This window comes from Planobacterium oryzisoli (assembly GCF_015354315.1).
Lineage (GTDB): Bacteria > Bacteroidota > Bacteroidia > Flavobacteriales > Weeksellaceae > Planobacterium_A > Planobacterium_A oryzisoli.
In genome coordinates this window covers 230,686-288,356 of sequence record NZ_JADKYY010000001.1, presented here as the reverse complement: position 1 = coordinate 288,356, position 57,671 = coordinate 230,686, and the positions used below count along the sequence as shown (strand labels likewise).

Here is a 57,671-nt window from a genome sequence, read left to right as displayed (position 1 = left end):
ATAACCTAAAGCACATAGATGTAATCCTGCCAAAAAACAAACTGGTAGTCATTACAGGGGTTTCCGGGAGTGGTAAGTCTTCCCTTGCGTTTGATACCATCTATGCGGAGGGTCAGCGCCGTTATGTGGAAAGCTTAAGTTCGTATGCGAGGCAGTTTTTAGGAAAACTAGAGAAACCAAAAATTGATGACATCAAAGGGCTTGCGCCTTCGATTGCCATCCAACAGAAGGTGATATCTTCCAACCCGCGCTCTACGGTGGGCACTACTACGGAGATCTATGATTACTTGAAACTACTTTATGCCCGTATCGGAAGGACCTTCTCGCCGGATTCCGGCCAACAGGTAAAGAAAGATTCGGTTTCCGATGTGGTAGACTACATAAAGGCGCAAGACCCCCGATCAGTCTTTCTGCTGCGTGCTCCCTTGAGCTACAAGGAGGGTGAATTCACCGAACTTCTCAACACATTAAAAATATCTGGTTTTACGCGATTGGAAGTGGAAGGCAATGTGGCTGGAATTGAGGACCTGATGAGTTTTGGTTTTACCCCGGAGCGGGGAATGGAACTGCACCTGGTAATTGATCGTTTCTCCTACCTTGCGGACGAGAGTTTCATTCAACGTCTTGCCGATTCCATACAGATGGCTTTCTATGAGGGCCACGGCTATTGTTCCCTAAAAAATGTGGACACTTTGGAGGTCGTTTCCTTCTCGAACCGGTTTGAACTGGACGGAAGGGAATTCCTTGAGCCCAATGTGCATTTTTTTAGTTTCAATAATCCCTACGGTGCCTGTCCACAGTGTGAGGGGTACGGAAAAATCATTGGTATCGATGAAGATTTGGTCGTACCAAATAAAAATCTTTCCATTTATGAAGATGCAGTGGCCTGCTGGAAGGGCGAGAGCATGAGTGAGTGGAAAAAAGCATTCATTAAGTCTGCTAAGGAGTTTCCTATCCATAGGCCGTACTACCAGCTCACAGCAGAGGAAAAAAAGCTTCTTTGGCGTGGCACCGGCGCGCGTAGTTTCCCCTCAATAGATAATTTCTTTCAGATGGTGGAAGAGAACCTCTATAAGATTCAGTACCGCGTTATGCTTTCCAGGTACCGAGGAAAGACGCTGTGTCCCACCTGTCAGGGACTAAGACTTCGTCCCGAAACCGAGTGGGTCAAGATCGACGGCCATACTATTCAGTCTCTTATCGAAATGCCTCTTGATGAGCTGCATCCTCTCATATTGGACTTAAAGCTTACTCCCTACGAGAAGGATGTGGCCAAGCGTTTGGTCTATGAGATTACAACCCGACTTGAATTTCTACTTAAGGTAGGACTGGGTTATTTGACACTGAACCGCACCTCCAATACCTTGTCTGGAGGAGAGAGTCAGCGCATCAATCTGGCCACAAGTCTTGGCAGTTCCCTGGTGGGATCCATCTACATTCTGGACGAGCCTTCTATCGGACTGCATTCTAGAGATACGGAAAATTTAATAGGTGTACTTAAAGCCCTACGGGATCTTGGCAACACGGTGATTGTCGTGGAGCACGATGAAGACGTCATGCGCGCTGCAGACTACATCATTGACATCGGCCCGGAGGCAGGATATCTAGGTGGAGAGCTGGTATTTGCAGGTACTTTCAAGGAACTCATGGAGGCCGATACTCTGACTTCTCGTTATCTAAGTGGTAGACTGGAAATTGCAGTGCCTAAGAAGCGTAGGGTTGCTAAGGAGTTTATTACCATTAAAGGCGCCCGCACCCATAACCTGCAAAACTTAAATCTGGAAGTGCCCTTAGAGGTCCTGACTGTAGTTACGGGAGTTTCAGGAAGCGGTAAATCCACCCTTATGAAAGAGGTGCTGCATAATGGCGTGCAGATCCAATTGGGAATGGGAGGAAAGAAAGGTAACTACGACGAGGTGTCTTTCCCTAAGAAACTTATAAAAAATGTAGAACTGATTGACCAGAACCCTATCGGTAAGTCCTCACGTTCCAATCCGGTGACCTACCTCAAGGCCTACGACGACATTAGGGATTTGTACAGCCGACAGAAAGTATCCAAGATGATGGGCTATAAAAGCAAACACTTTTCATTCAATGTCGACGGAGGGCGCTGTGAGCAGTGCAAAGGCGAAGGAGTGATCAATGTATCCATGCAGTTCATGGCGGATATTGAACTGGTTTGCGAAGCCTGTAACGGAACGCGCTTCAAAAAAGAAATCCTGGAGGTTCGTTACGACGATAAGAACATCTCAGACATCTTGCACTTGACCGTTGATGAAGCCCTAATCTTCTTTAAAGACAACCAGGAGGACAAGATTGCCACCAAACTACAGCCTTTACAGGATGTAGGACTGGGGTATCTGCAACTGGGACAAAGTTCCTCTACCCTTTCCGGCGGGGAAGCGCAACGCATAAAATTGGCTTCCTTTCTGGTTAAAGGGGTTACCTCGGACAAAACACTCTTTATTTTCGACGAACCTTCTACCGGACTGCACTTTCACGACATCAACAAACTACTGATCTCTCTTCAAGCACTTATTGAACTCGGTCATTCGGTACTAGTAATAGAGCATCATCCCGATATTATAAAGTGTGCAGACTATCTTATAGACATCGGTCCTGAAGCGGGCAAATACGGAGGCAGCATAGTCTTTATGGGTACACCAGAGGAGATGGTAAAAGAGGCGCGCTCCCACACGGCAAAATACCTGAAAGAAAAGCTATAACAGTGCCCATCATTCAAAGTTCCTACCAGGCTCCTGTTTTTCTTGGAGGGGCGCATAGCGCTACACTTATAGGTACTCTTATGCGCACTGTTCACTTTAAAGCTAGCCAAAGTGAAGATTTGCAGTTAAGGGACTCGCGGTGGGTAGAACTGGAATGGAACGAGTGCAAAGAAGCTTCTATTTGCGTACTGCTGCTTCACGGAATGGAATCTTCTGCCCATAGTGGCAGTGTGAAGCAGATTGCTAAATACTTGCGTAGGCACGGAATCTCCGTATGCAGGGTCTCGCTGCCTGGGTGCACTGTTAAAGACTTTCCTTCGCAGGGCTCCTACCATGGTGGAGACCATAAGCTGGTAGAAGAAATTCTCTTGCGTGCTACCCAAAAGCACCCCCACAACAGGTTCTGGATACTGGGCCTTAGTTTAGGTGGGAACATGGCTCTTTGCCACGCCAGTCACCCCTCAAGACTAGCAGATCGAATCGCAGGATACCTTGCCTTTTCGGCTCCCCTGGATCTTCAAGAAGGTGTAGAAAGGATTGAAAATAGTGCGCTGGGATTTTACCACCGTTATTTTCTTCGCTCAATAAAGGCAAAAATAAGAAGCAAAAGAATTGTACGCTCCGTCCAAGATTCTTACCCTCTAGGGCCGGTACGTAGCCTGCGTGAATTTGATGGCAAGTATACCTGCTCTCTTGCCGGCGCGCGCGATGCAGAGTCTTATTATTCACTGGCAAGCAGTAGGTACTATATAGAGAGCGTGCAAAAGCCTACTTTGATTCTAAACGCATTAAATGATCCCTTTCTGGGCGAACACTCTTTCCCTTTCGCTCTTTGTACAAAGCATCCCTACATTTACCTGGAAACCCCAAAATTAGGGGGTCATCTCGGCTTTGTAAGTCTCTACTCAAAATCCTACATGGCCACGCGAGCTCTGGATTTTATAACGCAGCACTTCAAAGAGTAAAATCACACTACTTTACAAAATGCGGTAACGTATTTTATATTTTAGTATAAAGTATGTAACAAAAAGAAGCTGGATTAAAGAGTTTCGTTATATTTATAGTTATAAACGTATGAGCCTTTTAAAAGGTAGAGACACTACTTATCTCCATTTTTCTCTGAGCAGTTTGTGGAAATTAACTTAAGGTTCACATTGAAAACAACGCATTTAGATAAAAAATGGAATTTTTGTAAAATAATTTAGTACAATATAATACTATTTAAATATTAATAAGTACATTTGCATACCAACTATTTATTATGAATTACCAATTACTAAAAGAAGTACTGGAGTTAATGGAGGCATTTGAAGCAGACCACCCTGCTTCCGGACATGCGCACCTGACCATAATCGATTTTAAAAACTGGATGGTACGTAACCACAATCCCGTAGACGATGAAGTTCCCGATTGGGAAGGTAAGGAAAAAGGCCGGGGATTGGATAGTGTTATTAGCACTTTCATCCTGCATATGAACCGCTATGCTAAAAGTTATTCGAAGTCCGCCATATTGGGCTCAGAATTTTCCAGTCAGGAAGACTTCATATACCTTATCAATCTAAAAGCGTTCGGGGAGATGTCCAAGACCGAACTAATACGTAAGAACGTGCACGATAAACCGGCAGGCATACAGATTATCAACCGACTTATTGCGCAGGGATGGGTGGAACAAACCGACTCTTCCACTGACCGGCGCAAGAAAGTGCTCAAAATTACCGAGGAAGGACTTCAGACACTTGAAAGTCAGATGGGAAAAATACGTAAAGCTTCTACCATTGTCTCCGGAGATCTTTCCACAAAAGAAAAACTTCAGCTTATAAAGCTATTAACCAGGCTCAATGATTTCCATCATCAGATTTACACGCAAAACGTAGATACTTCGAAACTACTCGATACCGCGTATCAGAAAATAAATTCTAATTAAACACCAATACGCTGTACTACCTTAGTAACATACCCCATGAACCAACCATCCAAAAAATTGAAAATTGCCGTAATAGGCGCAGGATTCTCCGGACTCTCCGCTGCTTCGTACGCCGGAATGGCCGGGCACCAGGTGCATGTATTTGAAAAACATGCGATCCCAGGAGGAAGAGCCAGGCAGTTTACTACCCCGGAAGGCTATGTGTTCGACATGGGGCCTAGTTGGTACTGGATGCCGGATATCATTGAAGACTTCTTCAAGGATTTTGGACGTAGTGCCAATGAATTTTATGATTTGGTTTCCTTAGATCCTCAGTTTGAGATTCTCTTTAAAGAGGATAAGGTGAATCTTCCCAAAGACTACTCAGAGCAAAAAGCACTCTTTGAGTCTATAGAAAAAGGGGCAGGTGAACAACTTGATGCTTTCATGGAGGATGCTAAGTACAAGTACGAGGTGGGCATGCGGCAGTTTGTTAGTAAACCATCCCACTCGTGGCTGGAATTTTTCTCTCCCACCATTGCGAAAAGCGCTTTGAGGCTCGATCTACTATCCGATTACCGGAGCTTCGTGGCTAAATACTTTAAAGATTCCCGGCTACGCACCATTATGGAGTTTCCGGTGATTTTCCTTGGGGCCTCGCCTAAAGACATCCCCGCACTCTATAGTCTCATGAATTATGGAGGCTACCAGATGGGAACTTTCTATCCGATGGGAGGGTTCTTTGAACTTGTAAAGGCTATGGAACAAATTGCCTTGAGCCAGGGCGTTACTTTTCATTACAGCAGCAATGTGGAGAAAATAATCACTGAGGGAGGTAAAGCTACCGCGCTTCAGATCGACGGACAGTACCACTTTTTTGACCAGATCATTGCCTCGTCCGATTACCACCATACCGAGACCAAGCTCCCTGCAGAAAAGCGAAATTATACGGAGGCATACTGGGAAAAACGCACATTTGCGCCCTCGTGTCTTATCTATTATTTAGGAGTGCGAGAAAAGATAGAAGGATTAAAGCACCACACACTGTTTTTTGAACACGATTTGGATCCCCATATCGAAACGATCTACGGCAATAAACGCTGGCCGGAAAATCCCCTCTTTTATGTGTGCTGCCCTTCCAAAACGGATCCAGAGGTAGCGCCAGAAGGTAAAGAAAATATTTTTCTTCTTATGCCTTTAGCCATTGGTATAGAAGATGAGGAATCGGTACGTGAGAAGTACTTGCAGGAGATGCTCCAGCGCATTGAAAAGCATACAGGAGCAAAAGATTTGCATTCTAAACTTGAATACAAACGCAGTTACTGCGTTAGCGATTTTAAAAAGGACTACAATGCCTACGGGGGTAATGCCTATGGACTTGCCAATATACTTTCACAAACCGCAGTGCTTAAACCCAAACTTAAGAATAAGAAGCTTAAGAATCTATTTTATACCGGACAGCTTACCGTTCCAGGACCGGGGGTTCCTCCCTCCATCATCTCAGGGAAGATAGCTGCACGTGAAGCAACCAAAAACACATAAATACCATGAAAAAACTTTTTGACGATCTCTCCTTTGAGATAAGCAAACGTACTACAGAGAAGTACAGCACAAGTTTTTCGCTGGGAATTCTTGCGCTTAAACCCTCCATCCGCCCCGCGGTGTATGCAATCTACGGGTATGTACGCCTAGCGGACGAGATCGTGGACAGCTTCCACGGATACGACAAGCAGCGACTTCTTTCTCGCCTAAAGAGCGACACCTGGGAAGCCTTAGAGGAGAAAATATCGGTGAACCCCATCATGCATTCTTTTCAAGAGACTGTTAATGCCTACGCCATAGACCGCGAACTCATTGCACAGTTTCTTTCCAGCATGGAAATGGACCTGGGAAAGGTAGATTACAACTCCGCGCTTTACCAACAGTATATCTTCGGTTCTGCGGAGGTGGTTGGGCTTATGTGCCTGCAAGTCTTTGTAGATGGGGACAAGCAGCGCTACGAAGAACTCAAGCCTTACGCCATGAAACTGGGTTCCGCTTTTCAAAAAGTGAATTTCCTCAGAGACCTAAAAGACGACTACCAGACTTTAGGCCGAACGTATTTTCCAAATATTGAAATGGGGGTCTTTAACAACCAGGTGAAAACACAGATCGAAAATGAGATTGCTCAGGAATTTTCCGAGGCGCTGGAAGGAATCAAAAAACTTCCCAACTCTTCCAAATTTGGAGTCTATCTGGCGTACAAATACTACCTGTGTCTTTTCGAGAAGATAAGACGTTCGAGCTCTTCCACTATATTAGAACGGCGGGTGCGCGTGCACAATTCTCAGAAGGCCTATGTGGCTCTAAAAAGCTATGTACGCTATAAAACTGCCATTTTATAAGAGTAGTAGAAACTAACATTATAAACTAAAACGCAATGCGGCATACACTCTACCGAGAGCAGCAATTATATACCGATTTGGAAACGGCGTGGGAGTTTTTCTCCTCACCCCATAACCTCTCTAAAATCACTCCAAAAGACATGGGCTTTATTGTACATCCAGGGCATAGTGGAGAGGCCATTTTTCCTGGAATGGAGATCCGCTATACGGTTTCTCCCCTGCTGGGGATTCCACTAGGATGGACTACGCTGATTTCTCAGGTGGACCCACTTAAAAGTTTTACGGATTTTCAAAAGAAAGGGCCCTATAAATACTGGAACCACTACCATGAATTCCTTCCCAACAAAGAGGGAGTGCTTATGAAAGATACTGTACAGTACGAACTTCCATTAGGAATTTTAGGAGAACTTGCCCACTCACTCGTGGTAAAAAAGAAACTGGATACTATCTTCTCCTACCGCTTCCGTATCTTAGAGGAAAAATTCAAACCGTCATAATTATGAACCTGTTAATTGTACTTGGCGTATTTATCGCAATGGAAGGAGCCACCTGGGTAATACATAAATATATAATGCACGGATTCTTGTGGGTTCTTCACCGGGACCACCACGACCACAGCAGCGAGGGACCCCTAGAGCGTAACGACTGGTTCTTTGTAATCTTTGCACTGCCAGCCATTGCACTACTCTATTTTGGTGCAAAGCAAAATTTCAGTGCTCTGTTTTTCATAGGTTTAGGTATCACCCTTTATGGAATGGCGTACTTTTTCGTTCACGACATATTTATTCACCAAAGGGCTAAAGTTTTGAGCAAGACCCAAAATCCCTATCTTCAAGCCATTAGAAGGGCACACAAACAGCACCACAAGCATCTGGGCAAGGAGCACGGAGAATGTTTCGGTTTTCTATGGGTTCCGGTCAAATATTTCAGAATGTACTTTAACTCCCGCTAAATGGACTATTCCTACACGTATCTGCTGGTGAATTTTCTCACCGTAATTATTTGCTTCCTTGCTTCCTTCGATCGCCGGATTCGTTTTAATAAGTACTTTGGAGTATTCCTCCTCTCCTCGACTCTAGTGGCTCTACCCTTCATTCTATGGGATGCATGGTTTACAAAGATTGGGGTATGGTGGTTTGACAGCACCTATACCGTAGGACTACGACTCTTAGGACTTCCAGTGGAAGAATGGATGTTTTTCTATTGTATTCCTTTTGCCTGTGTTTTTACGTACTTCTGTATTACCAGGTTCTTTAATCTCTCTTGGGCCAATTCTTTAAACAATGTGTTGGTGTTTACGAGCTTTGTAGCGTTAAGTGTAGCTGCCCTTTTGTTTCATGACCGGATCTATACCTTTGTAACGGTCTTAGTTACCCTATTTACTCTGCTTTATCTTCATTTTGTAGCCAAGCAGGAATGGCTGGGTCAGGCCTCACTGATTTATCTTATCCTGATGCCCGGTTTTTTTGCGGTGAATGGAGTACTGACCGGTACGGGCATCCCCTCTCCGGTAGTGAACTACAATCCAGGGGATTTCTTAGGTATACGGATACTTACCATTCCTATTGAGGACTCGGTCTACGGGTACAGCATGATTCTTTGGAATATTTACTTTTTCAACAAGTTTCTGCCCATGGCCATGGTGAAAAGAGCTACTAAAACAGGTCCGGTACAGTTACCTTAAATACAGTTCATTGTGATGAGTGGAAAAGTAAATATAGTCTGGCTGCGAAGAGATCTGCGACTGGAGGACAATCATGCGCTTTCTTTGGCTCTTAGAGGAAAATATCCCGTATTAGTTGTATTTTTATTTGACCGAATTATATTAGATCAGCTACCGGACAAAAACGACGCCCGCGTTAGTTTTATCTACCGCCAAATTGAATTTCTAAAAAGGGAGTTGCAGCAGTATGGCTCCGATCTGCTTGTAGGAGATACTACTCCAGAGCTTTTCTTTGAGCAGCTCTCTAAACGCTTTACGATACATTCTTTATTTTATAACCGCGACTATGAGCCGTACGCTGTAGATCGGGACCGGAAAATTGACCATTGGGCTCACGGAAAAGGCATCGAATCCATTAGTCTAAAAGACCATGTGGTGCTTGAACCTCAGGAGATACGCAAACCCGACCACACTGCATATTCTGTTTTCACGCCTTACTATAAAAAATGGCGAGAGAAATTAGCAGATGGTCCTTTAACGCGGTATCCTTTTCAAACAAATAATCTGCTAAAGACTACACCTCTCCCTCTAAAGTCCCTGCAGGACCTGGGTTTTAAATATAATCCTTTAGAAAGTACTTTTAAAAGACATATTGGAGATTTTTCAGCAATCCACTACGAACAGAATAGAGATTTCCCCGCAAAAAATGCAACCAGTAGGCTAAGTACAGCGCTACGCTTTGGAACCGTGAGCATACGCTCACTTGTAGTCCAGGCCCTAAAGGAAAATGAGGTATTTCTTAAGGAACTGGCGTGGAGAGAGTTTTTTATTTCTATCCTTCACCTTTATCCGCACGTGGTTACGCGTAGCTTCAAGCCCCAATACGATGCCATTACATGGCGCAACGATTTAAAGGAGTTCGAGCTGTGGCAGAAGGGGCTCACGGGCTACCCCCTGGTGGATGCAGCTATGCGCGAACTAAACGAAACAGGATATATGCACAACAGAATGCGTATGGTTGCGGCAAGTTTTCTGTGTAAGCATTTACTAATAGACTGGCGATGGGGCGAAAGTTATTTTGCACAGAAACTCATGGATTACGAGCTGGCATCCAACAACGGTAACTGGCAGTGGGTGGCAGGAAGCGGATGTGATGCAGCACCTTATTTTAGAGTTTTCAATCCCTATTCCCAACAAGAAAAATTTGACCCCCAGCTAACCTACACGCGCCGTTGGGTACGTGAGCTCGGTTCGTCCAAGTATCCAAAACCAATCGTCGAGCATTCAATAGCCCGTGACAGGGCGCTACAAACCTATAAGGAAGGCCTTGCGTCTTTTAGTTCGTAAGAAAGTTTAGCGTCTTTGGAAAACCCCGTATATAAATTCGTGGAGAGCGCCCCATGGTTTGGTGTGTAGATGGGTAGTAGATTCTAGCAACGTGAAATCCCCAGAGAAGATTTTTTCAAAACGCTTAGCATCGTACTGCTGGATTTCAATACACTGCACTTTGTAGGTCCGTCAGGGGAAAATACAGCAACCACCAGTATACCATCCTTCTTTATAGAGGCCGCAGCATTTTTCGCATAGGTCCTTGCATCGCTAGGACTAGATAAGAAATGTAGTGCAGCGCGGTCGTGCCAAAGATCAAAACGCTTCTCCTGAAGAAAATCACGGATATCCGCAGCAACAAACGTAACCTCTGCTCCTTTAGTTCCGAGTCGTTTTTTTTGTGTCTTCCAGTGCTTTGGAGGAAATATCAATCAGTGTGATGTCCTTGTAGTCATTTTCTAAGAGATGCTCCACTAAGACGCTCTCTCCAGCGCCCACATCCGCCACTTCGCTCTTTTTTTCAGGAGCATATTTTAAAATCAGTTGAAGGGAAAAATCCGCAGTAGTCTCGTACCAGCTAACCTGACTGGGATACTTTGGACTGTAGATATTTTCCCAGTGCGCTTTACATCGATTTAATGTGCTTTGAGTAGCCCCACCAGGAATCGAACCTGGATCTAAAGTTTAGGAAACTTCTATTCTATCCGTTGAACTATGGGGCCTTTTGGAATAGGCTAAAATACAAATAAAAATTCCTCTGGTCAAGCAACCAGAGGAATGTGCGATAAAATACTGATCTTGTTTATCGTGTATTGGATCCGTCTACAACAATTCTCTCGCTCCGATTGGCAAGTTCCCATGCAGTAGAAAACACCAGTTGGGTGCGTTTTTGAAGAAGCGGATAGTCAATCTTGTCCGCATCGTCTGTAGTTTTGTGGTAATCTTCGTGGATTCCATCAAAGAAAAAAGCCGCAGGAATGTTGTGTTTTGCAAAGCTGTAGTGGTCCGAGCGGTAGTATAGACGCATGGGATCTTTAGGATCGTCGTACTTGTAATTTAAGATCAGATTGTGGGACTTCTGGTTGGCTGTCTCGTTTATCTTCTTTAGCTCGGATGAAAGCATATCAGAACCAATCACATAGACATACTGTTTGCCTGCATGTTCGGGATCGCTACGGCCAATCATGTCAATGTTTAGATTGGCTACGGTTTGGGAAAGTGGAACAATGGGATTCTCGGTATAGTATTTTGATCCCTGAAGCCCTATTTCTTCGCCTGTAACATGAAGGATCATAACAGAGCGCTTCGGGGCTTTTCCCTTCTTTTTAGCCTTCTGAAAAGCTTCTGCTATCTCCATAAGAGCAACGGTTCCACTACCGTCGTCGTCCGCACCATTGAAAACCTCTCCGTCCTTGTTTTTCCCTACGTGGTCGTAGTGCGCAGAAATGACAATTACTTCCTCTGGTTTTTCGGTACCTTCGATAAATGCAATGATGTTATCGGAATCTCCGTACGAGACGCCCCTTCGTGATCCAAAATACGAACCTGGGATGGTCTGATAGAAATTTTGCATCTGGGGTGGATGCGATACGCCCATTTTCTGGTACTCAGCTATCATGTATTGTCCTGCCTTCCGAAGGCCTTCGCTTCCGGTATTTCGTCCCTCCATTTCATCGGAAGCAATGATGTAGAGGTGCTTTTTGAGATCGTCTGCAGTGATGGATTCGTAGGACTTTTTAAAGGCTCTTCCTTCGTACCCTAAATTGACGGCGCAGCTGCTAAGAGCACCTACACACAATACAAGTAAAAGTGATTTTTTCATGAATTAAGTATACATTTATTTTTGTGAAGTCTATCCAATTAGAACATTGGTAGTATTCCAGGTATTATTGTTACACATTGATGAGGTATTTGAAGCAATTTGTTTCCCATTTGTTAAGTACTTAGATAAAATCTTAGCAATTTTAAACCTGAAGATCTTACTGACAAGACGGTAGTGCTTTAAAATTGTCAAAATGGCACAATCCACACTATGGTATTTTATTTGAGAGCGAGAGAGTAAATTACTAAACTTAAGCCTTATGACGAAAGGAAATATTAATGTATCGGTGGAGAATATTTTTCCACTAATTAAGAAATTTCTCTACAGCGACCACGAGATATTCTTGCGTGAGCTGATATCCAATGCAACGGACGCGACTTTAAAACTAAAGCATCTTATCAATATGGGCGAGGCTCAGGTCGAGTACGGAAGCCCGATGATTGAAGTGAAGCTTGATAAGGAAGCTAAGGAGCTTAGAATCATCGATCAAGGTATCGGTATGAGCGCTGCAGAAGTTGAAAAATACATCAATCAGATTGCCTTCTCAGGGGCAGAGGAATTCCTTGAAAAATACAAGGACAATGCTAAAGATGCAGGAATCATAGGACATTTTGGTCTTGGATTCTATTCTGCATTTATGGTTGCCGAGAAAGTAGAGATCATTACTAAATCTTATCGTGAAGAGGAGCCGGCCGTACGTTGGATCTGCGACGGTAGTCCTGAGTTCTCTTTGGAAGAATATCCTGAAAAGACCCATCGCGGTACCGAGATTGTTCTTCATATCGCTGAAGATTCCACAGAATTCCTGGAAGAATACCGTATTCGTGAGCTGCTAAATAAGTACAACAAGTTCATGCCGGTACCAATCAAGTTCGGTACGAAAACCATCACCCTACCCCTTCCCGAGGATGCAAAAGAAGATCAGAAGCCGGAAACAGAGGAGGTGGACAACATAATCAACAACCCTACTCCTGCCTGGACCAAAACACCATCCGATCTAAAAGATGAGGATTACAAGGCATTTTACAGAGAGCTCTATCCGACGCAATTCGACGAGCCGCTGTTTCATATACATCTAAACGTTGATTATCCATTCAATCTAACAGGGATCTTGTTCTTTCCAAAACTTGCAAACAACATCAATATAGAGAAAGACAAAATCCAGCTTTACCAAAACCAAGTGTTTGTCACCGATGAGGTAAAAGGTATTGTTCCGGATTTCCTAATGCTGCTGCGTGGAGTTATCGATTCTCCGGACATTCCTCTGAACGTTTCCAGATCCTATCTGCAGGCAGACGGCGCGGTGAAGAAAATTTCTTCTTATATCACCAAGAAAGTAGCAGACAAAATGGCTTCCCTAATAGGTGAGAACAGAGAGGACTATGAGAGCAAATGGAACGATATTAAGGTAGTTATAGAATACGGAATGATCTCAGAGGACAAATTCTACGAGAAATCCGATAAGTTTGTTCTTTATCCTAACACCGATGGTAAATATTTCCTATGGAACGAATTGGAGGAAAAAATTAAACCTATCCAAACCGATAAAGACGGAAATCTAGTTATTCTCTATGCATCGGATGCCCATGCGCAGCATAGCTATATTGAGACGGCAAAAGCTAAAGGCTATGAAGTATTACTTTTGGATTCACCAATTGTACCGCATCTTATTCAGAAATTGGAAACTTCCAAAGAAAAGATTCAGTTCCAGAGAGTGGACGCAGACCATATCAACAATCTTATTAAAAAGGATGAGCCTGTAATTGCCAAACTAGACGAAAAGCAAAAAGAATCCTTAAAGGCCTCTATTGAAGAGGGTATATCGGATAAGACCTTCACGGTACAGCTAGAAGACCTTGACAGCACCGACGCGCCATTTATTATCACGCAACCGGAATTTATTCGTCGTATGAAAGACATGCAAGCTACCGGAGGTGGTGGAATGTTTGGAATGGGTAATTTCCCAGAAATGTACAACCTAGTGGTTAACTCCAATAGTGCGCTTGCAGAGAAGATTCTTGCCACAGAAAACTCCGAGAAAAAAACCGAGCACATTAAAAGAGCGCTGGACCTGGCAAAACTTTCGCAAAACCTTTTGAAAGGTAAGGAACTGACTGAATTTATTCAGAGAAGTTACAGCGATTTAATTAAATAAAAATTTACATAGTTTATCAATTAATGGCCAGCTTTTGAGCTGGCCATATTTATTTTAGTTAAGACCACGAAGAAAAGTCAGTACTGTTTCAATAGTCCCCCATTTAGATCTATTAAATTACGGATTAAATGCATTGTAATATTCGTCCAACTTAATGTAAAGCATATATCATATATGCTAGTTCGGTGAATGTACCAAGTGGTAATTTATCTTTTCTAACAGCTCATTTATATCTATTGGATTTGGAAAAAAATCCACTGCGCCAGCTTCTATTGCTTGCTTGTAACTGAGAGATTTTGAAGTGGAAATTATAGGAATTGATCTAAACAATTCATTTTGACTTATTTGTGTAACTAGGGGCAAATGAACATAAGACGTAGCTATTATTAAATCTGGGCAAAATTCAAATAAGACACTGTAATAGTTATTTGTATCATACAAAATAGAAACAATGCAGTGAGTTTATCCGCCGTTTTGCGATGCATATTTTGCCGAAAAGATTTGTAAAAATCCGCCATTATGGTTTTCTCAGCAGCACGTGGAAACAAATGAAGCTTAAAAATCTGCAACAGAATTTAGGCATTCAGCTCAAAGAAAAACTTCTATCCAAAACTTTTCAGCCGAAATGCAGTTGTTGCAAAGTTGGGAATCTGGTAACGATTGCAACGTTCGATTTACGCGGTCCGCCAAGTTGGTTTTTGGAGATGAGCCAAAACTTTGAAAAGCCTAAAATCTAGCATTTTGGGTAAGGGATTTTATGCCCAAAAGTGAAGGAAAACACGATAAAACCGTGAAAAAATACCAATATTAGTCAAAAAAAAAGAGACTCTTCCCGAAGTCTCCTGTATATCTTTAAAATTTTCCGTAGATAAACCCATAATGCTGAAAAAAACTCCCGAAGCTTCCGTTCAACGGACCGCGGCTTGGCGATAGTGGCGGATTAGAAAGCCAAAACTTTCAATTTTGCACTAAACCAAACAACAGCTTTTTATTATTTAATAAATTAAGAAATAAGGAAATATAAAAAGCTGTTGCGACTAAAAATGCACGAACTTTCTATATTTCCCTTAACCCGCCATTTCGCCAAGCCGATGTTAGCAGAAGTTTCTTTATTTTTTCTCTTTTAGTTTTTTGAAAAAATCTTTTGTCAGTTTTTTATTATGCTTCATTGTTGGCAGTCCAATGCTTTTACGATTTTTGTCAACTTGCACAGAATCAGAGATTATGCTGTTTCCTATATAAGTTGCGTAAAGAATATTCTCTTTTTTTACTTGTAAATGATATCGGTCAACCATTGTTGAATATTCTCGAGGTTGACATTCACCTGTTTTAATATAATCCTTAAGTTTGGATTCAAAAAAAGGATAATCTTCAGAGAATGACATATGACTAAAAAAATTTGTGAGTGGCAAAAAGACATTATCATTGCCTATTAGCCCAACTTTATTTAATGAAGGATATCCATAATTTGTAAAAATCCATTTCATCAGATTTGCATTTTTTTTATCATTTCTTATCATTAAATCAACATCTGCCCGTTTTCCTTCCTGGTCCCGGATAAATAATGTTGTTATAGAATCCATCAAAACTCTATCTCTTGATTTTTCCCAATTTTCAATTTCAGATATGACTTTAATACTGTCAATATCATATTTTTGGAATAATGGTAAATGATTTTTATAGGAGTTTTTGTAAGGCGCAATAGTCTTTATAAATTTTATGAGAGTTTTTTTTCCACCAAAGTTTCTACCATATTTATCACTTAAATAAATATAATTTTCAAATTCATTTATTCTTTCTTGATTTTTAGGTTCATATTTTCGAAACAACTTTTTATATTTTTTTATTGCAATTTTAGGTTTTTGCGCGATCCGATAAATACTGTCAATCTCGTTGACTTTATTATAATAGTCTATATAGTTTCTCTCTCTTGTTTTGCAAGAACCTAAAAAGAATATTATTAAAAAGAAATAAAAAATATTGATTTGCAGTTTCATTTGCAGTTTTTTTTGGTGAAATTTCTGCTAACGGAAAAGGGCTTTGCGAGGTGCGGGCTACTGCAACCGAAAGTGGAGAGGTGAACCAATCTCTAGCAAAAACTTTTTCCATTTTTTAAAATTACGAAACTAAAAAATGGAAAAGTTTTTTGCGGGTATTTTCTAGAATATTTCTAAGATTTCCTTCAACCCCGCATCTTGCAAAACCCATGTTAGCCGCAGCTTTTTTATTCAATTTTTGGATAGAAAATATCATCAGTTTTTAAAATTAAAATTTTTTCTTTTTTGTTTTTGTCTTTTAGTTTCAAAGAATAAAATATGTATTTGTCATTAAAATATATCATTTTAGCATAATTAAATTGTTTATATTTTTCACGAACAATAGTATTCACAATGTTTATGTTTTCTAGATTATCAGACTTATATATCATATTTCTAATATTGATAATAATAAATAGTAGAAGTAAAAAAGATATTCGTATGGTCAAATCTACAACAACATATAAAACATCTTTAATGTGTTCATAAGTTTTAGTTTTATTTTTGTAGTTTGAATAAAAAAATTTGAGTATTTTCAGTTTTGGGTCAACTTTAGGATATAATTGAAAAATAGTTCTAATGAAAAATCCTAAAAAAAGTAAAATTGGAATAATTATTCCAAGGTAACTTGAGAAAGTATTCCTTTCTTCATTATAAATGCTAGTGTTAGGATAAATAGCAATAGCAATTCCTAGCATAATGCTCATTGTTAAATTTAACCATAGTGGAATTTTATCAAGTTCGTCAGTGAATAAAGACTTAAAAAATTTTATTGGTTTTACGATACGATATAACATTATTAAAGTAACAATTACTATTCCTACTGTTATGCCGTCAGAAACTAATTGAGTAATAGAAAAAAATCTTACATAAGGCAAACCAATAGTTAGTAATTCCAAAACCTGCCACAACCCTCCAATAATTGAAGGAATAAGCACAATTAAAGATAAATTTTCCTTAATGTCTTTTTTAATAAATTTTAAAAATTTGTTTTCTCTAATTATTTCTTGCTGTTCGTTCATAAAATTGCGGCTAACGGTTTGGCGCTTGGCGCAGTGGCGGATTTCTGAGCACTAAACTGTCAATACACCACAAAAGTTGATGCGAGGTAGAATGTTCAATTAACCACTTCACCCGCCATTGAGCCAAACGCTTGTTATGTGGCGTTATTTAGTTTCTTGTTCATTTTTTCTGCGAGTTTATAAAATTCCGAGAAGTAGCTCTCATCGTATTTTAAGTCTTTTTTGAACTCTTCAAGATACAGTGCTTTCAGCTTATCTTTTGCTGATTTTCTCTCAATTTGATTTTCTGATTGTAAGCCAAAAACAAGTTCGGGATTATCATTATTTACTTTAGTTTTTATAAAGTCTGGTAAAAGACCTTCTACACATCTGTACCCTGGCTTGTCTAAACCAATTACAAAGTAATCGCTATCTTTAATGTACCCTGCTTTTTCAAAATTTTGTTTGACATTTGAGATTGCATCCAAATCAAGGGTGACAACAAGTTTATTAAATCGCTCCTTTATAAATTTTAGCAAAACTGGGTTATTTAAAAATCCAAATCCGCCATATGGGTAAAGTTCGCCTGAAAATTTAAGACGTTTTTCTCCGTGTTTCTTATCTCTTAATAGATTAAAATATTCAATATCAATTGAACCTTCGAGTAGCATAATATTATTTTCTTGGCTAAAAAATGCTTCTTTAAGAGTTTCGAACTCAGGACCAACCATACCTAGGGCCAATTCAAAAGGTTCTCGCCAATTAGCGCCTTCTATTTCTTCAATTTTTGATTCTCTAATTTTATTGCGTTGAATATTTCTTTTTACAAGAATATTTGATTTTGGATTGTGATGACTTAGCAAATAAGGACTGTGAGTTGTGGCAATAACTTGTATTTCCAACTCTTTACTTAAATCTTGTAAAATCCTACCGAATTCTGACTGGGCAGATGGATGTAGGAATGATTCAGGTTCTTCAATTATCACAATTGGTGTAATCTTGTTTGATTCATCATCTTGGTCAATCAAATTTTTAGCATTGAAAATACTGCTTAATATTAAAGTTCTATTTTTTGTGCCGCTTCCCCATTCATCAAGCGGTAGTTCAAAGTTTTTTTCACCTAACGATATTTCATATGGTATCCTTTCGTAATCCATATCGAAACCACTAAATGTTAAACCTACTTCATATTTTTCTTGCAATCTACCAATTAACTCCTGTAGTTCAGATTTATGTTTTTGAATTGCTTTTGATAATTCTTTGTTGATTTGGTTTACTTTACCTTCAATAGACTCTTTGGCTTTTGTGCTTAAATTTTCAAGTTGTCCGTGATTTGTTCTTCTAAACGGACTTTGAGGTTGAGTTGAATTGTGAAAAACGATTACTTGAGCGAAATGAATTCTACGCAAAATCTCACCAACCTTATATTTGTCTGATACAGATTTATTTTCTACAGTTATCTCTGTACTCGAATCTTTAGGGTTAGTATTTAATATTATTTTGATTATTAGCTGTGTATCTTTTATTTCAAATTCTTCTTTATCGTCTTTAGAGTCTTTAAGAAATACTTGCAAAAATTTAATTAGTCCAATATCCGCTTTACAGTCTAATTGAATTCTTACAGTTAGTTCAATGCTTTCTTTTGATGCTTTTGGTTTCCATACAGGAAAATCCGTGTGATAATTTAGCCTATGTCGGTTACTCACTGGCCCCAAAACATTTAAAATTGCTCTAATTATATTAGACTTGCCTGAATTGTTTTTGCCACAAATTGCAGTGTAAAAGTCTTCAAACTCAATTATGCAATCTTCAAATGACCTAAAATTCTTTAAATGTATATCTTTTATTTTCACTAGTGTCGTTTTTTATTATGCCACATAACGTTTTGGCGCTTGGCGAAGAAGCGGATTTCGAAGCACTAAACTGTCTGCCAGCACAAAACTTAATACGAAGCACAAAGCTTCATTTAAGCACTGAACCCGCTTTTTTGCCAAACGCCTGTTATAGGCAGATTTTATTTCTTGCTCCATTCGTCCCAATAGTTTTTACATATTTCTCCGAACTGGTCTATTGTCAATTCGTTTTTATTCTGGTCATATACTTTGATTGTTCTGCAACTAATTGTCAAGTTACCACCGCAGTAGTCAAAGCTTGTGTCGTGTTGATTGCAAGTTATTACAACCACGCCTTCTTTAATGTCGGCTGATAGTATTTCAAGTTCCGCTTTAAAAATGTCAGCATATTCGGTCTTTACAATAGTTGGAAGGTCAATCGGATTTGTCCACGGGTCAAGTTCTAATTTGTCTACATTGATTAGCTCAATGTAAAACTTGTCAAATGTCTTGTCAATTCGTTCCGCCAAATATTCACAGTCAACCGTCAGCGTCAACAAGTTTTTGTCTCCCGTCCACGCAGAAATTGTCTCATCGTGTAGGATTGAAAAAATATCTCTTATGTCTTCGGTTACTGTCATTCTAAATTTGCCTATAACATTGTTTTTTTACGAAACAAAACACGGTGTAGTTTCGTAAAATAACACCTATATGCGCATTTCGTAAAATCTATTGCTAATATAATTAATTTTTTGTAAATTAGATACTTAGTAAGTTATTTTTTGTGGATAGCGAAACAAAATAGGTTAAATTAGAATTATTTAGGTATGGATAGCGAAACAATATTAAGAACCTTACACGACCGATTACAAGTGCAACGCTATGCCAATAATACCATAAAATCGTATTGTGGTTATGCACAAATATTCTTAGAGTATATGAATAAATATCGTACGCTCAACGAAATACCTATTGCTGAAATAGAGGGTTTTATTAATGAAAAAGTATTTCAAGACAATATTAGTGCATCTTATCAACGCTCTTTAGTTGGGGCAATTAAGAAAATTTATGAGTTGGTCAATAATCAATCGATAGAGTTAAATTATTTATATCCTAAACGAAAATCAACCCAACTGCCTACTTTCTTTTCTCAAGAAGAAGTGAGAAAAATATTAAATGCTACAGAAAATTTAAAGCATAAAGCAATTCTTACCACTATTTACAGTTGTGGATTGCGCTTAAGTGAGTTAATAAATCTTAGACTAACCGATGTAAAATCCGACAGTAATTTACTGTTAATACAACAAAGCAAAGGGAATAAAGATAGGTTAGTAGCTTTACCTGATAAGTTATTAAGTTTGTTGCGAGAATATTATATTGAATATAAACCCAAAGTATTTTTATTTGAAGGAACTAATGATGAGCAATACGGGGAAAGAAGTGTTCAGTTAGTTTTGAAAAAGTCAATGAAAAAAGCCAATATTGCAACAAAAGGCAGTGTGCATACTTTGCGTCATTCATACGCCACACATTTAATAAAAAGCGGAATTGACATTCGGGTTGTACAAGAATTATTAGGACATAGTGATATTAGAACAACCATGATTTACACTCATATTACAGATGTAGATAAGAAATCGACACCAAGTCCATTAGATTTTTTATAACCTAAAATAAAAAACCCAACTTTACATTTTTGGGTGTAAAATTGGGTGTTTATCTTTTAACTGATTAATTACCAGTGTTTATTGCGGAGAGAGAGGGATTCGAACCCCCGGACCTGTTACAGTCAACGGTTTTCAAGACCGCCGCAATCGACCACTCTGCCATCTCTCCATAAAACGTTTCCGTTTTAAGTGGTGCAAATATACTTAGGTTTTAACATCTCTGCAAGAAAAATCTACACTTTGCTTTTAAAACCTTAATTATCAACAGATAAAATTTCATAAATCCTGCTACCCGCCACAACCATAGCTACTCCCAGTAAAATACTTAGTACCAAATAAAGTATTAGTATTGAAAACTGAGAGTTTTGCCATAACTGAAGCGATTCGTATGAAAACGTAGAAAACGTGGTAAATCCACCACAGAATCCCACGAGTAATAAAAGACGCAAATCATTTTGCTCTTTTAACAGGTAGCTACTGAGCATACCGAAAAGTAAACATCCCAGCATATTTACTAGAAAAGTCCCCATCGGAAATCCCCCATAATTCCAGCTTCGCATCGTCAGATGCGATACCACATACCTTAGGGAACTTCCCAGGCCGCCGCCTAAAAAAACCAGCAGAAGCGTGCGCATCCTACTCCAGTTCTGCTAAATATTTCTCGGCGTCCATTGCAGCCATACATCCGGATCCGGCGGCAGTGATTGCCTGGCGGTAGATATGGTCCTGCACGTCTCCTGCTGCAAATACCCCCGGTAGGTTGGTCCGGGTACTTCCCTTCTCTGTCAGGATATATCCATTAGCATCCACCGTAATCTGACCTTTGAATATTTCCGTGTTGGGCTTGTGTCCAATGGCAATAAAAATACCGTGCACTGGAATCTCGGATTTCTCTCCCGTCTGGTTGTTCAGCACTATGGCTTTTTCTACCAAACTATTTTCTCCCTCGATTCCCACCAGCTCATGAAAATACTTAACCACCAAATTAGAGGTGTTTTCCACCCGGTGCACCATGGCCTTAGAAGCGCGGAACTCTCCTTTTCTTACTAACATCGTTACCTTACTTGCTAATTTTGCAAGGTAGGTAGCTTCTTCTGCGGCGGTATCTCCACCCCCTACGACAATGACCTCTTTTCCTTTATAAAAGAATCCATCACACGTAGCGCAGGCAGACACCCCACCTCCGGCGTATTTTTTCTCATCGTCCAGTCCCAGATATTTGGCGGTGGCTCCAGTAGAGATAATCACAGTGCGCGCCTGAATTTCCTTGTTTCCTGCATAGAGTTTATGGATGCCTCCCACCTCGGTGGAAAACTCCACTTTAGTGATCATTTCGTAATGCACCTTGGTATCAAAGCGCTCTGCTTGTTTTTGTAGTTGCAGCATCATCTCAGGACCTGTAACTCCGTCCGGATACCCTGGGAAGTTATCTACTTCGGTAGTAGTAGTAAGCTGACCTCCTGGTTCCAAACCGGTGTAGAGCTTTGGTTTTAGATCCGCTCTTGCAGCATATATAGCGGCTGTAAATCCTGCAGGACCTGAGCCCACAATCACGCATTGCTCTATTGTATTCTCCATAGTTATAGTATAGTAATGTAAAGTTATTTTGATTGCGTAAAATTCGTCATTTTGGTTTGTCTCTGCAATGCAAATCCATGTTTTTTATCAATCGGGATATCTCTTTTAATCAGTTGCATAATTTAAAATTCCGTACGGTTAGGTAGAAATTTTCAGTCTGTCTGCATGCAGAATTTTATATACCATCTCTTTTAAAAGCTCCTCGTCCGTGGCGGATCCTGCGCCCAGACCTTTTACTTTCATGTCGGTTTCCCGCAAAATGGAGATAATTTTGGTTGCGGTTTTTAGCGGATAGAAAGCGGCCGCGCGCTCGTAGTCCTTTAGGAAAAAAGGACTTATGCCCATAGCAGAGGCCATTTCCTCTCTTGAGGATCCACGCATTGTATGAAATATAATAAGACCTGAAAAGAAATTATACAGCGTACCCACCGTAAGGACCATGGGGTTACTCTTGGTGTTTCTTCCTACATAGAACGCAATTTGCATCGCGCGGTCTAAGTTTTTCTCTCCCAGGGCCCTTTGCAGTTCAAAGACATTGTAGTCTTTACTTATTCCAATATATGTTTCTACTGCCTTTAAATCCAGCGTTTTTTCCCCCAAAATCATCTTGAGTTTATCCAGTTCATTGACAATGCGGGAGAGATCGTTGCCTAGGTATTCCGCCAAAAGAGGTGCTACCTTGGGATCCGCTTTTAAATTCTGCTTTCGTAAATAGCCTTCGATCCACTGCGCTAGCTGGTAGTCTTTAACCGGTTCACTGTAATGGAGCCACTTGGAGGCGGAAAGTTTCTTAGTGAATTTCTTGCGCGCGTCTAGTTTCTTATACTTATGTGCAAAGACCAGAATGGTGGTTAAGACCGGTTGATTTAAATACTGCTCGAATTGAGTGGATTCGGCCTCTGCCCAGCGCAAATCCTGCGCTTCTTTGACTATAATAAGATTGTAAGGGCCCATCATTGGAAACTGCTGCGCGAGAGAGAGAATTTCAGCAAGCGAAGTATCTTTTCCGTATACTACGGTTTGTCCAAAGGCGCGGTCCTGCTGCTCCAGCACTTCTTCTTCCAGGCACTTTACCGCTGCATCCATGAAATAGGGTTCCTCTCCATGAAAAAAATAAACCGGTTGAAGTTCTTTATTTTTGATATTTTTGAGCAATAAATCTAACTCTTTCATAAACGGTGCAGCTACAGGCTTTGAATTTCCCTTCGACGTACGATTTTAAAATCAGGAAAGACAAAGATAAGTTTTTTATTTATGACCCTACGCGTCGCAGCTACCTGCTGCTCAGCCCGGAAGAATGGGTACGTCAGCACTGGATCCACTATCTTATACAGGACAAAGGCTATGCACTTTCTGCCCTTCTGTGCGAAAAAAAGATTGTCCTTGGAAAGGTAACCAAACGTCTGGATATTTTAGTCTCGCGCAAACTTACCACTGAACTTCTCATCGAATGTAAAGCGCCCCATATTTCCCTCTCCCAATCTACTTTTGAGCAGATCGCTCGCTACAACAGTGTAGTAAATGCACAGGGACTTTTGCTCAGTAATGGTTTAGAGCATATTTTTGCAACGCAAACTAAAGAGGGATACCAATTTTCCCGCTACGAATTTTAATCCACCATCCGGTAATTTATGAATGAAATAGCACAAAAGAAAGCGACTTTTCTAGGTATTGTCCCTTTACTCGTATTTGTCCTGACGTTCCTTGGCTCAGGCATTTACAATAATGACTTCTATGCCCTGCCCTCCCCGATTGCAGCCATGATCGGTATTGTAGCAGCCTTTGTTCTTTTTAAAGGATCTGTAAGCGGGAAAATGGACGTATTTCTTAAAGGCTGCGGCGATGGGAAGATACTTACCATGTGTATTATCTACCTTCTTGCCGGAGCCTTTGCCACGGTATCGAAAGCCTCAGGAAGCATTGATGCCATCGTACAGATGGGAATGGACTATATCTCGCCTGCCTACTTTGCGGCGGGTGTGTTTGTCATTGCCTCCTTTCTTTCCTTTGCTTCAGGAACTTCCGTAGGATCCATCGTTACCCTGGCGCCCGTGGTACTGGAAATGGCGCGCCAAAGCCATACGCCCCTAGGTCTTCCTGCAGCAGCGCTGCTCTGTGGTGCTATGTTCGGGGATAACCTTTCCATCATTTCCGATACCACCATCGCTGCCACGCAGAGTGTGGGATGCGAGATGAGGGATAAGTTTCGGGCGAATTTCAAGCTCGCGCTGCCTGCAGCGCTCCTTGCCATTGCCCTTTTCGTATGGGCAGCCCCAGAGGCCTCCTCCGTGCAAAGCTCTACCACTTCCCTTCCGTACAATCCGCTACTAATTGCTCCGTACCTCTTGGTTATACTATTGGCCGTAGCGGGAGTTAACGTTTTTGTCACTCTGTTTTTAGGACTTGTCTCTGCTGGGGTTCTTGGAATCACTATGGGAAGCCTCGATTTTATGCAGTTCACCAAATCGTCCTACGAAGGGTTTACCAGTATGTCGGAGATATTCTTCCTCTCACTGCTCACCGGAGGGCTGGCGGCCCTGGTAGATCGGGCCGGAGGCATCCGCTTCATCCTTACAGGCATCCAACGGCTCATCGGATCAGAAAGAACGGCGCTACTGGGGGTAGGGGGCCTAGTAAGTCTTACCAATCTTTGTATGGCCAACAACACCATCTCCATTCTTATCTCCGGGAAAGTCTCCAAGGAAATAGGAGATAACTACGCTCTGGACCCCAAAGACACAGCCTCGGTATTGGATATATTCGCCTGCTACGTGCAGGGACTGGTGCCTTATGGCGCGCAGATCCTACTGCTTATTTCCTTAAGCAGCTACACTCTGGGATTTTCAGAGCTCTTTTTTCAGGCATACTATCTGCATTTGCTGCTTGCAATAACTTTACTTTATATTCTTTTTAAACCCGCAAAAAAAAGCCCCGCACATGCATAAGAAAGCACTGGTTTTTGATTTCGGTGGAGTTCTTATGGACTGGAACCCACGGTACTATTTTTCGTCGCATTTTGATTCTGAGGAAACTATGGAGTTCTTTCTCTCAAAGATTGCCAGTGACGAGTGGAATGCACAGCAGGATAAAGGACGAAGTCTTTCTGAGGCCACGGAGCTGCTGGTAGCGATGCATCCCGACTGGGAGGCGGACATCCGGGCATACTACCAGAACTGGAGCACGATGCTCAAAGGGGAAATCAAACAGAATGTGGAGGTATTAAGACGTCTTGCCCAAAATCGTTACCCCCTCTACGGGCTTACCAACTGGTCGCACGAAACCTTCCCCTATGCACTGGAGCACTATGACTTTTTCAGTCTCTTCGAGGGAAAAATTGTCGTATCGGGCGAGGAGAAACTCATTAAACCGGATCCAGAGATTTTTCAGCTGCTTATAGAGCGCTACTCACTGGATCCCAAAGAGAGTATATTTATTGACGACAACTACCAGAATATCCTTACGGCAGAGAAATTAGGATTTGATGTAGTACATGTGCATTCGGAGCTAGAACTCTCTGACGCACTGGTAGAAAAAGGAATAGTGCTTTAATCCTCTTCGCGGTGGACGGTCTCTATAGAGAATGCAGGAAGGCACACCGAGACGTAATGGCATTCTTCGAGGAAAGGATTGGAGTAGCGCACGCGGGTACCCCCACTGATACGGATGCTCTCCCCTTGGTGCAGTACAATAGTCTCTCCTTCTAGTTCAAACTGTTTTCGGCCTTGCAGCACCAGGGTATACTCGTCAAATTCCGGTGTCTGAAACGGCTCGCTCCATCCGGCCGGGGCAATCATCGCTGCAATGGAAACTTCGGGATTTTGGTTGGAAGAACCAAAATGTTCCAGGATGGTCTTTCCGTCGGTAGTAGGCACCTGGAAAGGGGTGCGCTGAATCTTAAACTTCTTCATCGGGGGTAAATGTGAGTTTGGTTTCTCTTTTTATTACCGAGAGTACAATATGGCTGTGGTACTGTCCGATATTGGGTATATTGGCAATGACCTCGGTAACAAACTGATTGTAGTCTTTAATATTCTTTGAAACGACCTTGATCATATAATCATAGGTGCCACTTAGGCTCACCACTTCCAAGACCTCGGGCCTTCCCCCAATTTGCTGTTCAAAGATATGGAGTTTTTCCAGGGACTGTTCCTTCAGGGTGATATTGCAGTAGGCCATAAGTTCAAAGCCTGCGCGGTCCGGGTTTAAAAGTGCCACATACTTCTCTATAATACCGGCCTGCTTCATCGTTTTAATCCTCTCGTAGGTAGGCGAGAAAGAAAGCCCTACCTTCTCTGCTATTTCCTTTACGGCCAGGGTAGAATCCTCCTGAAGCAGGTTGAGTATACGCTGGTCGGTGCTGTCTAGTGTCTTCATTCCTTTATTTTTTCAAGAACCTCGTAGAAATCTTTGCCGATAAGGTCCAGTCCCAAAACCCCCACGCTTCCCACGTGGCTGTAGTGTAGCTCCGAGGGCTCGTACGTGTAGCAGCCGTTTTGAATGGACTTTCCCACCTCTTGGTAGGCCTGGCGAAAGGTCGTGCCTTTCTGCATCAGTTGGTTTATCTTCTCTACGCTGAAAAGATACTCATATTTGGGATCATTTAAAAGTCCCTTCTCTACTTTGAGCTCTGGAAGAACGCCAATGAGCATCTTAAGACAGGATTTAAGCTCCTGTATAGCAGGAAAAAGAATTTCCTTGGTCAGCTGCATATCGCGGTTGTATCCAGTGGCTAGATTATGGGAGAGCAGGGTCAGTTCCGAAGGCAGCGACTGCAGCCGCGAGGTCTTTGCACGGATCAGCTCAAAGACGTCAGGATTCTTTTTATGGGGCATAATGCTCGATCCGGTCGTAATGGTATCTGGAAACGAGAAAAAGCCAAAGTTCTGCCCCAAATAAAGGCACAGATCGTTGGATAGCCCGCCAATGGTGCTTCCAATAGAGGCCATGGCCACGGCCAGAAAACGCTCGGTCTTCCCACGGGACTTCTGCGCGTAGATGGAATTTACGTGCATGGACTTAAACCCCAGTAAATCGGTAGTAAGCCTCCGGTCCAAAGGAAAGGACGATCCGTAACCGGCTCCCGAACCTAAAGGGTTTTTAAGGGCTATGCGCTGGGCCGCAGAGAGAAGCTCCAGATCGTCGGTAAGGCTCTCGGCGTAGCTTGAGAGCCAAAGTCCCACCGAGGAGGGCATGGCAATCTGGTAGTGCGTATAGCCGGGCATAAGCTCCTCCCGGAACTTTCCTGCAAGGGAAGTCAGTACCACAAAAAGACGTTCCACTAGTTCTGCTATCTGCTGGATTTCGCTTCGTAGATACAATTTTATGGCAGTAAGCACCTGGTCGTTTCTACTTCGTCCGGTATGGATTTTCTCGCCCACAGCGCCCAAGCTTTGTATCAGTTCGTATTCAATCTGACTGTGTACATCCTCTACATTAGGATCGAGCGAAAAGCGGCCCTCTCTGCACCGCTCAAGCATCTGGTCCAGTGCCTCGAGCACAAGAGAAAGCTCCTCCCTAGAAAGCAGACCTATACGCTCCAGCATGGTGGTGTGTGCCTTGGTACCTTCCATATCGAAGGGGGCAAGCAGCAGGTCAAACTCACGGTCTCTTCCTACTGTAAATTCATGGATCCCTTCAAATGCGCTCTGCTCTTCAGAGGATTTTGACCAAATGGGTGTGGCTTTTTTTTTCATGGTGCTTGTACTTTAGTTAAGAAGCTTTTGAAGGAAGGCATCGTACATTTCTATTCCTTCCTTTAATTCATTTAAAAAGATAAATTCATCCGCCGTGTGGGAACGAAGCGAATCGCCTATTCCCATCTTAATGGATGGGAAAGGAAGCAGCGCCTGGTCCGAGACCGTAGGCGAGCCAAAGGTGTCTATGCCCAGATTAAGCGCAGTAGTTACCAGGGGATGGTCCGGCGCTATAGAGGATGGCCTAAGCCTTAGGGAGCGTGGTTTGAGTTCTACCCCGGGCAGCAAGCTCTGTAATTCCTCGACTATTTGCTCGGGCGTGTAGCATTCGTTGAGCCGCACATCCATAGTGAAATGAGCCTCTGCGGGAACTACATTGTGTTTCTCCCCGGCATTAAATATGCTGACCGCTACGTGCACCTGCCCCAGAAGCGAAGATGTTTTTTCAAAACGGTAGTTTTTTAGCTTTACTATATGCTCCACCGCCAAGTAAATGGGATTTAGGGCATTGGGATGGGCGGCATGGGAGCTCTTTCCAACCACTCTGCAGTCTACCACCAGAAGTCCTTTTTCTGCGGTAGCTGCGCGCATCTGTGTAGGTTCGCCTACAATGGCGCAGTCAATTAGAGGGAGCTCCTGCAAAATAGAGGCTATACCTTCTGAGCCTGAAATCTCTTCTTCTGCGGTAGCTGCAAAGACCAGGTTGTATTTTCCTTTTGTGAAATAGTTGTTTACAAACACAGTAAAGAGCCCAACCAGGGACGCTCCCGCATCGTTACTTCCCAGTCCGTAGAGCTTTGAATCACAAACTTCTGCACCGAAAGGATCCTTGGTGTAGAGAGTGCTGGGCGCAACCGTATCGTGGTGCGAGTTAAGTAGCAGCGTAGGCTTAGAGGGATCGAAATAGGCGCTCTGGGCCCATACATTATTGCCCTTGCGCCTGTAGGGAATCCCAAGACACTTCATCGTGCTGGTAAAAAGATTTGCGGCCTTATCCTCCTGCCTGCTAAGGGAAGGGGTTTTAATCAGCTGTTTTAATAACTCGAGTGCGTGCGTGTACGTAAAGTCCATCATGCTATTTTAAGCGCTGTACCACAGCTGCGTCCCTGTAATTTATCCTCAAGTGCTTCAGAGGAGATTATACTACAACCCTCTACCCCATGGCCCAGTGCTTTAAAACCGCTCTGCAGCTTAGGTACCATACCATGGGAGATTTGCCCCGAGGCTCTAAGGGTTAAGAACTCCTGTGGGGTTAAGTACTCCAAAGCGCTCTGCTCGTTATTAGGATCGAGCAAAACGCCTTTCTTTTCGAAGCAGTAAAGCAGCTGCACCTGATGCATTCCCGTCATGGCAATGGCTATCTCACTTGCCAGTACATCGGCATTGGTATTAAGAAGCTGAAAATCCTCTCCCATCGTTACTGCACTTACCACAGGGACCACACCTTGGCCCAGTAGCATGGAAAAAACCTTAGGCTGTACATGGGCAATATCACCTACCATTCCAAAATCCACAGGCTCCTTCGGCCGCTTTACTGCAGCGATGGATCCTAGATCGGCCCCGCACATTCCAAGTGCGTTAATTCCTTCGCTTTGAAGACGCGCGACCAATTGTTTGCTGTAGTATCCGGCATACACCATGGTACAGACTTCCATGGTCTTCTCAGAGGTTATCCTTCTTCCCTCCACCATGGTTTGGGGAATGCCTAATTTTTCGGATACTGAACTAGCCAGTCTTCCCCCTCCGTGTACCAGAATATACTGCTTCTTGGTAGCCCCGAGGGTTTTTAAAAGCTCGGTGAGGACCTCAGGCTTTTCCAGGGTTTCTCCTCCTATTTTAATTATGTAGAGGGTACTCATAGCGTAGGGGAAAGTAGTTCACTTAAAACAGTCTGCATGGCTAGGGTTCGGTTTGCTGCCTGCTCGTACACCAGTTGGTTGTTACTATCTAGCAGAGCATCCCCTAGTTCGAGATTTCTTCTAACGGGCAAACAGTGCATAATTCGTGCGGAAGGATTCTTGAGCAAGAAATCCTCTCCCAGCATCCAATCCTTCTCCACCGGGGGCATAGTTCCGTACTGCTCGAAGCTGGACCAGTTTTTTACATAGACATAATCGGCGTCCTTAAGTGCCTCCATCTGGTCATGGTACACCGGAGTATCTTGAACAAATTCAGGGCTAAGGTCGTACCCAATAGGATTGGCAATGGAAAAATCCACATCGGCCTTAATCATCCATTCGGAAAAGGAGTTAGCCACGCAGTGTGGAAGCGCCTTGGTATGGGGCGCCCAGGTAAGGACTACTTTGGGGGGGCGGGCCTCTTTCCAGGTCTGCTCAATGGTAATAAGGTCTGCAAAGCTCTGAAGCGGGTGCCGTGTAGCAGATTCCAAGGAAACCACCGGCACCGTGGCGTACTTTAAAAAGGCAGAGAGAACCGGTTCGCTATAGTCCTCTTCCCTGTCCTGAAGAAGAGGAAAAGCGCGGATTCCAATCACATCGCAGTACCTGGAGAGCACCCGCGCTGCTTCTTTTACATGCTCCGTAGTGGAGCCGTCCATTACGGTGCCTTCCGAAAACTCCCAGGTCCAGGCGTCCTGTCCTGCATTTAAAACCTGTACGTGCATGCCCAGATTCCATCCTGCCTGTTGGCTGGAGAGACGGGTACGTAGGCTGGGATTAAGAAAAACCAAACCCAGGGTTTTGTTCTGTCCTAAACTTTTATTGGAAAAAGGATCTTGCTTAATGGCGAGTGCCTTAGAGAGTATTCCTTTTATGTTTTTGATATCATGTACGGATGTAAAATTTTTCATAATGCTCGTAATACCTTTTCAAGGGAATTAATAAAATAGTCGCTTTGCGCGCGCGTAATGGTTAAGGAGGGAAGCAGACGCATAGTATGGGGATGCGTGGCGCTTCCCACCAGTATGGCGTAGCTGCTGCGTAGCTGCTGCGCGATTACTTTCGAAGGCACTTCAAAGTCCAGGGCTATCATAAGGCCTCTGCCACGAACGGCTTTTATACCGTTAATCTTGGATAGGGCCTCTATAAGATACGCTCCCTGCTGCTTTGCATTTTCCTCTAGATTTTCATCCTTAAGAACATCCAGTACGGCGATGGCCGCACTGCATGCCAGGTGGTTGCCACCAAAAGTGGTACCCAGCATCTTTTGCCAAAGCGCAATATCAGGAGCAATGAGCACTCCGGCTATAGGAAAACCATTGCCCATGCCTTTAGCCACAGTCACAATATCGGCCTTAACCCCATGATGCTGATGGGCAAAGAATGTTCCTGTCCTTCCGTAGCCACTCTGTATCTCATCACAGATAAACACAGCACCTACTTCCCTGCATCGTTTTGAAAGATGCTCCATAAACTCTTTGGAGGGCTCAAAAATTCCACCAATACCCTGGATACCCTCTATTAAAACCCCCGCGAGCTGGGATTTATTGTCCTGAAAAAGCCGGTCAAAGGCTTGCTTATCTTCTAAGGGACACATCAAGAAATCTTCACTCTTATTAAGTGGTGCTTGGATGAAGCTATCGTCCGTAGCAGCCACTGCGGCCGAGGTTCTGCCATGGAATCCGCCCTGAAAAACAATGAATTTACGTTTTCCAGTGTGGAACGAAGCAACCTTTAATGCGTTTTCTATGGCCTCAGCGCCGCTGTTGCATAGAAAAAGCCTGTGGGAATCGTATCCACTCTGCGAGCCAAGCATCTGGGCGAGTTTTTTCTGGAGGGGATTCTGCACCGAATTGGAATAATAGCCAAGCGCCTCAAGTTGCTTGGAAATACTCTTAATGTAATGCGGATGGGAATGGCCGATGGATATAACGGCATGCCCCCCATAAAAATCCAGGTACTGAGTTCCCTTGGCATCCCAAAGATCCAGTCCTTCTCCCTTTACAAGTTCAATATCCAATAGCGGATAGACATCTGCTAATTCCATAATTTTTCTTTTTTTAAAATGCGTGGGCTTTAAGGGAAAGTCCTTCCCTTTCTGAAAGTCCCATCATAAGGTTCATGTTCTGTACTGCCTGTCCACAGGCGCCTTTTAGAAGATTATCTAAAACCACATGTACCGCAAGCTCCTTGCCTACCTTTTCTAGTTGTAGTACTGCCTTGTTGGTGCCTACCACCTGCTTGAGATCAAGTGGAGACTCCACCACATGCACAAAGGAAGAGTCCCGGTAAGCAGCAGAAAATTCTTCCTGTATTTCCGAAAGTGAAAGTGGTGTGGAGGCCATCAGACTTACCATGATACCGCGTGTAAATCCACCCCTCCAGGGAACGAAATGAAGAGGCACATCTATTTGGTATAGTTTCCTAGTGGTATGACGGATCTCATGCTGGTGCTGGTGGGAAAATGTTTTATACGGCGAGATGTTGGAACTACGCCAGAGAAAATTGGTCGTCTGATGCAGCGCCTTGCCTGCGCCAGTAGCTCCCGTAATTCCTACGGCGTGGAAGCTCTCCACCTGGCTTATCTTAAGAAGGGGAAGCATCCCTAGCTGCAGAGCGGTAGCAAAACATCCTGGATTGGCAATGTAGGTCGCATTTTTGATTTCCTCGCGGAAGAACTCACTAAGACCGTACACAAAACGTCTTCCCTCCCAGAGCTCATCGACCCGAAAGTCGTTTCCCAAATCGATGATACGTGTGGTAGGCGTAAGAAGCGGAGCATTCTCCTTCATCCAGGCTTTACTTTCCCCATGCGGAAGACAAAGAAACACCACATCGCACGGAGTGATCATTTCCTGAAATTTTAGCTCGGTTTCTCCCAGTAGGTCACGGTGCACTTCATGCACCGAGTGGTTTTGCATACTGGTACTTGTAATGAAACCTACTTCTACCAAGGGATGGTTCAGTAAAATGCGAAGTAATTCCCCTGCCGTAAGGCCAGTCCCTCCTACAATTCCTGCCGTGATTTTTGTTTGATTAGTTCCCATTTTCGTGGACTTTATGGTAAATGGAGAGTGCATTGGAGTTAATCTTTATAAATCCTTTCATATCCTGGGCATTCCAAAGTGGATTTTCCTCTCCGTAGCTTGCGTATTTCTTGTTCATCAGATCATTTTTGGACGCAACCCCTAGCAGGTTAAAATGGAACGGGTGTAGCTCAAGGGTCACCTCTCCGGTAACTTTTTCCTGGGAGGAGACCAAAAGTGCTTCAATATCCTTTACTACAGGATCCAGTACCTGTCCGTCGTGGATGAGGTTCGCGTACGTGAGCGTTACCTGATCCTTAAGCAGCATCTGCGCCTTGGTAAGGGTGTGTTTCTCTAGAAGATGGTGCGCCTTTATGATAATCAGTGGCGCAGCGGCTTCAAACGCCACGCGTCCCTTGATTCCTATGATGGTATCCCCAACATGAATATCCCTACCGATACCAAAGGGTTGCGCGATTCGTGCAATGGTTCTAATGGCTTCGATCGGACATTGAAACTCAGAACCGTTTATCTTCTTAAGTTCCCCCTTCTCGAAATAAAGTGCCAGGAATTCCGGTTGTTTTTTTGTGGCCGGTGTAGGATAGGCCTCTTCCGGCAAGGCACCCAGGGAGCCAAGCGTCTCCTTACCTCCAATGGAAGTACCCCAAAGTCCTTTATTGACCGAATATTGCGCCTTTTGAAAGTCCAATTCCACACCGTGCGAACGCAAGAATTCTATCTCCTCGTCTCGGGAAAGTTTCTGGTCTCGGATGGGTGTGAGTATTTCCACTCCGGGTAAAAGTACTTGAAAAATGCTGTCAAAGCGGACCTGATCATTGCCTGCCCCAGTACTTCCGTGGGCGATAGAACGGGCACCGATCTTCTGGGCATAGAGAGCTAAAGCTCTAGCCTGGAACACGCGCTCGGAACTTACAGAAAGTGGATACGTATTATTTTTAAGCACATTACCAAATACCAAATACTTTAGGCACTCGTCATAGTACTGCTCCTGTACATTGAGCACCGTAAAGGATGCAACTCCCAGCTCCAGGGCTCTGTTTTCAATCGCCTGAAGTTCCGTGGGACTGAATCCTCCCAAATCTACAAGTACCGCATGTACTTCCAGTTTTTTAATCTTTGAAAGGTACACGGCGCAGTACGATGTGTCCAGGCCACCACTATAGGCTAGTACTACTTTTTCCATAATATTTTTTTTATTTTGTCAAACTTGGAGGTTAATGAGAAGCCCTCAGAAGAAGACTCAAGATTCTTAGGCTGTCCCTGCTCCCAACTTGGATCGTAAAGCATTGCCGTACAGAGACAGTTTTTGCGCTGTTTGGAAGAGAGTATTTCAAAGTTTACACAACTCTTGCATCCGCTCCAGAACACTTCATCCTGAGTGAGTTCCGAATACGTTACCGGGCGGTAACCCAGCTCACTGTTTATTTTCATCACCGCAAGTCCTGTGGTCAGACCAAAAAGTTTAGCCTGCGGGAACAGCTTCCTACTGTACTGAAAAATGAACTGCTTGATCTGTTTAGCAAGACCCGAATTGCGGTACGCTTTCTTAACAATGAGACCGGAATTGGCAACATAGGTTTTCTCACTCCATGTTTCAATATAACAGAATCCTGCCCAATCCCCTTGCTGGGTCAGGGCAATCACTGCCTTGCCTTCTAGAATCTTTTCTTCCAGATACGTTTTGGACCGGCGAGCAATGCCCGTTCCTCTCTCCTTGGCGGATATTTCAATTTCACTAATGATGGTATCCACCAGATGCAGATCCTCCAGGCCACCAATTTTTACTGTAAATTTTGTAATTTCTTCCACTTTCATCTAAAACAGACCGCAAATTTAGATAAATTATCTTTTTAAAACAATTGTTTAAGATAAATTATTTGAATTTTACCATTTAAATAGATAAAAGAGGCAAAAAAAAGGCGAATCCGTAGGGATCCGCCTTCTGAATAGAGTATATGCGTATTACTTCTTACTCAGTTTTTTAAACTTAACGTACGAAACTACCGAAAGAAGTACCATAAGTGCTGAGCCTATATAGACCCAGGCCGGTACCGGTATAGGGTCCCCTGCGGCATAGGAATGCAGTCCGCTTAGGTAGTAATTTACACCGAAGTACGTCATTATGATGCTACTGATTGCCACCATGGCAGCTACGTGGAATGCCCAGCGGCCACGCAGGCCTGGAACCAGGCGCATATGCAGTACGAACGCGTACACCATAACCGAAACAAATGCCCAAGTTTCCTTTGGATCCCAGCTCCAGTAGCGTCCCCAAGACTCATTGGCCCAGATCCCTCCTAAGAAGGTACCAACAGTTAGGGCATAAAGACCTATGGTAAGAGACATTTCCGATACGATCGTAAGTTCCTTAATGGAACGCTCGTTATGTAGTTTGAAGAGTTTCTTTGATGCCAGAATATAAAATACAAGACATATCACGGCAATCACAAAAGAAAGCCCAAAGAAACCGTAGCTGGCGGTAATAATTGCCACGTGGATAATGAGCCAATACGATTTAAGTACCGGCACTAAAGGCGTAATCTGGGGATCCAGAGCCGAACCTCCATGTGCAAATCCCATCATAATGACCGCTACCATGAAACCTGCCGCTGGGATAAGCGCATTGGAATTTCGATAGAGGGCAAATCCAGCAGTAATTCCCACCCAAGAGATAAAGACGATTGCTTCGTAGCCGTTACTCCATGGAGCGTGTCCAGAGATATACCATCTTCCGATCAGTCCAAGAAGCTGTAGAAACCATCCCACAGCGCCCACTACCATTACGCCCTGTATTACGCGTGAGAGTAATCGGCTTGGACGAAATAGTTCTACAAATCCTAAGACTACTAGAAGCCCCCCGATAAGCGTATAGAAGATCAAAAGACGGAAGTTTATATCCACCTTATTCATAAATACTTCCGCTTGAACACGGTTCTCACTAGGCACCACGTTTTTACCCCAGGTCTGTTGGTAGTCGGATAATTTTTTAAGCTCTGCATCGGCTTTTTGCCAGTTTCCACTCTGTTGGGCTTCAAGGACCGCTGAAAAGTAAGGTCCCATTACCGCCTGCGATTCCATATCCGGTTCGAAATTCTGATCCAACCAGGAATGCCACGTAGAATTAGGGTCGTTCTTGACAGGAACAATACGCATGAACTGACCGCTGAAAAACTCATTGAAGATCTGAACACGCTCGTTGACGGCGATTACCTCCTTGTCGTAGTTGGTCTGTTCGGCCGGTTTCTTGGCAAAAGCAATATTATAGTCTTCCTCCAGTACGTAGTTTAGGTTTCCGTTCTGATCGGAAGGAAATAGATTCATCAGTGCCGTATACCCTTCCTCGTTGGCTTTGGTCTTTTTCTTTAGTTCGTCCCCTCCTTTGGTTCCTACCTTAATCAAAGGTACCATGGTCCAGCTAGGCGTATCGGTATTTACAGAGAGGAACCACTGCTCTGCAGTCAGGAACTTTCCGTCGGAACCTTTGAACTTGTCTTTTTTATACAACTTTCTTAGCACATCCAAGGCCTGAGTGCTCATTGGGACAATTCTTCCCTCGTAATTCTGTACCAAAAGGTAAGAGAACTTATCGGCGTGCTCCGTGGATATCCTCGTGCGTGCTATGGCTTCGTCCGCAGAGATGGTTTTCATTACTGAAAACGAGCGGGCAACCGAATTGGGCTCATTGGAGGACGCCGGGGCCGATGCGCTCTGGTGCGCACTGTCGGGGTGAATCACCCCATCGGCATGCATATGGCTGCCCTCAGGTACTTGTTGCGTACTGGAGGAAGCGGCTTTTGGGCTGCCGTCCGAGGTTCCATGCATTTCAATTTTCTGAGCAGTGAGTCCGACCGAAAGCAGCAAAGCTACCATCAGCGCAGTTTTCTTTCTGCTCATATTCTTTAGCATCTGATTTAGTTTTGAGAAGTGGGTACCTTTCCAGAAGAATACGATGAACATAGAGGTAAAGAGTAGAAAGTAGCCTATGTAGGTAACCAGTGTTCCCCAGTAGTCGTGATTTACCGAAAGGTGCGTTCCCTGACGGTCTGGATCAAAACTAGCCTGGAAGAAACGATACCCTTTGTGGTTAAGAACGTTGTTCATGTAAATTTTATAAGGTGTTTGCTTGCCCTCGTCAATGATCTGAACGTGCGATTCGTAGGCGCTTGGTGAAGAGCTTCCAGGATAGGTTTCCATTACGAAATCATCCAATTTTAGTGCAAACGGTGTAGTGTATACTTTTGGTCCAAACCCTAACATGATATTGAGTCCGTCCAGGGTGATTTGTTTAAATAGGTTGGGATTACCGCGCTCGACCATAAGCTCGACCCTTTGGGCTGTTTTAGGGCCTTGCACTTCTACAAGCAGTGCATCGGCCACCGCCTGGTCCTTTTTACGGTCCCCTTCAAACTGCATGAGCTTTCCTTTCTGAAGACCCTCTGGCACAACGATACGAATATCGTTAACCGTGTATAAGCTTCGAAGCGAAAGAGGCTCATAGGTATTTTGTTTTACAGAGCCACTGTCCTGGGTGGCCATCACCATATAGGTGGCATCCACCGGGGTTTTTATAAGAAGCTTGCCGTCCTGTTTTTTAAATTCAATAGCTCCCTCGATCGGTCGGTTATAGCTGACCAGCATCCCTGCAAGGGACTTGGATTCTCCCTCTTTAAGGTAGTAATTCAAACGGCCGTTTTCGCCCGTTGTTACAAAATGAAGGTACTCCTCTCCATTAGGATCAGCCACCAGAGAGTCTTTTTTGCGTTGGATGTAATCGATAGTACGTACCGATACTGTCTCTCCGTGGTAATCGTACTTAGCCTTAAAGTTTTTATGCAGCGGAGACATTAGATACGGGATATCCGCATAGTTGAGCACATCGCCCTTCTTTTCAATCTGAATTTTGAAGAAATTCTTGTCGGTAATAATTTCATTAGAGGTTTCTCCCTCACGAATGAGCATGATTCCTTCGTAGCTGATATAGCGTGTAATAGCTCCCCCTATAAAAAGAAGAATAAACGAGAGGTGAAATACAAGCACTGGCCATTTTTCTTTTTTCCAGAGCCTATAGCGGCCGATATTACCAATAAAGTTTAAAATGAGAAGGAACATCACTAGTTCAAACCACTTGGCTTCATATACAAGGGCTTTGGCTGTAGGTGTTCCGTAATCATTCTCAAGGAATGTGGCATAACCCATGGCTGCAGCATACACAAATAAGAGTACGGCCATGGTGCGGGTGGAAATAAGAATATTCTGAATTTTCTTCATAAAAAATGGATATTACTACACTTTATAAAATCGGATGTCTGCAAAAATACATTCTATATTTGTAAAAAGCGAATTTACCCTGCTATATTTCAGGCATTTCCTTACCCTCTGAGGTCTTGGATTCGAATGCTTAAGATTTAGCAACGCCTCTGATGCAATTTTGCCTAAAAATGTTAAATTTGCCACTACTCAACCTATGGAAAAACCGACTAAACGCAATTCGCCAACCAACGCTCCTGTAAGTAAGACCCTATCAAAGCCACGAATATTTTTTGGCATTCTTTTCCTTCTTACAAGTGTGATACTCTTTATATCCTTTATTTCCTACCTTCTTAATTGGCAGGCCGACCAAAGCCAAGCCGGAATGCTACTGGATAAGACTGTAAAATCCTCCAATATTGTAGGCAAACTGGGAGACTGGCTGGGAAATTTTTTCATTTTTGAGAGTATTGGTCTTGCCGCATTTTTTGTTCCCTTTTTGCTTTTCATGGTGGGAATGCTTATCCTAAAGAAAAAATTTGTCAAGCCTTGGAAGTCCATCGGTCATTCCCTATTCTTCATGTGCTGGCTTCCGATTTTCATAGGAGCAATCACGGCAGGAAAAGGGGTACTGAGTGGTGTGTACGGCTACCAGATCATGGATTTTCTGGTTATGATGATAGGTAGTGTGGGTCTATGGCTCGTGCTACTTAGTAGCCTTGCACTCTACTTTATATTGGAATTCAATCTACGTCCTTCGGCCATTAAAAGCCGCATGCAGGATTTGAACGACAATACGGTAGGGAGAATGAAGGACCTAATGCCTAAGTCCCGTGACAAGTTTGAGGCAGATGAAGAACTTGAAGAGCTTACTAGCGACGGTAACGAGGTGGAGCGGGAGGAAGTAGCCCCTACTGTCCTTCCTGTGCAGGGGTTTCCTACGGTCCCTGCCACGGCGTCCCTTGAGACCATAGCCACTCCTAACCAAACTACTTTTGAAGAACCGCAAGCCAAAACGGTGCGTTTGGATCTTGAGGACAAAAATAGCGCCCAGGAAGGGATCAAATTCCAGGTAGAAGTAGCACAGGGGCACGATGAAGAGCTCGACGAGTTTGAGCAAAAAGCCAAAGGCCTGGTACAGGAACACGGGCTATACGACCACACCCTGGAACTTGCTAAATTCCAGTTTCCACCATTGGAACTGCTAAAGAATTACGGCAACGAAGAGATATCCATTAACCAAGAGGAACTGGAAGAAAACAAAAACCGCATTGTAGGTCTTTTAAAGAATTTCAATGTAGGAATAGCAGAAATCAAAGCCACGATAGGCCCTACCGTCACCCTCTATGAAATTGTTCCGGAAGCAGGAATACGTGTCTCGGCTATCAAGAAACTCCAAGACGATATTGCCCTAAATCTTTCTGCCCTTGGCATACGCATCATCGCCCCTATGCCCGGAAAAGGGACTATTGGTATCGAGGTGCCGCGCAAAAACCCAACCATGGTTTCCATGCGCAGCGTACTTGCCTCCCCAAAATTCCAACATACCGACATGGATCTTCCCGTGGTCTTCGGGAAAACCATCTCCAATGAGATCTTCATGGCAGACCTAGCAAAGATGCCCCATCTTCTAATGGCAGGAGCAACCGGCCAAGGAAAATCGGTTGGTATCAATGCAATCCTTACCTCACTACTTTACAAAAAACACCCCAGTGAGTTGAAATTTGTAATGGTCGATCCTAAGAAAGTGGAGCTTACCCTGTACTCTAAAATTGAAAGGCACTATCTGGCAAAACTTCCGGGCGATCAGGAAGCGATCCTGACGGATACCAATAAGGTCATTGCTACGCTTAACTCCCTATGCGTAGAGATGGATGAGCGCTACGAACTTTTAAAGAACGCCTTTTGCCGTACCATAAAAGAATACAATAAGAAATTCACTGAGCGTAAACTCAATCCAGAGCACGGCCACCGATACCTTCCCTATATTGTGTTGGTCGTGGATGAATTTGCCGACCTTATAATGACGGTGGGCAAAGAGGTAGAGCATCCAATAGCACGCCTAGCACAATTGGCGCGAGCCGTAGGAATCCACCTTATTGTCGCTACCCAACGTCCTTCAGTGAATGTAATTACCGGAATGATCAAGGCCAATTTCCCAGCACGCGCAGCCTTCCGGGTTATCTCTAATGTGGATTCCCGCACTATACTGGACTCCCCAGGGGCGGACCAGTTGATTGGAAAGGGAGATATGCTTTATTTTAACGGAAACGAGATCATCCGACTCCAGTGCGCCTTTGTGGACACCCCAGAGGTAGAGCGTATCGTAGAATATATTGGAGCGCAGAAAGGCTACCCAAGTGCCTTTATCTTACCGGAACCACCAAGCAGTGATTCTAGTGGAGGAAGCGGAGCTTTTGATCCGGACGAAAAAGACCCTATGTTTGAAGACGCTGCACGTATCATAGTTTCCACCCAGCAAGGTTCGACCTCCATGTTGCAACGACAATTGAAACTGGGTTACAACCGCGCGGGCCGAATAATGGACCAACTCGAGGCCAGCGGGATTGTTGGGGGATTCAATGGCGCGAAAGCCCGTGAAGTACTTATTGCCGATTTAAATTCTTTGGAACAGTTTTTGGAACAGTTGCGCGGATAGTGCTCTAAAGCCTCTGGAGATGCTCTATTTAACATTTTAGGGCCCAGCGCATCCAACGTATAGAAAAAGAATTTAAAATTTAAAAGAATGATTAAAATTATAACTGCAACGGTACTTACTGCAACCATGGCGAGCTTTAGTTTCGCTCAGAAAGCGGACGCAAAATCCAAAGCCCTATTAGATGGAGTGAGCGCCAAATACAAGGCCAACAAAAACACCTATTTTAAATTTGCCTACGGAACAGGTAAGAACGGTAAAGTGAGCCGCACGCAGACCGGCATCTACTATACCACCCCTTCCCAGTACAAATTAAAAATAATGGGTACGGAGCAGATATTTGACGGCAGCAAAGTGTATAATATTAGTGCGGAAGACCAGGAAGTAACCATTGCCAAAGCCAATGGCCAGGAAATGATGTTCTCCCCGACCAACTACCTCTCCTCCTATAAAAGAGACTACAATGCGCAGTACATGGGCAAGAGAAAAGTCGGGACCACTAGTGCCGATTGGGTAAAGCTTACGCCGGTGAAAAACAACGGCATTAAACATGTTTACATTTATGTGGACGGAGCAAAACGCCAGCTTTTAAAAGTGGAACAGTACGCGACAAACAACGATGTCGCCGTTATTGCGGTGCAGGACTACAGGGCGAATCAAAACCTGGCCTCCGATATGTTCCGGTTTAACAAAGCCAAATATTCCAATTACCTCATAACAGAAATCTAATTCAGAGATTTCTCTATATAATTCAATAAAGTCACAAAGGTTCAACTTTGTGACTTTTTGATTATTTTTGCCCCAATGAAAATACTAGACCGCTACATAATCAAGACTTTTTTTGGTCCCTTCTTTTTTATTTTCAGTGTGCTGTTCTTTATTTTCATTGTGAACATCATCTGGATACAGATGGCACAATTCGTCGGAAAGGGTTTGACCTATTGGGAGATCACCAAACTTCTTTTCTATATGGGTGTAAGCGTGGTGGCAATGGTACTGCCCCTTACGATATTACTCTCCTCCATTATGACCTTTGGCGAATTTGGCGAACGCTATGAGCTTGCCGCCATGAAGGCCGCAGGTATTTCCTTGACGCGTGTGATGACCCCTCTTTTCCTTGTAAACATCGGACTGGCTTTGGTGCTGTTTCTATTCCAGAACAACATTACGCCCGACTTCCAAAAGAAGGCAAAAAACATGCTCTACAATATAGCAGCAACCAAACCTGCCCTTAATTTTACTCCTGGGCAATTCATTAATCAAATTCCAGGGTATGCAGTGAAATTTGATAAGATAGAGGGAGAGAATGGAGAACGAGTGGAAGGTGTCTTTATACACCGTACCACCAATATATACGAAGACCAACAGGCTATTGTGGCAAAAAACGGTCGGTTTGCTCCAGCCAGCGACCGCAATTTCTTAAAGCTCGTACTCTACGACGGCTACGTCTATGAAGATAATTTCCGAAATAAAGACTACAACCAAAGACAGAAGCAGCCAAACCAAATAGTGAAGTTCGACACGCTGGTTTCGCATTTTGATGTCAGTGACCTAATCGACAAAGCAATAGAAAAGGAGCAGATCACTGACGACTACCGCTTTCAGACCTACGGAGAAATAAACCAATCTATTGAAAAAAGAAAAAAAGACAATGGGGAAATATTCAATGGTCTTGGATTATCCCTGGTAAGCAACACTAACAATTACATTCAGATCATTCAAAATGTAAAGCCCAGAAAACAGATAGTCCCGCAGTACAAAATCGATACAGTACAGGAAGAAAAACGTCTGGATGCCCTGTACGGAGCCTTTAATAAGATCGAGACCCAAAAGACGGAACTCGCCGGTAAGCAGGACCAAATCTATGGGATCATTAAGTACCAGAACAAGATGATCATGTACCAGCAGCGTATATTCGCCTATTCCTTTACGTGTATCATCTTCTTTTTAATTGGTGCCAGCCTGGGGAGCATCATCCGTAAAGGCGGTATGGGACTGCCGGTGGTCATTGCCATCATCATCTTTATCATTTTCTATGTCATGAATCTTACGGTAGAGAATCTCTCTTGGAAAGGTAAGATGAATCCGTACCTGGCGGCATGGTTCCCTAACATGGTTCTTTTCCCTTTTGGGATCTGGCTGAGTTACAAAGCACTAACGGACTCGCAACTATTTGATGCAGAAAAATACAAGGCGTGGTTTAAGCCACTATTGGAACGTTTCCAGAAGCCACGGGAGCATGCAAGATACCGCTAAAAAAAGGTCCGCAATTAAATGCGGACCTTTTATAATGTACTAACAGTCTAATTAGACTTTCATTATATCTGCTTCTTTATTTTTGACGTGTTCATCAATTAATTTCACGTATTTGTCGGTTAGCTCTTGAATTTGAGCCTCCACATCTTTAATGAGGTCCTCCGAGACACCTTCTACTCTCTTAAGCTCTTTCATGCCGTCCTGACGGGCATTACGCACGGTAATCTTAGTCTGGTCTCCTTCTCCTTTCGCCTGACGCGCCAAGTCTCTTCTACGCTCCTCGGTAAGAGGCGGAACGTTAAGAATAATGGTGTCGCCATTGTTCGAAGGTGCAAATCCTAGATTGGAATCGATAATACCTTTCTCGATGGCACGTATTGCAGTACGGTCCCAAGGCTGGATGGAAATGGTCATTGCGTCCGGTACGGATACATTGGCCACCTGGTTAAGAGGTGTTGGTGCTCCATAGTATTCAACTACCACGTCTTGCACCATTGTAGTGGAGGCGCGTCCTGCACGAATTTTTTGAAATGCATGGTCCAGATGCTTCATTGCCGCATCCATCTCCTCGCGAACAGTATCTACGATTAAATTTAATTCTTCCATTACGATCTGAAAATTTGAAAGGTTACACATTTATTAGCAGGCAAGTGCATTTAATTCACCAGGGTACCCACCTGATCTCCCTGTACTATCTTAAGCAAATTATTCTCCTTATTCATATCAAAAACTATGATAGGGAGTTTGTTTTCGTGGCTTAAAGTAAAGGCTGTCATGTCCATTACTTTTAAGTTGTTTTTAAATACCTCATCAAAGGACAATGTATCGTACTTCACGGCATTAGCATTTTTTTCCGGATCACTGTCGTAGATACCATCTACGCGAGTCCCTTTTAAGATCACATCCGCGCCGATTTCAATGGCACGCAGCGTGGCAGCGGTATCTGTAGTAAAATAAGGATTACCTGTCCCGGCACCAAAAATAACTACCCTACCTTTTTCCAGGTGACGCGTAGCTCGACGTTTGATAAATGGTTCGGCCACTTTGTCCATTTCTATGGCACTCTGGAGTCGGGTATACACACCGAGATTCTCTAGTGCTCCCTGCAGCGCCATTCCATTGATTACCGTCGCTAGCATCCCCATATAATCCCCCTGCACGCGATCCATTCCTTCCGCTGCTCCGGAAAGTCCGCGGAAAATATTTCCTCCTCCAATTACAATTGCCACTTGGCAACCCGCATCCACAGTTTTTTTAATTTCCTGTGCGTATTGCATCAGACGGTCGTTGTCTATCCCATATTGCTTTTGACCCATTAGGGCCTCACCACTGAGTTTAAGAAGGATTCGTTTGTATTTCATCGTTTGTTTCTAAGTGCTGCAAATATAATCAAATGTGCACAAACACGAAGCTACAAATAAATTGTTACCCTAAATTTTCTCTGTATTTTCATTTTTAGCGTAATTTTGCAGACCATCGGTTGCCGTCCCTGGTTAAGGAAAAACTTTTCCTTGAGATCGCAAAGAAAAAGTGTACTGCATGAAGAAAAAACCTGTAATAGCAATAGACGGGTACTCCTCCACCGGAAAGAGTTCCATTTCGAAAGAGATAGCCCGAAGACTAGGCCTTGTCCATATAGACACAGGTGCGTTATACCGGGGTATCACCCTATTTGCGCTGCGCTGCGCATTAGATCAAAGCGGAAAAATTGATTGCAGTATGCTTGAAAAGCATCTTCCAGAGCTTGAATTGAAATTCCATCTGGAGCACGGAGAACTTGTACTCTATTTGGCTAAGGAAAACATTACCGAACCTATACGTTCCCAGCAGGTCTCCGAAAATGTGAGTTTTATTGCAAAGCAGTCCTTCGTAAGAGATTATCTTCTGGAGTACCAGCGCGAGATGGCTAAAAAAGGCGGAGTGATAATGGACGGGAGGGATATTGGGACTACCGTACTTCCGGAGGCAGACTATAAATTCTTTCTCTCTGCAAGTGTCCAGGAGCGTAGCCGACGCAGACATTTAGAACTGCAGTCTATGGGTATTGACTTGCCTTTGGAGGAGGTAGAACGAAACCTAACCTCACGCGATGCGATAGATTCCTCCAGGGAGGCATCACCTTTGCGACAGGCTCCTGATGCCGTTCTCATAGACAACACAAAACTTACCAAGGAAGAGACCATAGAGAAAATTTTGTCGTTTATTAGTTAGGTTTCCACTTTATTATTCAAGTCTTCTATAATTACCATTTTAACAGTTTTTTAAGAAGGACCAATTTAGCTCATGGCATTTATATTGTACCTTTATGACAAGAAAATTAAACTATTTTTTAACCAACTAAAAACATAAAAAAATGTCAAAAAAAGGGAATAATGCAGGTGCAGTTTTAGCCGGTTTACTAGCAGGAGCTGCTGCGGGAGTGGTACTAGGTATGCTTTACGCTCCAGAAGAAGGTAAAGAAACCAGAAGAAAGCTAAAAACAAAAGCAGACGATTTAGCTCATCAAGCTAAAGAAGAGTATGAAAAAACCGCAGAGAAGGTAAAAGAGGAATACTCAAATGTATCTGGAAAAGTTAAGGAACAAGTAGACCACCTCGCTTCACAGGTGAAAGATACTGCTGATAAAGTGGCCTCTTCTGTAAAGGAAGGGTATGATAAATATAAGTCGCAAGCAGCGGGTACTGTAGCAGATGCTTCCAGAGATATTGAAACAGAACTTGATGCCCTGAAGTAATTCTTGAAAATCTTTAGAATTAATAGCGCATTCTAAAAATAAGTTATGGGAAACTTCAAACCAAAGTTTCCCATTTTTTGTAAAATTAAAAACTACTGACGATGATTGATTTAGTGAAGCAATATGCCAGTAAAAGGCTGGAGCTTTTAAAAATGGAAGCTACCGAAAAATCCTCTTTGGGCGCAGGGACTCTTACTTTTCTGATTCTCGCATCCATAAGTGGCTTATTCTTCCTTATACTATTTAATATTGGCATAGGATTATGGATAGGCTCTTTACTTGGTAATTACGGGTACGGCGTTTTAATAGTAGCGGGCTTTTATCTGCTACTACTGGCGCTTGTCGTTGCTTTTAGAAAGTCCATTACTAACAAAGTTGCCAATAAAATAATAGCACTAATAAATGCATAAGCCATGGAAATGAAATATTCGAATTTGGAAGAGCTTAAAAGAAAAAAAGCGCTACTTAAGCAGGAAGTAGGTGAGCTGGAAGCCCTGATAACCTTTGAGAATCCACGAGCATCCTTAAGCAAAATAACAGATGGTGCAAGCGATTCCTATTTTACGGAAAAGACCGATGAATCAGGAGAAAAGAAACTTGCTCTTCGCACAGGACATATAGCCAGACAGGTTGGAAATTTCCTAACACTGCGTTCCCAAAGCAATTCACTTATTGCCTTTGATAATAAAGGACTGGATAGCTCTATCCTTGAAACCACACTTAAATTAGGCAGCGTGGCCTTCGTTGGTAATTTAGCCAGGAAGGGATTGGCAAGTAAAAGCTGGAAGGGCAAACTTCTGGGACTTGCACTTGTGTACTTACTTCCTTTTGCACTACGCTTCGTTCGTAGTAAAGTCGAAGAGTTTCAGAAAAAGCAAAGTATTTCCAGTATGGAAAAACTCATTTAACAAAGCATCCAACGGCCCCTTAAAAGTCTATTTTTCGGGGCATTTTTTATTTGCGTTGACTTACACCTAAAATAATTCCAGCGGCCATCGAGACATTAAGACTTTCGGTCTTTTGAGCCTTTCCAAAGCGCGGAATAGTAATGGTGGTGTCCAGACAGGCCCGCACTTCCTTACTCATACCGTTCCCTTCGTTTCCAAGTACTAAATTATAGTGGTCGGGAAAATCGAATTTGTAGAGGTCTTCACCTTCCATATCCGTTCCTATGGTGGGATGCGGTGAGTTTTTTAGAAATTCCATCAGGTCCGTATACACCACATGTACCCTAGTAAATGAGCCCATAGAAGCCTGAATCACTTTGGGACTGTATAAATCCACCGTGTCGGGACTGCACACAATCTGTTCTATCCCAAACCAGTCTGCAAGCCGAATCAAGGTTCCCAAATTACCTGGATCTTGTAAAGAATCCAGCACCAGGGTTACCGGTACCGATTTTAACTCTGCGGGTGCCTCTAAGGTACATAGAGCCAGCGCATCTTTAGGGTTCTTAAGCAGACTCGCCCTTTGTAATTCAGCCTTGGTTACAAGAGTTACTATATTTTCAGGAAATTCTACGAAATTTCCCTGCGCTTCAGCTGTAGTGAATATTTGATTAACTTTATGCCGGGAATCAATCAGTTCCCGAATGGTTTTTGAACCTTCCACCAAAAACAAATTGTATTTTTGTCGGAACTTCTTTTTATCTAAAGACTGTATAACTTTGATCGTATGAGCGGTAAGCATTTCAGGAAATATCTTCAAAAGTATCATATATTTTTATCAGCTGCAACCACACTTGGATTTCTTTATGCCTGCAGCACTACCAAAAAAGTCCCGGACGGGGATTATTTGTTGGTAGACAACAATTTCATTTATCCAGAATCCAAGGTCCATAGTGACGAACTGGAAGACTACGTAAGTCAGAAGCCCAATAAGAAGTCCCTTTTTGTGCTACCTGTTGGACTTTGGGCGTACAATTTGGCCAATCCCAAATACGATACGATCTTAACAGAATACATGACCTATCCCAGTGAGATTCGTAACCAAAAACTGCGTGACTCCCTCTTCATAAAGTACGATATGCCGGAGGAAGTAGGAAAGAATCTATTTGTCGACCGCTTTTTACACACCATCGGGCAACCGCCGGTCATCTTGGATCAGAGCAAAACCGAATCAAGTGCAGAAAATATACGTAAAAGACTGGTATACCGCGGTTATTGGGATGCACAGGTAGATTACAAGCACAACTTGGATTCCGCTGCAAAAAAAGCCACAGTCGATTATTTGGTCGAGCATAAGGATCCTACCTACATTTCCGAATACTATTACGATATACCGGATCCCAATATAAAATCGCTCTATGAAGAGCAGTACCGTAAAAGCCATGTGCTCAGTGGCCAAGTACTGGATCAGACAAATTTGGAAGACGAAGTACGCCGTATCACGCAGCAAATGCGCGATGAAGGATACTACCGTTTCAACTCTTCCAACGAAGAAATTTATTTTACTGCCGACACCTTACTTAGTAGAAAACAGGTGCCCCTTGTGATGGACATTCGGAAGGATTCCTTAGGGTCACCTTATAAGAAATCCACCATCGGAGATATAAAGGTCTACGTCCTGGAAACACTTGCCGACGTACCGGATACTGAAAAGGATTCTCTACGTGGCATCAATTTCTATAAGTTGGACAATCAGTACAAGACACGCGCTTTGTGGCGCCCTATCATACTTGCACCGGGTGAGACTTATAGCCAGCGTAATTTTGATCTTACCAAGCGTAATATCAATGCGATGAACAACTTCTCGCTGATTAGCTACGAAGAGGATTTCAGAAAGAACTCCGATTCCATCATCGATGTTGCCTACTACCTGGCGCCTCTGCCTAAGTACGACCTTAGAACGGCCATGGATGTGAGTTATTCCCAGATCCTGAACTTTGGTTTGGCACCTTCGGTGGATCTCACTAGTCGTAATGTGTTTGGAGGTGCGGAAAACTTAACCCTTGGGGTTTCGGGTATTTTTGGAGCAGTGAAAAATTCCAAAGATCCAGAAAAGCGTTCTCTTGCTTATGAAGCTTCGGCGCAAGCTACCCTAAACTTCCCACGCCTATTGCTTCCAGTCTCTTACTATAAACTTATACCTAAGCGCTACTCTCCTACTTCCAATATAAATATGGGAGTATCGATACAAGATAACATTGGACTGGGCAGGATTACGTTCAATACCGGTTTAAATTATTTTGCCAATGTAAATGACATTGTCAACCACCGTCTCTCAATCTTCAACACCCAGTTGAGTTTGACGCGTAATAAAGAAAGGTATTACGAGTACTTCCCGAGGGAAGGAGAATACCGGGACCAAATGTTCCAAACGTATTCCCCTGAGCTGTACAATCAGTTCCTAAACGAACAGATTACCTCCGATGAAGTTTCTTCCATCATTATTCAAGACAAGCCCTTTCAGGAAGGTTTAGAAGGTGATGGACTGGATCTTTTCAATAACTTCAGACAGTCTCTTATCAATAAGGACAGACAAACGCAGGATGTTCTTATATCCTCTATCATTTACAATTTCATCTATAACGAAATAGGTAAAAAAGACCGTTTCAATCCGTTTTACTTTAATGGTAAAATTGAAACGGCGGGGAATCTGCTGGGACTGGTGGCCAAGCAAACACAAACTGAGGGTATAGCCTCCCAAAACACCCAAAAAACCCTTTTTGACATCCCTTACTCGCAGTTTGTGAAAGTAGATCTGGATGTGCGCAAATACTTCCAATTTTTTGAGGGCAAACATACCCTTGCACTGCGTCAATTTATTGGAGTTGGTATCCCTTACGGCAATTCCACCAGTATGCCTTTCATTCGTTCCTACTTCAACGGAGGGTCCAACGATATCCGCGCATGGAGGGTATTTGGAGGACTTGGCCCCGCCGATTCACAGTTGGATGAAAGGATTCGTGCATATGTAATGGATAATATTAAACTCACCACAAACGTGGAATACCGCATGCCTTTTACCGAGATGTTTGAAGGTGCTGCCTTTGTGGACGCCGGAAACATCTGGAATCTTAAAGACAGTGGATTTGGTGACGAGTTCCGTTTCAACAAATTTTTATCACAGATGGGTGTGGGAGCAGGTCTGGGCTTACGAGTGAACGTGGCTTATATCACACTAAGACTTGATGCCGCCTGGAAGGTGCACGACCCCAACAGGCCACTGGGTGAACGGTGGGTCATTAGCAAATGGCAGCCCCTTAAACCAACTATAAATTTCGCTTTCGGCTATCCGTTCTAAATACAATGATGCCCCTAAAAAGTCTTACTTTTTGGGGGCATTCGATTAAGGGGATTCTTTATTTTATACGTTTAGACAATCTCACTTGTCAGGCTACGTTCGAGAAGTTTCTTGTGCATGGGTTCGAGTAGTTCGAGTGGTCCTGTCTTTACGGTACACTTACCTTTGTAGTGTACTAATAGAGTGCACTGCTCTGCCTGTTCCAAAGTATGGCCACAGATCTCAATGAGGCTTTCTATTACAAAATCAAATGTATTTACATCGTCGTTCCACAGTACGAGTTTATGCTCTTCAAAGGTTTTCTCCAGCACATCTACATCCTGTTCGTATTCACGCTGGGGCTTCTCGTATAAGTGTATAGCGGTTGTATTGCACATAATTAGATTCGTCGGGGTTTACATATCACCGAGCTCCTCTGCCAAGTTGTCGAGAGTAGTGCTCGTTTTGTATTGCAGTTCCACGATTTCCACGCTCTTGTTGTTCATCTTGAGAATTTTGAAATGGTATCCGTTCATATCGAACTCCTGGTTTTCTTCCGGAATTTCTTCCAGTTCGTGAAGAATAAATCCTGCAAGGGTATTAAATTCTCCTTCCTCCGAGAGTGGAAAGGGTTGGGGAAGATGTTCATTTATCTCTTCCAGTGGTTGAGTTGCCTGAATCCAAAAGATATTATCCCCTACTTTATCTACAATTTTCACTTCATCGTCTTCCTCGTCCTGGATCTCACCCACCAGTTCTTCCAATATGTCCTCCAAGGTGATAATTCCCTCCGTTCCACCGAATTCATCGATCACGATAGCTAGGTGCTGCTTCTTTTGTTGAAAGACTTTCATCAAATCGGAAATTTTCTTGCTCCCTACAACAAAGAATGCTTCTCTCATAAGGCTTCGAAGTACATCGTGGTCAATGGCTCCTTTACGCTTTATATATTCGCGTACAATTTCCTTGGCATAAAAGATCCCTATGACATTGTCGATAGAATCTTCATAGACCGGTATACGGGAATATCCACTGTCCATAATCTGTTCTATGATCTCCTCTACAGGATCTTCGATATCTATCGAGAGAATATTCTGCCTCGGAACCATGATCTGCTTTGCGGAATGGTCCGTGAAATCAAAGGCATTTTTTATAATCTCATAATTCTCCTCTTGAATCTCTCCAGAGTCTGCACTCTGCTTAACAAGCAGCTGAAGCTCCTCAGTGGAATGGATTTCCTGGTCCGACGCTGGATGAATTTTAATCAAACGCAAAAATGCATTGGACATATGGTTCATCGACCATATGAACGGACGAAACAGGATATAGAAAAAGCGAAGCGGCATGGCAATGGCCATGGTGGTGGGCTCGGCCTTACGGATAGCAATAGACTTAGGAATAAGTTCCCCGAAGACGATATGCATCACGGTAATAATCAGAAAGCTTATAATAAGTGCTATCGTGGTTATGGTGGTGGAATCCAGTGCAATCTCAAAATACAGAAACATGTTTTCTATAATGTGGTGCATTGCACTTTCCCCTACCCAACCTAGAGCCAGTGACGCTAAGGTAATTCCTAGCTGAGTCGCGGATAGGTACTCATCCAGGTGTTTAATGATATGTTCCGCTTGCTTGGCCATGGAATTACCCTCGGCTGCTTTAATTTGGATCTGGGAGTACCGGACCTTAACTATGGAAAATTCAGCGGCTACGAAAAAGCCATTAAGAAGTACGAGAAATAAAGCTAATAGAATTTTGACTATGTCCGAGTCCATTTACAATTTTAATAAACAGTTGCTGCAAAGATATGCATTTTTTCCATCTTCCGGCACCGGCTCCTCTACACAGCTGCCGCACGTTTAGAAAGTACTTTCCGGGTGAGTGCACCGTAGAATCCACCCAGTAAGAATCCCACTGAAGCACCGTACAGCACATCAAGTGGATAGTGTACACCTAAATAAATGCGGCTATAGGCCACAGTCCCTGCCCAGAGGAAAAGCGCCCATGGGAGCAGCCTGTAGGTTTTGCCCAAAAGAAGGGTGAGAAAAGTACCTAGGAAAAAAGTGTTGGAGGCATGGGCAGAGTAGAATCCGAAACTTCCACCACATTTCACTTCCCGAATCAGCCCCTCTAGTGAAGGTTCGTGGCAGGGCCTTAACCTCTCGATGCCGTATTTAAATACGTTTGCAAGTTGGTCGGAGGTGGTTACTCCCAGAGCAATGAAAAGCAGTATAAAGGCCATGTTTCTCCAGCTGTTGTTCTTTTTTAAGAGATAAAGAAACACCACGTAGAGCGGTATCCACACTGCAGTCCCAGAAACAATGATCCAAAAGGAATCAAACGCAGGGGATCCTAAAGGGTTAAGTAATAGAAGTAGTTCGCGGTCAAAATTTAGAAGTGCCTCCATACTTATCTTCGGACAGGGCCCTGATAGTTTTCATCCTCGGAGGGAGCTATAGTAGGAGTAGTACCTACAGCCTCCTCCTTGTCACGAACCGGGCTTTCCAGAGTGGATTTTTTTATGGCATTCTCCGCCATAGGGTCAAAATCCCTGGCCGCCTGCTTTACTTTTTCAATTTCCTTTTTAATTTCCGAAACCGGATTGTCGGCTTCTTTTAGAATCTCGGATTTTATGTCCTCCACGGCGCCACGCATTTTTCTCACGCCCGACCCAAGGTCCCTGGCAATGGAAGGCAATTTATCCGGGCCAAACAAAACTACAATGGCCAATGCGATAACGACCATTTCCATAAATCCTAATTCCATTGTGCGAAATTACGAAACATTTTTCACTTATTTTCGCTCTATACCTGGTGTGCAGTAGAACGTTTCTTATGGAATACGATATATACGAAATAGGCGCTAAGGGCCATAAGGAGAAAGCCCAAGAAAAATGGTGCTCCCGGGAAGAGAAACGGCGCCGTATCGTGGGTAAAATAATAAAAGACATTGGTCATCAGCGGAGGACCAATGATAGAGGTGAGACTTACTACGCTGGTTAGTGCACCCTGTAAGTCCCCTTGTTCGTTGGCAGGAACCAAGGAGGTGATAAGCGACTGAAGGGCCGGACCTGCAATTCCTCCCAAACAGTAAATCAGTAGTATTACCAGCATCATCCAGGAATCTGCAGCAAATGCAAATAACAGCATGCCTACAGCATAGAATACAATTCCGTAGAGGATACTGCGCTCGTTTCCGATGCGAGGATGGAGTCTTCGAATCAGAAACCCTTGAACGAAGGCCGTAAGTGCGCCCATCACTCCCAGAGAAATACCCACCATCTTCTCATCCCAGTTAAAGCGGTACATAGTAAAGAACGACCAGTTAGTCTGTACGGCATGGGCTGCAATGTACACCAGAAACCAGGCCACCATCAGTTTAACAATCTTTGGATAGCGCTTTATGCCGTAGAGGCTTGCCACCGGGTTGGCACGTTTCCATTGGAATTTTCTTCGGTGGGAACTATCAAGGCTCTCCGGTAGAACAAACCACCCGTAGAGAAAATTTATAAGGCAGAGGATACCTGCTGCAATAAATGGAATTCGGGGCCCGTACTGCCCTAAAAGACCCCCAATGACCGGACCTATGATGAAACCAAGACCAAAGGCGGCACCAATCATTCCAAAGTTCTTGCTTCGGTTGGATTCGTCCGAAATATCTGCTATGTACGCACTGGCGGTAGTGATGCTTGCACCGGTAATACCGGAGAATATCCTACCTATAAAAAGCCATAAAATGGTCGGAGCCCAGGCCTGAAGAAAAAAATTGATGGAAAATCCGAGCAGAGAGAAAAGAATGATTGGGCGTCTGCCGTAACGGTCGCTTAAATTCCCCAGGACGGGGGCAAATACAAACTGCATGAAAGCGTACAAAAAACTAAGCCATCCTCCATACTTGGCTGCCTCTGAGATGTCCGCCTGAATAAGTTCTTCGATCAAAGCAGGTACCACAGGAATGACTATACCCCACCCTGTAATATCTATAAGAAGGGTGATGAAGATAAAACCGATGGCTGCCGATTTCTGCTCTTTCTTTACCATAAGAGCGCAAAGTTAATTAATTAACCAGTACGGAGAGTTGCATTTAATGGTAAAAGAGCCCATTGATGAGCATGGTAAGTACCCCCACAAAGATCCACAGCCTGTAGAATGTAAGCATCCAAAACATTTTCTTTAGACGAAAACGTATCAAATTCAGAAGACCTAATAAAAGCACTGCTATGGAGGTGAAAAAATAGTAGTACAGAAGGTCCTTGACGGGCAGAAAGGTAAGTACCAGTACTGCGCTAAAAGCCCCTAAAACAAGCAAAAATGCTAAAATAAAGGCTGCAGTACGAATCCCTAAATTCAAAGGCATGGTAGCGTAACCAAACAGGGCGTCCGGGCGGAGCGTAAGAAAGTCTTTGGTAATATCCACCACGAGAAGCACGATAAAAAGGAAGATGGCCATGGAGAACAGCAGCAGCGAAAAATGGCTGTAGTACACCAGCATTCCGAAAAAAGGATAAAGGGTCAGTGATACAAAGCTTAAGTTATTCACCACCATCCATTTACTTAGTTTATGACTGTAGAGCCACATAAGAAACTGGTAGACCAGAAAAAACAAAAATATGCGTGGAGATAAGAAAAAAGCGATTCCAAGGGAAAGCAGATTGAGGCTTAGGTACGAATACAGAAAATATTTTTGTTTTAAAAAACCCTGTAGCCGTGCCCTGAAAGGACGCTGTACCCTGTCTTTCTCTAGATCGTAGAATGTATTTATTATCCCTCCCGCTGCTATGCTCAATAGGGAGCAAAGTATTATTCCGTGCACCTTGTAATCAAATACAAACTGACGAAGGGATTCTTCCTGACGGAAAAGGAAATACGTGGAAATATAAAGTGTCGCAGTAAAAAGAAGAAGCACAAAAATACGCATGCTCAGTAGCAAGCTCACTAATTTCGAAAAGCGCTGGAGAAAGGGAAATTCTTTGTGGAGCGACGCGCCTGATTTGTTGCATTGCTCCGCTTTAGGCAAGTCAGGTCGGTCCATGGCAATGTTTTAGAATCTGTATATCACCTCCTTTTCAAAACCCTGGAGCATTTTTTCGGCTTTAGGATAATCCTTTGTAAATCCCAAGATATATCCTCCTCCTCCACTGCCACATAGCTTAAGATAATAGGCATTCGTATCGAGGCCGTCCTTCCATGCAGAATAGAGACTTTTAGGAATCATGGGTTTGAAATGATCGTATGCCCACAGTGAGAGCGCACGAAGATTCTTAAAGAAAGGATTCATATCCTTCTTTAAGAAATGGTCTATACAGGCGTTATTATAACGAATAAATTCTTCTTTCAATGTCTTTCTAAAACCCTCTGTTTTCATCTTCTCAAAAAAGATCTGTACCATTGGTCCAGTCTCTCCCACTTCGCCAGAATCAATCAAAAAGATGGCTCCTTTCCCCTCTTTTTGAGCCGGAAGACTTACCTTATCCACGCTTTCGCGATTCTCAATTAGTATCGGAAGATTCATATAGCAGATTAGTGGATCTATACCCGAGCTTGTACCGTGGAAATAGCTCTCCAGTTGTCCAAAGATGCGCTTTAAATCCTTTAGCTGTTCTTTGGAGATGGTTTCAGCCTGGTATTTTTCGACACTGTAACGCTCAAAAATCGCTGCCACCAAAGCACCGGAACTTCCTACTCCGTATCCTTGTGGAATATTGCTATCAAAAAACAATCCTTCCCGCAAATCCTTTTCCAGTTGCTTTAAGTCCAAAGCATACTCCAGTGGAAGCTCCAGGGTTTGGAGATAATGTGCATACTGCTTTAAGCTTTCATTACTTCGGCGTTCGAAATCGGTCTGAAGTGATGAAAACTTTAGGGCTCCCTTATAGAAACTGTAAGGCAGAGTCAGACCCTGGGAATCTTCAATAATTCCGTATTCTCCAAAAAGCAGGATTTTAGCGTAAAATAAAGGGTTGGTCATAGTTTTAGACTCTACTGTGCAAAGATACTAAATAATCCTTTAGCTTTTAGCAAACATTATACCGAACTCATTCACTATCAATTGCCTCAGAGGGTTTCTCGGTGCGCAAGCATTTTAATTTTCACAAAGCGTATCAGAACCAGTCCCACGGCAAAAAACACTACCATAGAGAGGGCTGCATACCGCATATTGTTAAACTCATCAATAAGCGTTGCAAAGATGAACGTACCTAAAATAATAGCGAGTTTTTCCAGTACATCATAAAAACTGAAATACGTGGTATTATCCATGGAGTTCTCTGGAAGCAGTTTGGAATAAGTGGAACGCGACATGGCCTGAAGTCCACCCATTACTAACCCAACGATCGCCGCTACGGCGTAAAACTGGTACTCAACGTATGGATTTTCTTTATTTAAGAAGTACGCCGACAAACACGCCACAATCCAAAGAGCAACAGCTATGGAAATCACGTTCTTGTTGCCGATTCTCTTAGAGAGACGGGAAAAAACAACCGCACCTATGATTGCCTCAATCTGAATGATGAGCAACGTAGCGATGAGTTTGCCCTGGTCGAGATTAATCTCACTTTTCCCAAAAAGGGTAGCCATTAGAAATATCGTCTGCATTCCTACACTGTAAAAGAAGAAACTTGAGAGGAAAAATTTCAAGTTGGTGTCTTGAAAAAGCCTGCCACCCACTTTATACAGTTCCCGGAAACTTTCTCTACCCACATCTAGATAAAATGCAATATTGTCTTTAAGGACTTCAAAGAAACCGCCTTGCTCCTGATGCCTGTTAAAGATATTTTTATAATTGAGTAGAACGAGATCCTTAGGAAGTCTATCGCGCACCTCTCCAAATTTTGGTAGGTGCTTGAAGGTATACTGGGAGAATCCAAACCACCAGGCACCCGTCACAAGGAAACTTATCCGGGTATACAGCAAACGCTCTTTTTCCGTGTCCGCAGCGACCATAATTAGCAGAAGACATACCACCACAAGTACTACCGATCCTATGTATCCGTACACATACCCTTTAGCCGAAAGTGCATCCTGGCGGTCTGGGGTAGCAATATCGGGTAAGAACGAGTTATAGAACACAAGGCTTCCCCAGAAGCCTACACTGGCAGTTATACTGAAAAGTAGACCCAAAAAGACATTCTCCATACCGGTAAACATCGCCAGTCCCATACAGGACGTGGCGCCCAGGTAGCAGAAGAACTGCAGAAAGGATTTTTTGTTTCCAATCGTATCGGCCAGCGAGGAGAGAAAAGGAGAAAGAAGTACTACAATGAAAAAAGAAATGGTCAGGGAGTACCCATACACTGCATCGGGATGGTAAGACTCACCGAATAATTCGATTTGATGACGCACCGGAACATCAATCCAGCGGTTCTGATCGGCTATGAACTCCTTCTTTTGAGTCTGCGTGGTTAGGATGGAATAGTAGATGGGAAAAATCGTCGAAGTAATCACTAGGGAATACACCGAATTCGCCCAATCATAAAACGCCCACGATTTCATAATCTTTGGATTGTTCTTAATCAGCGGGGACTGGGAGCCAGTAGAATCTTGCATAAAAGAAGACATTGTTTTCACAAAAGTAAAAAAACCATTAAGAAAAACCTCAAATAAAGTACTTCTTAATGGTTTATAGTAACGTAGCTAAAAATAGAGGCTTTAGAGCACTGTTCTACGATAGGTTTTCAATAACCATTGCGCTTGCCCCTCCACCACCATTACAGATAGCTGCGGCGCCGTAACGGCCTTTATTGTTTCTAAGCACAGAGAGCAGCGTAATGAGGATGCGTGATCCGGAACTTCCCAGTGGATGACCCAATGAAACGGCGCCTC

General features: G+C 43.2%; 55 protein-coding genes, 2 tRNA genes and 1 pseudogene (2 of these 58 only partly in view). 23 read left to right on the top strand and 35 right to left on the bottom strand.

Annotated elements, in window-relative coordinates; all coding sequences use genetic code 11:
• The 9 genes from uvrA to IC612_RS01270 form a co-directional block, all read left to right on the top strand.
• Positions 1-2,726, top strand: partial view of an excinuclease ABC subunit UvrA gene (gene uvrA, locus IC612_RS01310; protein ID WP_194738358.1) — the 3' portion only. Its footprint begins 61 nt before the window's first position; 2,726 of the gene's 2,787 nt are visible here — the last part of the coding sequence; its start codon lies off the left edge, out of view; its stop codon occupies positions 2,724-2,726.
• Between the two features lie 2 nt (positions 2,727-2,728).
• Positions 2,729-3,691 carry a YheT family hydrolase gene (locus IC612_RS01305; protein WP_194738357.1) on the top strand — a complete coding sequence of 321 codons (963 nt, stop codon included), beginning with the start codon at positions 2,729-2,731 and terminating at the stop codon, positions 3,689-3,691.
• A 296-nt stretch (positions 3,692-3,987) separates the two neighbouring features.
• Positions 3,988-4,650, top strand: a complete 663-nt coding sequence (locus IC612_RS01300; protein ID WP_194738356.1) for a MarR family winged helix-turn-helix transcriptional regulator — start codon at positions 3,988-3,990, stop codon at positions 4,648-4,650.
• Between the two features lie 36 nt (positions 4,651-4,686).
• Positions 4,687-6,171 carry a phytoene desaturase family protein gene (locus IC612_RS01295; protein ID WP_194738355.1) on the top strand — a complete coding sequence of 495 codons (1,485 nt, stop codon included), beginning with the start codon at positions 4,687-4,689 and terminating at the stop codon, positions 6,169-6,171.
• 5 nt (positions 6,172-6,176) lie between these two features.
• A complete protein-coding gene (locus tag IC612_RS01290) occupies positions 6,177-7,013 on the top strand; it encodes a phytoene/squalene synthase family protein (RefSeq protein WP_194738354.1) in 837 nt (278 codons plus the stop codon).
• A 35-nt stretch (positions 7,014-7,048) separates the two neighbouring features.
• Positions 7,049-7,510, top strand: coding sequence for an SRPBCC family protein (locus IC612_RS01285; RefSeq protein ID WP_194738353.1), 462 nt, complete (start codon positions 7,049-7,051; stop codon positions 7,508-7,510).
• Positions 7,511-7,512: 2 nt separating this feature from the next.
• Positions 7,513-7,965 (top strand): sterol desaturase family protein, encoded by a 453-nt coding sequence (locus tag IC612_RS01280; RefSeq protein ID WP_194738352.1) that lies wholly within the window; start codon positions 7,513-7,515, stop codon positions 7,963-7,965.
• Positions 7,966-8,697 carry a lycopene cyclase domain-containing protein gene (locus IC612_RS01275; protein WP_194738351.1) on the top strand — a complete coding sequence of 244 codons (732 nt, stop codon included), beginning with the start codon at positions 7,966-7,968 and terminating at the stop codon, positions 8,695-8,697. It begins immediately after the preceding gene.
• Positions 8,698-8,712: 15 nt separating this feature from the next.
• Positions 8,713-10,023 carry a cryptochrome/photolyase family protein gene (locus IC612_RS01270; protein ID WP_194738350.1) on the top strand — a complete coding sequence of 437 codons (1,311 nt, stop codon included), beginning with the start codon at positions 8,713-8,715 and terminating at the stop codon, positions 10,021-10,023.
• Positions 10,024-10,106: 83 nt separating this feature from the next.
• Here the strand turns inward: IC612_RS01270 and IC612_RS01265 are convergent, their stop codons facing one another.
• The 4 genes from IC612_RS01265 to IC612_RS01250 all read right to left on the bottom strand — a co-directional run bounded on the left by IC612_RS01265 (position 10,107) and on the right by IC612_RS01250 (position 11,827).
• On the bottom strand, positions 10,107-10,436 hold the full coding sequence (locus IC612_RS01265) for a class I SAM-dependent methyltransferase (protein ID WP_194738349.1): 330 nt from the start codon (positions 10,434-10,436) through the stop codon (positions 10,107-10,109).
• Positions 10,384-10,512: a hypothetical protein gene (locus IC612_RS10085; RefSeq protein WP_407676046.1), complete on the bottom strand. Its 129-nt coding sequence runs from the start codon at positions 10,510-10,512 to the stop codon at positions 10,384-10,386. The genes IC612_RS01265 and IC612_RS10085 overlap by 53 nt, the downstream gene beginning before the upstream one ends.
• Before the next feature lie 143 nt (positions 10,513-10,655).
• A tRNA-Arg gene (locus IC612_RS01255) sits at positions 10,656-10,727 on the bottom strand.
• Positions 10,728-10,807: 80 nt separating this feature from the next.
• Positions 10,808-11,827 carry a M28 family peptidase gene (locus tag IC612_RS01250; protein WP_194738348.1) on the bottom strand — a complete coding sequence of 340 codons (1,020 nt, stop codon included), beginning with the start codon at positions 11,825-11,827 and terminating at the stop codon, positions 10,808-10,810.
• 259 nt (positions 11,828-12,086) lie between these two features.
• On the opposite strand from IC612_RS01250, the gene htpG reads away from it, so the two are divergent.
• On the top strand, positions 12,087-13,982 hold the full coding sequence (htpG, locus tag IC612_RS01245; RefSeq protein WP_194738347.1) for a molecular chaperone HtpG: 1,896 nt from the start codon (positions 12,087-12,089) through the stop codon (positions 13,980-13,982).
• 458 nt (positions 13,983-14,440) lie between these two features.
• Positions 14,441-14,719 (top strand): annotated as a pseudogene (locus tag IC612_RS01240) (transposase); the annotation flags it as partial.
• A 372-nt stretch (positions 14,720-15,091) separates the two neighbouring features.
• Here IC612_RS01240 and IC612_RS01235 read toward each other — a convergent pair.
• The 4 genes from IC612_RS01235 to IC612_RS01220 all read right to left on the bottom strand — a co-directional run bounded on the left by IC612_RS01235 (position 15,092) and on the right by IC612_RS01220 (position 19,492).
• Positions 15,092-15,979: a hypothetical protein gene (locus IC612_RS01235; protein WP_194738346.1), complete on the bottom strand. Its 888-nt coding sequence runs from the start codon at positions 15,977-15,979 to the stop codon at positions 15,092-15,094.
• A gap of 227 nt (positions 15,980-16,206) precedes the next feature.
• Entirely contained in the window at positions 16,207-17,040 is an 834-nt protein-coding gene (locus tag IC612_RS01230) for a hypothetical protein (RefSeq protein WP_194738345.1), read from the bottom strand.
• A 134-nt stretch (positions 17,041-17,174) separates the two neighbouring features.
• A complete protein-coding gene (locus IC612_RS01225; RefSeq protein WP_194738344.1) occupies positions 17,175-18,872 on the bottom strand; it encodes an ATP-dependent nuclease in 1,698 nt (565 codons plus the stop codon).
• 161 nt (positions 18,873-19,033) lie between these two features.
• Positions 19,034-19,492: a hypothetical protein gene (locus tag IC612_RS01220; RefSeq protein ID WP_194738343.1), complete on the bottom strand. Its 459-nt coding sequence runs from the start codon at positions 19,490-19,492 to the stop codon at positions 19,034-19,036.
• Positions 19,493-19,678: 186 nt separating this feature from the next.
• Between IC612_RS01220 and IC612_RS01215 the strand changes: the two genes are divergently transcribed.
• On the top strand, positions 19,679-20,518 hold the full coding sequence (locus IC612_RS01215; protein ID WP_194738342.1) for a tyrosine-type recombinase/integrase: 840 nt from the start codon (positions 19,679-19,681) through the stop codon (positions 20,516-20,518).
• Positions 20,519-20,602: 84 nt separating this feature from the next.
• Here the strand turns inward: IC612_RS01215 and IC612_RS01210 are convergent.
• The 4 genes from IC612_RS01210 to holA all read right to left on the bottom strand — a co-directional run bounded on the left by IC612_RS01210 (position 20,603) and on the right by holA (position 23,269).
• Positions 20,603-20,687 (bottom strand) — tRNA-Ser (locus IC612_RS01210).
• Between the two features lie 85 nt (positions 20,688-20,772).
• A complete protein-coding gene (crcB, locus tag IC612_RS01205; protein ID WP_194738341.1) occupies positions 20,773-21,153 on the bottom strand; it encodes a fluoride efflux transporter CrcB in 381 nt (126 codons plus the stop codon).
• Between the two features lies 1 nt (position 21,154).
• Positions 21,155-22,096: a thioredoxin-disulfide reductase gene (gene trxB / locus IC612_RS01200; RefSeq protein ID WP_194738340.1), complete on the bottom strand. Its 942-nt coding sequence runs from the start codon at positions 22,094-22,096 to the stop codon at positions 21,155-21,157.
• Positions 22,097-22,234: 138 nt separating this feature from the next.
• Positions 22,235-23,269, bottom strand: a complete 1,035-nt coding sequence (gene holA / locus IC612_RS01195; protein WP_194738339.1) for a DNA polymerase III subunit delta — start codon at positions 23,267-23,269, stop codon at positions 22,235-22,237.
• Positions 23,270-23,274: 5 nt separating this feature from the next.
• On the opposite strand from holA, the gene IC612_RS01190 reads away from it, so the two are divergent.
• Genes IC612_RS01190 through IC612_RS01180 form a run of 3 tightly spaced genes read left to right on the top strand, consistent with a single transcriptional unit; the run spans position 23,275 to position 25,645 of the window.
• Positions 23,275-23,709, top strand: coding sequence for a type I restriction enzyme HsdR N-terminal domain-containing protein (locus IC612_RS01190; protein ID WP_194738338.1), 435 nt, complete (start codon positions 23,275-23,277; stop codon positions 23,707-23,709).
• Positions 23,710-23,727: 18 nt separating this feature from the next.
• Positions 23,728-25,041: a Na+/H+ antiporter NhaC family protein gene (locus IC612_RS01185; RefSeq protein ID WP_194738337.1), complete on the top strand. Its 1,314-nt coding sequence runs from the start codon at positions 23,728-23,730 to the stop codon at positions 25,039-25,041.
• On the top strand, positions 25,034-25,645 hold the full coding sequence (locus IC612_RS01180) for an HAD family hydrolase (RefSeq protein ID WP_194738336.1): 612 nt from the start codon (positions 25,034-25,036) through the stop codon (positions 25,643-25,645). Before IC612_RS01185 ends, IC612_RS01180 begins: the two co-directional genes overlap by 8 nt.
• Here IC612_RS01180 and IC612_RS01175 read toward each other — a convergent pair.
• The 11 genes from IC612_RS01175 to ccsA form a co-directional block, all read right to left on the bottom strand.
• Positions 25,642-26,004, bottom strand: a complete 363-nt coding sequence (locus IC612_RS01175) for a cupin domain-containing protein (RefSeq protein ID WP_194738335.1) — start codon at positions 26,002-26,004, stop codon at positions 25,642-25,644. The genes IC612_RS01180 and IC612_RS01175 overlap by 4 nt on opposite strands.
• On the bottom strand, positions 25,991-26,470 hold the full coding sequence (locus tag IC612_RS01170; protein WP_194738334.1) for an Lrp/AsnC family transcriptional regulator: 480 nt from the start codon (positions 26,468-26,470) through the stop codon (positions 25,991-25,993). Before IC612_RS01170 ends, IC612_RS01175 begins: the two co-directional genes overlap by 14 nt.
• Positions 26,467-27,789 (bottom strand): argininosuccinate lyase, encoded by a 1,323-nt coding sequence (gene argH, locus IC612_RS01165; protein ID WP_194738333.1) that lies wholly within the window; start codon positions 27,787-27,789, stop codon positions 26,467-26,469. Before argH ends, IC612_RS01170 begins: the two co-directional genes overlap by 4 nt.
• Before the next feature lie 12 nt (positions 27,790-27,801).
• A complete protein-coding gene (locus tag IC612_RS01160) occupies positions 27,802-28,863 on the bottom strand; it encodes a M20/M25/M40 family metallo-hydrolase (protein WP_194738332.1) in 1,062 nt (353 codons plus the stop codon).
• Positions 28,860-29,648: an acetylglutamate kinase gene (argB, locus tag IC612_RS01155; protein WP_194738331.1), complete on the bottom strand. Its 789-nt coding sequence runs from the start codon at positions 29,646-29,648 to the stop codon at positions 28,860-28,862. The genes IC612_RS01160 and argB overlap by 4 nt, the downstream gene beginning before the upstream one ends.
• Entirely contained in the window at positions 29,645-30,598 is a 954-nt protein-coding gene (locus IC612_RS01150) for a Rossmann-fold NAD(P)-binding domain-containing protein (protein ID WP_194738330.1), read from the bottom strand. The genes argB and IC612_RS01150 overlap by 4 nt, the downstream gene beginning before the upstream one ends.
• Positions 30,595-31,734, bottom strand: coding sequence for an aspartate aminotransferase family protein (locus tag IC612_RS01145; protein ID WP_194738329.1), 1,140 nt, complete (start codon positions 31,732-31,734; stop codon positions 30,595-30,597). Before IC612_RS01145 ends, IC612_RS01150 begins: the two co-directional genes overlap by 4 nt.
• A 13-nt stretch (positions 31,735-31,747) precedes the next feature.
• The gene (argC, locus tag IC612_RS01140; protein WP_194738328.1) at positions 31,748-32,734 is read right to left on the bottom strand and encodes an N-acetyl-gamma-glutamyl-phosphate reductase; all 987 of its coding nucleotides are present in this window, start codon (positions 32,732-32,734) and stop codon (positions 31,748-31,750) included.
• Complete coding sequence (argG, locus tag IC612_RS01135) at positions 32,724-33,917, bottom strand: argininosuccinate synthase (protein ID WP_194738327.1); 1,194 nt, start codon at positions 33,915-33,917, stop codon at positions 32,724-32,726. Before argG ends, argC begins: the two co-directional genes overlap by 11 nt.
• A complete protein-coding gene (locus IC612_RS01130; RefSeq protein WP_228512818.1) occupies positions 33,905-34,549 on the bottom strand; it encodes a GNAT family N-acetyltransferase in 645 nt (214 codons plus the stop codon). The genes argG and IC612_RS01130 overlap by 13 nt, the downstream gene beginning before the upstream one ends.
• A 147-nt stretch (positions 34,550-34,696) precedes the next feature.
• Positions 34,697-38,002, bottom strand: coding sequence for a cytochrome c biogenesis protein CcsA (gene ccsA / locus IC612_RS01125; RefSeq protein ID WP_194738326.1), 3,306 nt, complete (start codon positions 38,000-38,002; stop codon positions 34,697-34,699).
• A 196-nt stretch (positions 38,003-38,198) separates the two neighbouring features.
• Between ccsA and IC612_RS01120 the strand changes: the two genes are divergently transcribed.
• The 3 genes from IC612_RS01120 (at position 38,199) to IC612_RS01110 (ending at position 42,893) form a co-directional block, all read left to right on the top strand.
• A complete protein-coding gene (locus IC612_RS01120) occupies positions 38,199-40,640 on the top strand; it encodes an FtsK/SpoIIIE family DNA translocase (protein WP_194738325.1) in 2,442 nt (813 codons plus the stop codon).
• An 87-nt stretch (positions 40,641-40,727) separates the two neighbouring features.
• Positions 40,728-41,366, top strand: coding sequence for a LolA family protein (locus tag IC612_RS01115; RefSeq protein ID WP_194738324.1), 639 nt, complete (start codon positions 40,728-40,730; stop codon positions 41,364-41,366).
• Positions 41,367-41,441: 75 nt separating this feature from the next.
• A complete protein-coding gene (locus IC612_RS01110; protein ID WP_194738323.1) occupies positions 41,442-42,893 on the top strand; it encodes an LptF/LptG family permease in 1,452 nt (483 codons plus the stop codon).
• A 51-nt stretch (positions 42,894-42,944) separates the two neighbouring features.
• On the opposite strand, the gene frr is transcribed toward IC612_RS01110, so the two are convergent.
• Together frr and pyrH are read right to left on the bottom strand one after the other, a co-directional pair.
• Positions 42,945-43,499, bottom strand: coding sequence for a ribosome recycling factor (frr, locus tag IC612_RS01105; RefSeq protein WP_194738322.1), 555 nt, complete (start codon positions 43,497-43,499; stop codon positions 42,945-42,947).
• Between the two features lie 50 nt (positions 43,500-43,549).
• A complete protein-coding gene (gene pyrH, locus IC612_RS01100; protein WP_194738321.1) occupies positions 43,550-44,254 on the bottom strand; it encodes a UMP kinase in 705 nt (234 codons plus the stop codon).
• 178 nt (positions 44,255-44,432) lie between these two features.
• On the opposite strand from pyrH, the gene cmk reads away from it, so the two are divergent.
• The 4 genes from cmk (at position 44,433) to IC612_RS01080 (ending at position 46,535) form a co-directional block, all read left to right on the top strand.
• Positions 44,433-45,104 carry a (d)CMP kinase gene (gene cmk / locus IC612_RS01095; RefSeq protein WP_194738320.1) on the top strand — a complete coding sequence of 224 codons (672 nt, stop codon included), beginning with the start codon at positions 44,433-44,435 and terminating at the stop codon, positions 45,102-45,104.
• Between the two features lie 142 nt (positions 45,105-45,246).
• Positions 45,247-45,627, top strand: coding sequence for a YtxH domain-containing protein (locus IC612_RS01090; protein WP_194738319.1), 381 nt, complete (start codon positions 45,247-45,249; stop codon positions 45,625-45,627).
• Between the two features lie 101 nt (positions 45,628-45,728).
• Positions 45,729-46,037 carry a phage holin family protein gene (locus tag IC612_RS01085; RefSeq protein WP_194738318.1) on the top strand — a complete coding sequence of 103 codons (309 nt, stop codon included), beginning with the start codon at positions 45,729-45,731 and terminating at the stop codon, positions 46,035-46,037.
• 9 nt (positions 46,038-46,046) lie between these two features.
• Positions 46,047-46,535, top strand: a complete 489-nt coding sequence (locus IC612_RS01080) for a phosphoribosyl-ATP pyrophosphatase (RefSeq protein ID WP_194738317.1) — start codon at positions 46,047-46,049, stop codon at positions 46,533-46,535.
• Positions 46,536-46,581: 46 nt separating this feature from the next.
• Here the strand turns inward: IC612_RS01080 and IC612_RS01075 are convergent, their stop codons facing one another.
• Positions 46,582-47,316, bottom strand: coding sequence for a TrmH family RNA methyltransferase (locus IC612_RS01075; protein WP_194738316.1), 735 nt, complete (start codon positions 47,314-47,316; stop codon positions 46,582-46,584).
• Between IC612_RS01075 and tamL the strand changes: the two genes are divergently transcribed.
• Positions 47,302-49,872, top strand: coding sequence for a translocation and assembly module lipoprotein TamL (gene tamL / locus IC612_RS01070; protein WP_194738315.1), 2,571 nt, complete (start codon positions 47,302-47,304; stop codon positions 49,870-49,872). The two genes, IC612_RS01075 and tamL, sit on opposite strands and share 15 nt — an antisense overlap.
• Positions 49,873-49,943: 71 nt before the next feature.
• On the opposite strand, the gene IC612_RS01065 is transcribed toward tamL, so the two are convergent.
• The 9 genes from IC612_RS01065 to IC612_RS01025 all read right to left on the bottom strand — a co-directional run.
• Positions 49,944-50,249, bottom strand: a complete 306-nt coding sequence (locus IC612_RS01065) for an ATP-dependent Clp protease adaptor ClpS (RefSeq protein WP_194738314.1) — start codon at positions 50,247-50,249, stop codon at positions 49,944-49,946.
• A gap of 18 nt (positions 50,250-50,267) precedes the next feature.
• A complete protein-coding gene (locus tag IC612_RS01060) occupies positions 50,268-51,626 on the bottom strand; it encodes a hemolysin family protein (protein ID WP_194738313.1) in 1,359 nt (452 codons plus the stop codon).
• A gap of 65 nt (positions 51,627-51,691) precedes the next feature.
• On the bottom strand, positions 51,692-52,258 hold the full coding sequence (locus tag IC612_RS01055; RefSeq protein ID WP_194738312.1) for a phosphatase PAP2 family protein: 567 nt from the start codon (positions 52,256-52,258) through the stop codon (positions 51,692-51,694).
• Between the two features lie 2 nt (positions 52,259-52,260).
• Positions 52,261-52,617, bottom strand: a complete 357-nt coding sequence (locus IC612_RS01050; RefSeq protein WP_194738311.1) for a Sec-independent protein translocase subunit TatA/TatB — start codon at positions 52,615-52,617, stop codon at positions 52,261-52,263.
• A 38-nt stretch (positions 52,618-52,655) separates the two neighbouring features.
• Positions 52,656-53,891, bottom strand: a complete 1,236-nt coding sequence (locus IC612_RS01045) for a TCR/Tet family MFS transporter (protein ID WP_194738310.1) — start codon at positions 53,889-53,891, stop codon at positions 52,656-52,658.
• Between the two features lie 43 nt (positions 53,892-53,934).
• On the bottom strand, positions 53,935-54,882 hold the full coding sequence (locus tag IC612_RS01040) for a UbiA family prenyltransferase (protein WP_194738309.1): 948 nt from the start codon (positions 54,880-54,882) through the stop codon (positions 53,935-53,937).
• Between the two features lie 9 nt (positions 54,883-54,891).
• Positions 54,892-55,818, bottom strand: a complete 927-nt coding sequence (locus IC612_RS01035) for a mevalonate kinase family protein (protein ID WP_194738308.1) — start codon at positions 55,816-55,818, stop codon at positions 54,892-54,894.
• Between the two features lie 86 nt (positions 55,819-55,904).
• Complete coding sequence (locus tag IC612_RS01030) at positions 55,905-57,395, bottom strand: MFS transporter (protein WP_194738307.1); 1,491 nt, start codon at positions 57,393-57,395, stop codon at positions 55,905-55,907.
• 115 nt (positions 57,396-57,510) lie between these two features.
• A protein-coding gene (locus tag IC612_RS01025; RefSeq protein ID WP_194738306.1) for an acetyl-CoA C-acyltransferase crosses the window boundary here: on the bottom strand, positions 57,511-57,671 show its final stretch. The gene runs 1,021 nt beyond the window's last position; only the last 161 of its 1,182 coding nucleotides appear in the window; its start codon lies beyond the right edge, outside the window; it ends in the stop codon at positions 57,511-57,513.

Coding starts and splice junctions, on each gene's coding strand:
- IC612_RS01275 (WP_194738351.1), top strand. CDS start 7,966: ATGGACTATTCCTACACGTATCTGCTGGTGAATTTTCTCACCGTAATT.
- IC612_RS01085 (WP_194738318.1), top strand. CDS start 45,729: ATGATTGATTTAGTGAAGCAATATGCCAGTAAAAGGCTGGAGCTTTTA.
- tamL (WP_194738315.1), top strand. CDS start 47,302: ATGAGCGGTAAGCATTTCAGGAAATATCTTCAAAAGTATCATATATTT.
- IC612_RS01185 (WP_194738337.1), top strand. CDS start 23,728: ATGAATGAAATAGCACAAAAGAAAGCGACTTTTCTAGGTATTGTCCCT.
- holA (WP_194738339.1), bottom strand. CDS start 23,269: ATGAAAGAGTTAGATTTATTGCTCAAAAATATCAAAAATAAAGAACTT.
- trxB (WP_194738340.1), bottom strand. CDS start 22,096: ATGGAGAATACAATAGAGCAATGCGTGATTGTGGGCTCAGGTCCTGCA.
- IC612_RS01300 (WP_194738356.1), top strand. CDS start 3,988: ATGAATTACCAATTACTAAAAGAAGTACTGGAGTTAATGGAGGCATTT.
- IC612_RS01215 (WP_194738342.1), top strand. CDS start 19,679: ATGGATAGCGAAACAATATTAAGAACCTTACACGACCGATTACAAGTG.
- IC612_RS01090 (WP_194738319.1), top strand. CDS start 45,247: ATGTCAAAAAAAGGGAATAATGCAGGTGCAGTTTTAGCCGGTTTACTA.
- IC612_RS01160 (WP_194738332.1), bottom strand. CDS start 28,863: ATGATGGACTTTACGTACACGCACGCACTCGAGTTATTAAAACAGCTG.
- IC612_RS01115 (WP_194738324.1), top strand. CDS start 40,728: ATGATTAAAATTATAACTGCAACGGTACTTACTGCAACCATGGCGAGC.
- IC612_RS01110 (WP_194738323.1), top strand. CDS start 41,442: ATGAAAATACTAGACCGCTACATAATCAAGACTTTTTTTGGTCCCTTC.
- pyrH (WP_194738321.1), bottom strand. CDS start 44,254: ATGAAATACAAACGAATCCTTCTTAAACTCAGTGGTGAGGCCCTAATG.
- argH (WP_194738333.1), bottom strand. CDS start 27,789: ATGAAAAAAAAAGCCACACCCATTTGGTCAAAATCCTCTGAAGAGCAG.
- IC612_RS01030 (WP_194738307.1), bottom strand. CDS start 57,395: ATGCAAGATTCTACTGGCTCCCAGTCCCCGCTGATTAAGAACAATCCA.
- IC612_RS01040 (WP_194738309.1), bottom strand. CDS start 54,882: ATGGACCGACCTGACTTGCCTAAAGCGGAGCAATGCAACAAATCAGGC.
- IC612_RS01060 (WP_194738313.1), bottom strand. CDS start 51,626: ATGGACTCGGACATAGTCAAAATTCTATTAGCTTTATTTCTCGTACTT.
- IC612_RS01230 (WP_194738345.1), bottom strand. CDS start 17,040: ATGAACGAACAGCAAGAAATAATTAGAGAAAACAAATTTTTAAAATTT.
- IC612_RS01220 (WP_194738343.1), bottom strand. CDS start 19,492: ATGACAGTAACCGAAGACATAAGAGATATTTTTTCAATCCTACACGAT.
- IC612_RS01075 (WP_194738316.1), bottom strand. CDS start 47,316: ATGCTTACCGCTCATACGATCAAAGTTATACAGTCTTTAGATAAAAAG.
- IC612_RS01290 (WP_194738354.1), top strand. CDS start 6,177: ATGAAAAAACTTTTTGACGATCTCTCCTTTGAGATAAGCAAACGTACT.
- argG (WP_194738327.1), bottom strand. CDS start 33,917: ATGGAAAAAGTAGTACTAGCCTATAGTGGTGGCCTGGACACATCGTAC.
- IC612_RS01170 (WP_194738334.1), bottom strand. CDS start 26,470: ATGAAGACACTAGACAGCACCGACCAGCGTATACTCAACCTGCTTCAG.
- IC612_RS01180 (WP_194738336.1), top strand. CDS start 25,034: ATGCATAAGAAAGCACTGGTTTTTGATTTCGGTGGAGTTCTTATGGAC.
- IC612_RS01130 (WP_228512818.1), bottom strand. CDS start 34,549: ATGAAAGTGGAAGAAATTACAAAATTTACAGTAAAAATTGGTGGCCTG.
- IC612_RS01050 (WP_194738311.1), bottom strand. CDS start 52,617: ATGGAATTAGGATTTATGGAAATGGTCGTTATCGCATTGGCCATTGTA.
- IC612_RS01120 (WP_194738325.1), top strand. CDS start 38,199: ATGGAAAAACCGACTAAACGCAATTCGCCAACCAACGCTCCTGTAAGT.
- argC (WP_194738328.1), bottom strand. CDS start 32,734: ATGGGAACTAATCAAACAAAAATCACGGCAGGAATTGTAGGAGGGACT.
- crcB (WP_194738341.1), bottom strand. CDS start 21,153: ATGCGCACGCTTCTGCTGGTTTTTTTAGGCGGCGGCCTGGGAAGTTCC.
- IC612_RS01080 (WP_194738317.1), top strand. CDS start 46,047: ATGAAATATTCGAATTTGGAAGAGCTTAAAAGAAAAAAAGCGCTACTT.
- IC612_RS01045 (WP_194738310.1), bottom strand. CDS start 53,891: ATGGTAAAGAAAGAGCAGAAATCGGCAGCCATCGGTTTTATCTTCATC.
- IC612_RS01250 (WP_194738348.1), bottom strand. CDS start 11,827: ATGAAAAAATCACTTTTACTTGTATTGTGTGTAGGTGCTCTTAGCAGC.
- argB (WP_194738331.1), bottom strand. CDS start 29,648: ATGAGTACCCTCTACATAATTAAAATAGGAGGAGAAACCCTGGAAAAG.
- htpG (WP_194738347.1), top strand. CDS start 12,087: ATGACGAAAGGAAATATTAATGTATCGGTGGAGAATATTTTTCCACTA.
- IC612_RS01280 (WP_194738352.1), top strand. CDS start 7,513: ATGAACCTGTTAATTGTACTTGGCGTATTTATCGCAATGGAAGGAGCC.
- cmk (WP_194738320.1), top strand. CDS start 44,433: ATGAAGAAAAAACCTGTAATAGCAATAGACGGGTACTCCTCCACCGGA.
- IC612_RS01150 (WP_194738330.1), bottom strand. CDS start 30,598: ATGAAAAATTTTACATCCGTACATGATATCAAAAACATAAAAGGAATA.
- IC612_RS01145 (WP_194738329.1), bottom strand. CDS start 31,734: ATGGAATTAGCAGATGTCTATCCGCTATTGGATATTGAACTTGTAAAG.
- IC612_RS01295 (WP_194738355.1), top strand. CDS start 4,687: ATGAACCAACCATCCAAAAAATTGAAAATTGCCGTAATAGGCGCAGGA.
- IC612_RS01270 (WP_194738350.1), top strand. CDS start 8,713: ATGAGTGGAAAAGTAAATATAGTCTGGCTGCGAAGAGATCTGCGACTG.
- IC612_RS01065 (WP_194738314.1), bottom strand. CDS start 50,249: ATGTGCAATACAACCGCTATACACTTATACGAGAAGCCCCAGCGTGAA.
- ccsA (WP_194738326.1), bottom strand. CDS start 38,002: ATGAAGAAAATTCAGAATATTCTTATTTCCACCCGCACCATGGCCGTA.
- frr (WP_194738322.1), bottom strand. CDS start 43,499: ATGGAAGAATTAAATTTAATCGTAGATACTGTTCGCGAGGAGATGGAT.
- IC612_RS01285 (WP_194738353.1), top strand. CDS start 7,049: ATGCGGCATACACTCTACCGAGAGCAGCAATTATATACCGATTTGGAA.
- IC612_RS01175 (WP_194738335.1), bottom strand. CDS start 26,004: ATGAAGAAGTTTAAGATTCAGCGCACCCCTTTCCAGGTGCCTACTACC.
- IC612_RS01055 (WP_194738312.1), bottom strand. CDS start 52,258: ATGGAGGCACTTCTAAATTTTGACCGCGAACTACTTCTATTACTTAAC.
- IC612_RS01035 (WP_194738308.1), bottom strand. CDS start 55,818: ATGACCAACCCTTTATTTTACGCTAAAATCCTGCTTTTTGGAGAATAC.
- IC612_RS01235 (WP_194738346.1), bottom strand. CDS start 15,979: ATGAAACTGCAAATCAATATTTTTTATTTCTTTTTAATAATATTCTTT.